A 55,866-nucleotide genomic window follows, 5' to 3' on the forward strand; every position below is an offset into this window, starting at 1 on the left:
CTGGAAAGCATATGGTGCCATTGCAGAATTTGATGCAGCAGGATCCCGTCCACGAATCCACCCAAGCCGAGGCCCAAAATCACCCCTGGCAAGGTGATGGACCGTGGGAGGGTCGGTTGCCGTTGTGTTTTTGGTGCCCCATGATGTGACATAGCCGCTCCTACATCGCCCGCTCCGGCCCCTGCTCAGCCATTGCTTCAAAACTATAGGGGCCCGAAAACACTTTGAAAAGGCCGCTTGCAGCCCTGACGCGCTTGGGGAAGGTCCAGGGCCTTTCGTAGCGCCACCTGCAAGGGTTAGGCTCAGGGAAACTACGTGAACACCTTGAAATTTCCCCACAGGGTCAGACATTGGCAAGGCTTGAGGAAAGGAAAAAGTCTCCCATGTTTCATCGCAACGTTGCCGAGCAAATTCATTTGATCGAGCATGCCGGAGTCAACTGCTACATCGTGGAAGACGGCCCAAAGGTGATGCTTGTTGACGCAGGCCTTCCCCGCATGTGGGACATGACCATGAAGGCCCTGCAGGAGTTGGGCCATTCGCCGCAGAACATTTCGGCCCTGGTGCTCACCCACGCGCACTTTGACCATGTGGGGTTTGCTGCCCGGGTTGAGCAGGAGTTGAACGTCCCCATTTTTGTCCATCCCGGGGACGCTTATCTTGCCGCGCATCCCTACAGCTACAAACATGAGAAGAGCCGCATTTTTTATCCCCTGCGGTACCCGCGCTGCATCCCCATTCTGGCTCAAATGACCCGCGCGGGGGCGCTGCAGGTCAAGGGCATCAACAACTTTAAAACCCTCCATGCAGACCTCACCGAGGATCTGCCCGGCCATCCGGAACTTGTCTTCACCCCTGGGCACACCGCGGGCCATTGTGCGCTGCACTTCGCGGACAGGGGCGCGTTGATCACCGGAGACGCATTGGTGACCATGGACCCGTATACCGGGATGGGCGGACCACAAATTGTTTCCGCGGCAGCCACAGCGGACACGAAATTGGCGTTGGAATCCCTGACCGCCCTGGAACGCACGGGCGCCGGCGTCGTTCTTCCCGGCCATGGAGCCCCCTTTGGGGACGGGGTGGAAAAGGCTGTGGAACTGGCCAGGAACAGCCAGGTCACCTAACCCGCCGGCCAAGGCAGCTGCCAAGCTTGGGCAGGTATTCTGTGATCATGACTTCCCAGCCTGACAACTCATCCAGCGTGCCGCGCAAACTTCAGCTTCGCCGCGCACCAAAGTACGTCCCATTTCTCATTCTTGGCGGCCTCCTGGGGCTGGTGGTGGCGGCAATTCTAGCCTTCAGCTTCACGCCGGGGGAGGAATTTGATTCCTCAAGCGTCTTTGGCTTGTTCGCCGTGCTGCTGGTGCTTCCCGGCATGGGCGTGGGCGCCATGGTTGCTTTGCTGCTGGATCGCCGGGGACGGCGCAAAAGCACCACGTTGCTGGTGGAGCCCCTCCCCGAAGATGGCAGCGACGCCGAATCCGAAAGGGCCTAGGGTCCCTGCCATCGGGATCCGCTTCAAGTCCACCGGAACTGTTCCTGCCGGGGAGCAATACGTGAGATAATTCTTTACGTGGCACGCGGAGACGGAAAATTATCCCATGATCTTTTACCCGGCGAAAAGGGACCGCAGGACGCTTGTGGCGTTCTGGGCATCTGGGCACCCGGTGAAGAGGTTGCAAAACTAACTTATTACGGGCTGTACTCACTCCAGCACCGTGGTCAGGAATCAGCCGGCATAGCGGCAAGTGACGGCAATCGGATCAGTGTCTATAAGGACATGGGGCTCGTTTCCCAAGTATTCGACGAACCAACCCTCAATACCCTGACAGGTCATATGGCTGTGGGCCATTGCCGCTACTCCACCACGGGGGCGGCCAACTGGGCCAACGCGCAGCCAACGCTGGGCGCAACCGACAGCGGCACGGTGGCTCTGGCACACAACGGCAATTTGACCAATTCGGCCGAGCTCCTTGAAATGGTCATGGCCAAATACGGTTCCCCCACCTCAGGTGAGATGGCGCAGGGCAATACCACCGACACGGCCCTGGTGACCACATTGCTGCGTGGCGATTCCGGCAGTTCCCTCGAAGACACGGCCATGGACCTGCTGCCCAAGATCCAGGGTGCATTCAGCTTTGTTTTCATGGATGAGCACACCCTTTACGCTGCCCGCGACCCCCACGGTGTCCGCCCCCTCGTATTGGGGCGCCTGGAAAGTGGTTGGGTTGTGGCCTCCGAGGATGCGGCCCTGAACACCATTGGCGCCTCGCGCATCCGTGAAATTGAGCCGGGGGAATTCATTGCCATCGATGAAGACGGTGTGCGCTCCCAACGTTTCGCTCCGGCCACTCCGGCCGGTTGTGTTTTTGAGTACGTTTACCTGGCCCGCCCGGACGCCACCATCGCCGGCCGTTCGGTGTACGAATCCCGCGTGGAAATGGGCCGCCAGCTGGCCCGCGAAAGCCACTACGACGCCGATTTGGTGATTCCGGTGCCGGAGTCCGGCACCCCCGCGGCCATTGGCTATGCGGAGGAATCAGGCATTCCCTTCGCCCACGGCTTTGTGAAGAATGCCTATGTTGGCCGTACCTTCATCCAGCCCACCGACACCCTGCGCAAGCTGGGCATCAAACTCAAGCTCAGCGCGCTTGATTCAGTGATCCGCGGCAAGCGCATTGTGGTGGTGGATGATTCAATTGTCCGCGGCAACACCCAGCGCGCAGTGGTGCGCATGCTCAAGGAAGCAGGTGCCGCTGAAGTCCATGTGAAGATTTCATCCCCGCCTGTGCGCTGGCCATGTTTTTACGGCATTGACTTTGCCTCCCGCGCAGAACTGATAGCCAATGGTGCGGCGGTGGAGGAGATTGCCAAGTCCATTGGGGCCAATTCCCTCGAGTACATTTCCGAGGACGGCATGATTGATGCCACGAACCAGCCGCGTGAGCGCCTCTGCACAGCATGCTTCACGGGCAAGTACCCCATTGAGCTGCCCGCCAGTGACCGTCTGGGCAAGAACCTGCTCGAACGCACGGCGGCCAATAATGCCATCCCTTCCACCGGCTGCGATCCGGGACCTGACTCGGAAATGGAACGACTCCTGACCGATGAAGACCGCATAGCTGCCACCGGTTCCTAAAGCCTTCGTAAGAAAGAGACGCCATGTCCAACGCCTCCCATGAGCCTGCCCTCCAGGGCATCACCTATGCCAGCGCCGGGGTTGATACCGAAGCGGGCGATCTAGCAGTTGATCTAATGAAGGAAGCCGTCAAGGCCACGCATGGCGCCAATGTTGTGGGTGGTTTTGGCGGGTTCGCCGGCCTCTATGACGTTTCCAAGTTGCTGACGTACAAAAAACCGTACCTGGCAACGTCCACCGACGGCGTGGGGACCAAGGTGGCCATTGCCCAGGCCATGGACATCCACGACACCATTGGTTATGACCTGGTGGGCATGGTGGTCGATGACATTGTGGTGGTTGGGGCCGAGCCCTTGTTCATGACCGATTACATTGCCACCGGCAAGGTTGTTCCCCAGCGCGTGGCTGACATTGTCCGCGGCATTGCCAGCGCCTGCCAAGTGGCCGGGACGGCCCTGGTGGGCGGGGAGACCGCTGAGCACCCGGGGCTGCTGGCGCCGGATGAGTACGACGTCGCAGGTGCCTGCACGGGTGTGGTCGAGGCCGAGCTGTTGTTGGGTCCGGAACGCGTGCGGGCCGGGGACGTCATCATCGGCATGGCGTCCTCGGGCCTGCATTCCAACGGTTATTCGCTGGTCCGCCGCGTCATCAACCACGCAGGCTGGGCGCTGGACCGGCAGGTTTCAGAACTGGGACGCACCCTGGGCGAAGAGTTGCTCGAGCCCACCCGCGTCTATGCCGCCGACTGCCTGGATTTGACCCGTTACCTGCCTGTCACGCAGGACAAGGCAGTGCATGGCTTCAGCCACATCACCGGCGGCGGTTTGGCTGCCAACCTGGCCCGGGTGCTGCCCCAAGGCCTCATTGGCACGGTTGACCGTTCCACCTGGAGCCTGCCGGCCATTTTCAACCTGGTGTCCGAGCTGGGCAATGTGCCCCTTGCGGATTTGGAACGCACCTTGAACCTGGGCGTGGGCATGGTTGCCGTGGTTTCCGCGGACGCGGCCGACGACGCCCTGGCCCGCCTGAACTCGCGGGGGCTGCCGTCCTGGGTCATGGGCACCGTCACCACTGAAGCCGGCGACTCGGACAAGAGTGGCAGCGATTACACCCAGGGCGCCAAGGGTGTGGACGGCGGCGCCGTCCGCCTGGTGGGCAACTACGCAATCTGATTTCCCCACAAAAGCACCGCCGATCCTGCAATGCGGCTCCCCGGCTGGGGAGACATGCAGGAACGGCGGTGTTTTTGCTTCCGGGGACAACAAAATCACCGCACGTGTCTTCAAGTGAGGCCTCGAGTCCCGTGCAGGGTTTGTTGCGTCTACTTCCGACAGATGGTTCTACCCAATACGGCGGGAGTTCACATCGTCGTCGTCGTCAAACTGATCCGCATACTTGTCTTCATATGCCGAATAATCCGGCTCTGCCGGGATCTCACTGTAGTGGCTCGGGGCTCGCCGAGTGCTTCCACCGAGTTCTTTTTGCAGTGCTGAATAGTCAGTGTTCGGGGAGTAGTACTTAATGTCCCGAGCCTGCTTGGTTGCCTTTGCCTTTTGACGGCCGCGCCCCATGGCGTGACCCCCTTTTTACACTTGGACCGGAGGTGGTCGCTCGGGCTAGAGCGAGGCTCCGGAATATTCGGTCAGTTTGTCGTAACCCTAGATTACATTAGTTCTGCCCGGGCTGTGTTCCACCATGGGCTGTTCTGCCCACGGTGGAACAGTGTTTTTGAGCTGAAGAGAGCCTCTTATTCGGTAGAGTCACTTGTAAGATAAGGCACTTGTTCCAGACACAGGTGGCAAATCCGTACGGCGGGGCACTTCTTGAGCCGTACCAGGCCACCACCAAAAGCACGATTTTGCGCGGAAAACTGCGGCGCAGTACGGAAGGTAGACCCATGAACGAGAGCAGCAACGCCAACGATCAGGGCCACACAACAGGACCTGCCCAGGAATCGGACCCTGCTGCCGCCAAGGGCGCCGGCGTCGAGCAGGGAGGCTCCGGGGAGGATTATGTCTTTGCCGAGCCGCAGCTCGGTGCCGCGGAGATCAGCGAAGACGTGGCCCAGTCGGCTGACTTGGAGGCGGCCGAGGCTGAAGCCGCCCAGGTGGCGCATGAGGCCGAGCTTGCTGCGCAAAGCGTGTCTTCACCTTCCGGGTCCGCCACCGCCGAGGATATTGACTGGGACGGCGCGGCCACCGTGATGCGCACTGATTTTTCCAAGGAACCCGTAGCCACCAATTCCTGGCCCGCCCAGACCGGTAAAGCCCCCGCGGCCGAGCCGGCTGTTGAGCCGGTTCCCGAGGCCGCCGGCGGGGCCGGGAATGAGGCCGCCGACGGGTCCGCGGAGGGCACAGCTGCCGAGATTCAGCAGGCAGCGGCAGAGCAGGCCGGGGCACACCCCGGACCCCTGCACACCGAGCCGCCAGCGGCGCCGGCCAGGCCCACCACACTCCCGGCCGGTGAAGCCCGCCAGGGCGCTTCGGTGCCAAATCAGCCTGATGCAGATGCCACGCCCGCCGACGCCGAAACGGCTGTCATTCCGGACGCGCCGGAGGTTGCCGCCGACGCCGGCCCAGGCGCCACGACGGGCCATGATGTTCCCCCGCCCCCCACGGCGGCGCCCCTGGGTGGACACAGCGTTGACGACGGCCATGGCTGGCGCCGTCCGGAAACACCCTGGCAGCAGTCGCAGACACCGTGGCAGCCCAAGGCCGGGGGCTGGCAATCCCCCGCACAAATGGAACGGGGCAGGGCAGACGCCGCAGCCCTGGCAGCTGCGGGTGAATCTTCCGGCCAGCAACCGCATGCCGCGTCGGGAGCATCAGTGCACCCCGGCGGCGCGCCCACCGCCCACAACTCCGGCAGCACCGGCGTTCCGCCCACACCAGGCAACCCACAAAGCCGGCAAGGCTCCGGTGTTCCACCACTTCCCGGCAACGCCCAGGGTCTCGGCTACCCCGGCAACGCCCAGGGCCCCGGCTACCCGCAGGGCCCCGGCTACCCGCAGGGTCCCGGCGGCAGTGGAACACCGGGCAACGGCAAGAAGAAGTTGTTCATCATCCTGGGCGTCGCGGTGCTGGGGCTGGGATTGATAGCGCTCTTTATTTGGATGCTGCTGAATTTCATTTTAGGCAACTTGGCCAAGGATGCAGCTGGGCCGGCACCTGTTGCAGCCAGCTCACAGTCCAGTGCCGACACAGGCCAGCCCACTGCCGAGGCCACTGCGGGCTCTGACGACAAGGTCATCTTGACTGATCTCTCTCCCTTGGAATGGCTGGAAGAGGATTGCCTGCGTAACTTCACGAATGCCTCCTCCCCCGCCGATGTGGTGCTGTGCAGCGGCCCCCACAACGCGCAATTGGTGGGAACGTTCTATTACGGCGACAAGGAGGAGTTTCCCGGCGTCGATGCCCTCAAGGCCAAGGCCGCGGAAGTGTGCGACGGCGTGGAACTCACCACTGCCGCTTCCAGCATGACCTCCCTGAAGCAGACCACCGCCTACCCTTCCGAGAGCACCTGGGCGGACAGCGACGACCGCCGCGTCGATTGCCTGGTCCATGACACCCGTGAGGGGAACCAATTGCAGGAATCCCTGACCAAGTAACAGCCAGACAGGCAACAAAAGGTGCAGCCCATGTCTGGGCTGCACCTTTTCTGTGTTCCTGCCGTGGTTTTACTTGCGCCGGACGCTCAGGCCGGCACCCGCGGCGGTTGATTCATCGAGTTCGTTGAAGTCGGCGGCGGTGTCCACCAGCACGGTGTCGCCGTCGGTGATGGAACCGGCAAGAATTTCCTTGGCCAGCCGGTCGCCGATTTGGCGCTGGACCAGACGCCGCAGCGGCCGCGCGCCGTAGGCCGGGTCATAGCCCGTCAACGCCAACCATGCCTTGGCCGACTCGGTCACCTCCAGCGTCAGGCGCCGCTCGTGCAGCCGTACGGACAACGCCTGCACCTGGAGGTCCACAATGCGGGAAAGCTCCTCAACGCTCAACGCATCAAACATGACAATCTCATCCAGCCGGTTCAGGAACTCGGGTTTGAAGGAGGCCTCCACAATGTTCATCACCGCCTGGTGCTTGTCCTCCTGCGCAAGATTGGGATCCACCAGGAACTGTGAGCCCAGGTTGGACGTCAGCACAATGATGACGTTGCGGAAGTCCACAGTGCGGCCCTGCCCGTCGGTGAGCCGGCCGTCGTCGAACACCTGCAGCAGGATGTCAAAGACTTCCGGGTGGGCCTTCTCCACTTCATCGAGCAGCACCACTGAATAGGGCCGGCGGCGCACCGCCTCCGTCAGCTGCCCGCCCTCGTCGTAACCGACATATCCGGGAGGGGCACCGACCAGCCGGGAGACCGAGTGCTTCTCGGAGTACTCGGACATGTCAATGCGGATCATGGCGCGTTCATCATCGAACAGGAAGTCCGCGAGCGCCTTGGCCAGCTCCGTCTTGCCCACGCCCGTGGGGCCCAGGAAGAGGAAGGAACCGGTGGGCCGGTCCGGATCGCTGATGCCCGCCCGGGCGCGGCGAACGGCGTCGGACACTGCCGTGACGGCGGAGGCCTGGCCAATGAGCCGGGAGCCCAGCACCTGTTCCATCTGCAGCAGCTTTTGGCTTTCGCCCTGCAGCATGCGCCCGGCCGGAATGCCTGTCCATGCCGAGATCACCTCGGCAATGTCATCGGCCGTGACTTCCTCGGCCACCATGAGTTCGGGCCTGTCAACGGATTGCTCTTCGGCGGCTGCGGCCTCAAGCTCACGCTGCAGTGCCGGAATTTCGCCGTACAACATCCGCGAAGCCAGCTCCAGGTCACCGTCGCGCTGGGCCTTGTCCGCCACTGAACGCAGCTCATCGAGTTTGGCCTTCAGGTCCCCCACCCGGTTCAGGCCGGCCTTTTCAGCCTCCCATTGGGAATTGAGGGCGGAAAGCTCCTCTTTTTTATCAGCCATGTCCGCGCGCAGGGCTTCCAGGCGCTCCACCGACGCCGGATCCGTTTCCCCGGACAGTGCCAGTTCCTCCATGGTCAAACGGTCCACGGAACGGCGCAGCTGGTCGATTTCCTCCGGCGCGGAGTCAATTTCCATCCGCAGGCGCGAGGCGGCCTCGTCCATGAGGTCAATGGCCTTGTCCGGCAGTTGGCGGCCGCTGATGTAACGGTTGGAGAGCGTCGCGGCAGCCACGAGCGCCGAGTCGGCAATGGCCACCTTGTGGTGCGCTTCGTAGCGTTCCTTCAGGCCACGCAAAATGCCAATGGTGTCACTGACGCTGGGTTCACCCACAAACACCTGCTGAAAGCGGCGTTCCAAGGCTGGGTCCTTCTCAATGTTTTCGCGGTACTCATCCAGCGTGGTGGCACCAATGAGCCGCAGCTCGCCGCGGGCCAGCATGGGCTTGAGCATGTTGCCGGCGTCCATGGAGCCTTCGGAGGCGCCGGCACCGACCACGGTGTGGATCTCATCAATGAAGGTGACAATTTGTCCGTCCGAGGCCTTGATTTCCTCCAGCACGGCCTTGAGCCGCTCCTCGAATTCGCCGCGGTACTTGGCCCCGGCCACCATGGAGGCCAAATCCAGGCTGATGAGCGTCTTGCCGCGCAGCGATTCGGGCACGTCCCCGGCCACCATGCGTTGGGCCAGGCCTTCCACCACGGCTGTCTTGCCCACGCCGGGGTCACCGATGAGCACGGGGTTGTTTTTGGTGCGCCGGCTCAATACCTGGATGACGCGCCGGATCTCGCTGTCCCGGCCAATGACCGGGTCCAGTTTGCCCGAGCGCGCCACTGCCGTCATGTCCACGCCAAACTTTTCCAGCGCCTGGAAGGTGTTTTCGGGGTCGGCGGTGGTGACTTTGCCGTCACCGCGCACGGTGGGCAGGGCTGCTTGAAGCGCGGCCCCGGTGGCACCCGCGCTGCGCAGGGCGTTTCCTGTGGCACCGGCGTCGTCCGCCAGGCCCAGCAGCAAATGCTCCGTGGAGACGTAACTGTCGCCCATGCGCTCGGCCAGCTGCTGGGCGGACTGCACCACCATGAGGGTGTTGCGGCTCAGTTGCGCCTGGGCCACGGAGGAACCTGATGACGACGGGAGACTGCGGATGGCGGTGCTGGCGCCAACGCTGACAACGTCCGGGTCCACCCCGGCAGCCTTCAAAAGGGCCACGGCCACGCCTTGGCGCTGGTCCATGAGCGCCTTGAGCAGGTGGGCAGGTTCAACCGTGGGATTGCCTGCCGTGGAGGCGTTCATGGCGGCGGCGGAAAGAGCCTCCTGGCTCTTTGTGGTGAATTTGGTGTCCAAGAGAGGTCCTTTCGTGGGCCGGAAGGTGCCGGGATGCACCATCCTTAACTTGAGTCTACTACGCTCAACTTGCTGTTTGGCCCAGTTATTCCCGCTCTTTGCGGCCTCAATATCCTTGCCGCCGGGGGCTTAGGCTAGGACCATGATCTTTATTGATCCGCCGTACTGGCCGGCCCACGGGACACTGTTCTCACACCTCATTTCCGACGCGTCCCTCGCCGAACTCCACGCCTTCGCCGCCGCCCAGGGGATCGCGGAGCGCGCCTTTGATTTGGACCATTACGATGTCCCCAAGCGCCGCTACCAGAGCCTGCTGGCGGCTGGGGCCGTGCCCATTTCGGGAAAGGAGCTGGCCCGCACCCTGGCGGGTTCGGGCCTGCGGATCAAGGCCAAGTACCGGGTCAAGTCTGTGCTGACGGTCCTGCAGATGCGGTGGGATGCGCTCCTGCCCGGCAGCCCCGGCTTGGGCCGTGGGCTCCTTGCCCGCTGGAACGAACCCCACCGGCGCTACCATGATCCACGGCATTTATTGGCTGTGCTGGAGGCCTTGGAGCTGTTGACGGAGCGTGCCGTGCCGCGTGAAGTGGCCTTGGCCGCGTGGTTCCACGATGCCGTGTACAACGGCTCCCCCCATGATGAGGAGGACTCCGCCATGCTGGTGCAGCAGCTTCTTGGCGGCGTCCTGGGCCGCGGCCAGCTTGCCGAGGTTGCACGGCTGGTCCGCCTGACAGCCACGCACTCCCCCGCTCCGGAGGATCTGGCCGGCCAGCTCCTCTGCGACGCCGATTTGGCCATCCTGGGCAGCTCCCCCACCAACTACAGCCGCTATGTGGCGGATGTCCGAAGGGAGTACGCCCACGTGGCGGAGGCCGACTTCAGACGGGGCAGGGCCGCCGTCGTCCGGCAGCTGTTGGACTTGGACCCCCTGTTTCGCACCCCCCGGGGGCAACAACAGTGGGCGGCCCAGGCCCGTGCCAACCTAACTGCGGAACTGGACGGACTTGAGCCGGAAGCTGCAGACCCCGGACAGCGCCCATGAGCCCCCGGCAGCTGGGGCTGGTCTTTCTCGGTGGCAGCGCCGGCACAGCCGCGAGGGAGGGGCTAAGCCTGGCGCTGACCAGCGGGGCCACCTTTCCGGCAGTCATTTGGGCCATTAACGTGGCCGGGGCGTTCCTTCTGGGACTGCTGCTGGCGTGGCTGGAACAGGTGGGGCCACAGTCCGGGCGCACGGCGCGGCTGTTGTTGGGCACTGGATTATTGGGCGGATTCACCACCTACAGCGCCATGGCCACGGATACCGCGCTGCTGCTTACGGATGGCAGGTGGGCCACGGGGCTGGTTTACCCGGCATCCACCGTGGTGTTCGGCGCCGCCGCCTCCTTCCTCGGCATTGCCCTGGCTGCCCGCATCCGGGGCCTTCGTTCCCGCCGGACCACTCCATGAACGCCCTGCTGTTTCTTGTTATTGCCGTTGCCGGCGGCGCAGGGGCCACCGCGCGGTTCATGTTGGATGCGCTGATCAAGGCCACGGCCAAAACGGATCTTCCCGTGGGCACCCAGGTCATCAACGTCAGCGGCTCCCTTGCGCTGGGGGTGATCACCGGACTTGCCTTGGGCGGCACCGTCGCCGAACCGTGGGCCCTGGTGCTGGGGACAGGTTTTCTGGGCGGGTATACAACTTTCAGCACCGCCAGCTACGAAACACTGCGGTTGCTCCTGGATGGCCGGCCGTTGGCGTCCGCCGCGAACGCGCTGGGGATGCTGGCGGCGGCGGTGGCGGCGGCAGCTCTTGGCCTGTCCGCCGGCATGTGGCTGGCAGCGTAGCGCTTCGCGCCCGTCCGCACCTGATCCCGCGTCCGCCGCGCATTTCCCCGCTTTTCGCATACGTCACCGCTTTTCGCGCCATTCCGCCGCGCATCTCCCCGCTTTTCGCATACGTCCGGACATGCGCGAAAAGCGGGGACGTACGCGGCGGCCGTGGCCGGTCTAAATCCGCCGGCCGTCCTGCAAAGTGATGATGTGATCGGCCGCTGCAATGGACTTTTGATCGTGGCTGACGCACGCAACGGCTGCACCCCCGGCGGCTTCCTGGGCAAGGATGGCGCGCGTGCGGTCTTGACTCTCGGCATCAAGCCCTGCTGCCGGTTCGTCGAGGAGGAAAATGCGGGCTTGACTGGCAATGCCTTGGGCCAGCAGCACCCGTTGGCGCTGCCCTCCTGACAGGGAAGTGAAGGGCGACGCCGCCAGCTGGGCCAACTGGACCCGGTCCAAGGCCTCGGTAATCCGTCTCTTGCGCTCAACAGCGTCCGCCCTGGCGAACCGACGCAACGCCGAACCCCAGGTGCCCATCGCCACCACCTCCCGAACCGTCAAGGGAAGCGCATCCGGAACGCTTACCCGCTGCACCACCAGTGCCACGTGATCGGCCCGCTCAATGGAACCGGCCTGGGAGTGGCGCACCCCCGCCAAGATTTCAAGGAGGGTCGATTTTCCGGCGCCATTGGGTCCGGCGATGGCTGTCACGGTGCCCCAGGGCAGGTCCACATCAACTCCATGAAGCACCGAATGACTGCCAAAACCGTAGGACAACTGGCGGGCTCGGAGGGCATCATGAAAATAAGTCATGCCCCATTCTAACCCAATTTGATAATCATTCTCATTATCATCTACGCTGGCGGAATGCACTGGCTCACCGAACCCTTCACCACTGACTTCTTCCTGCGCGCCCTGCTGGGGGGCGCGTTGGTGGCAGTCATTTGCGGAGTCATCGGGACTTGGGTGGTCATTCGGGGGATGGCCTTTCTGGGGGAGGCGATTGGCCACGGCATGCTCCCGGGAGTCGCTCTGGCAACAATCATGGGTGCTCCAGCAGTGGTGGGCGGCGCGTTGAGCGCCATTGCCATGAGCGCCCTCATTGGTGCCCTGCAACGGCGCGGCCGTCTGTCCTATGACACGAGCATTGGCCTTCTTTTCGTGGCAATGTTGTCCCTGGGCGTCATCATTGTGTCGCATTCGCGGTCCTTCGCCACAGACGCGACGGCCATGCTTTTTGGTGACATTCTCGCCATCAACGAAGGCATTTTGCTGGGACTTCTGCTTGCCGCCATCGTGACGGTCGCAGTGGCCACCCTGCTGCACCGCAGCTTCGTCGCCGCCGCCTTTGATGCGCGCATTGCCGCAACCCTGGGCCTGCGCCCCCACGTGGCGCAGCTCGCCCTCGTGGCATTGGTGACCTTGGCCGTGGTCTCCTCCTACCAGGCAGTGGGTTCGCTGTTGGTCGTGGGGTTGTTGCTGGCGCCGGCCGTGGCAGCCACCCCGTGGGCATCAAGCATTCCTGTGCGCATGGTCGGTGCGTCCGGATTTGGTGTCCTGTCCGTGGGCATGGGCCTGCTCTGCTCCTGGTATGCGGGCACGGCCGCAGGGGCTTCCATTGCGGCCTCCGCCATTGCCATCGCGGCCATCTCGAACGCAACAGCAAGCCTCGCCACATGGCGGCGGCGCTCCAGCGGCATTTCCCAAGAGACTGCACCCCGTCCACTATCTGTCCTACTGTCAGGAAAGCAGCAATGAATATCCGATTTTCCCAGGCGGCACCGGCCGCCTTGCTTGCACTTGCAATTGCGGGCTGCGGCAGCGCAACCGCCGGGCAGGATCCGCCCGGATCCGCCGCCCCTGAGTCTGCAATGGCAGGCCACGGCTCCATTGCCGGAGTCGCGGAGGTTGCTGAACCACAGCTTCATCTGGTGGCCGTCGACGGCGCGGGCAAGAGCTCCATGCTGGATTTGTTGGACGGCACGGAAACCTTGCTGGAGCCCGTGGCGCCACCGGCCCGCATCAGCAGTGACGGCCGCTATGTTTTCGCCGCCGGCAACACTGGTGTTGAGGTCATCGACAGCGGAGTGTGGACCTGGGACCACGTGGACCACTTCCACTACTACCGGTCGGAGCCCACCACAGTTGGCATGGTTTCCGGTGCAGGTGTTGCCACGGTCGCCACGGGGCTGCTCTCCACGGCCGGAACCACCGGCATGTTCTTCCCGTCCTCCGGCGCCGCGGTGTTGGTTGACAATTCGGCATTGTCCGACGGAACCATTTCCGAAAGCCTGCGCCTGGACGTGCAACCGCACGCCGGCATCATGGCCCCGCTGGGGGACGGCGCCGTCGTGACTGAAGCGGACGCAAACGGCACGGCTGCACGCCTGCGTGCCGTGGACGCCGGCGGCAGGGAAGTGGCGACGGCGCCGTGTGCGGCCGCGGCGGGAACCATTGCCACCCGGGTGGGTCTGGTCATTGGCTGCGCCGACGGTGCCGTGATCGCCACCGGCGAGGGAGCCTCACCGGCACTGGAGCACGTGCCCTACCCGGAAGGGGCCGCGGCACCGGCAACCACTTTCAACGCACGCAAGGGCCGCCCCACAGTTGCCGGCCTGGGCCAGGACCGTGGCGTGTGGCTGCTGGACACCCGCCAACGGCAATGGGACTGGCTCCCCACCTCAACCCCCGTGCTCGCCGCGGCCGCCGTGGACGACGCCGACGGGCACGTCGTCGTCGTGGCCACCGACGGCACCGTCCAGGTATACGCGGCAGAGAGCAAGGAACTGCTCTCCTCGACCCAGGCGCTGATGCCGGCAACCGTGGCCAGCCCGGAATTGGCCGGCAAGGTCACGCTCACGGTTGACGGCGGGCGTGCCTACGTCAATGCACCGGCCGAAGGAGTGGTCTTCGAAATTGCCTACGCCGACGGTGCCCGTATTGCCCGCACCCTCACACTGCCCACCGGACCCCTGCACTTCGCGGAGACCGGGCGATGAGGCGCCTGGCCGGCATCGCCGTGGTGCTTGCAGTGTTGATTTCCGGCTGCACAGCCCCGGAACCGTCGCAGGGGCCGCAGATAGTGGTGACCACGAACATTTTGGGGGACGTCACACAGCAGGTCCTCGGGGACCAGGCCACCGTAACCACCCTCATGCAGCCCGGCGCCGACCCGCATTCCTTTGAAATTTCCGCCCAGCAGGCGGCCTTGATGGGCACCGCGGACTTGTTGGTGTCCAATGGCCTGGGCCTGGAGGAAGGCCTGCAGCAGCATCTCGACAGGGCTGCCGGGGCCGGGACGCCCATGTTGGCCGCAGGAGACGTGGTCGAGGTGGTTCCGTACGCCTCAGGGGAGGCACAGGGAACCCCGGATCCACACTTTTGGACCGACCCGGCCGCCATGCTCGAGGTAGTCAACGCCATCGAGGCCGCCGCCCGCGGAATCACCGGAATCGACGCCCAAAAGCTGGCCACCAGCGCCTCCGACTACCGGGCCCGGCTTCAGGACCTTGATGCCCGCATGGCCACCACCTTCGCGTCCATCCCTGCCGAACGCCGCGCCCTGGTCACCAACCACCACGTCTTTGGCTACCTCGCCAAACGCTTCGACTTTCAAGTCATCGGAGCCGTCATTCCCGGCGGCACCACGCTCGCAGCCCCCAGCGCCGCCGATTTGCGCCAGCTCAGTGACGCGATCAACAGCGCCGGGGTGCCCACCATTTTTGCCGAATCATCCCAACCAGACCGCTTGGTCAAAGTCCTCGCCAGCGAAGCCGGCGTCAAGGTCCAGGTCACTGAACTCTTCACGGAATCACTGACCGGGCCTGAGGGCGAGGCTGCAAGCTACCTGGAGATGATGGGCGTCAATACCCAACGAATCACTGCGGGCCTCACATCCCCATGACCTTCACACAACAGAAAATGAGGAATCACCACATGCTCCGTCAAAGAAATCCCCGCCTGGGAGTCACCGCAGCACTTGCCGGCTTTGTCCTTTTGGCCACTGCCTGCGCCGATGGCTCCGCCACGGCCGGTTCTTCCGCCGGAACTCCCGGCGCTTCGGCCAGTTCCACCAGCACCCAGGGACGCCTCGCGGTGTCTTCCCCGGGCAGCATCAGCGTCCTGGACGGCACCACCCTGGAGGTCATTGAGACCTTTGACTCCGAGGAGTTCACCAGGCTCAACGCCGCCGGGGACGGCCGGCATGTCTTTGTCACCACCACGTCCGGCTTCCAACTGTTGGATACGGCAGCTCCCAAACTCACCGATCTGACGGTTGATGCGACGGCAGCCGGGCATGTGGTCCGGCACGCCGGCAACACCGTGCTCTACGACGACGGCACCGGGACCACCATCATCATGAAAACGCAGGACCTGGCCAACATCAAGGATGTCCTGCCCGAGACAAGCAGCTACACGGCTGAATCCCCCCACCACGGCGTGTCAATTGTCTTGGCGGACGGGACCCTGGTGACCACTTTGGGCGACAAAACCTCACGCCCCGGTGCCGTGGCCCTGGAACCCCATGATGACCACTGGCACTCCATCACCGAAAGCAGGGAATGCCCCGGGATCCACGGCGAAGGCCCCGCCATGGACGAAGCAGTGGTCTTTGGCTGCGAGGATGGGGCCCTGCTCTACCATGACGGTGAGTTTCAGAAGTTCACGGCCCCGGACAAGTACGGCCGGATGGGCAATGCCTTTGTCTCTGAAAGCAGCCCGATCGTGGTGGGCGACTACAAAAACGACCCCGACGCGGAAGGCTATCTGCTGAATTCCGTGGCCCTGATCGATACGGAAAAGCGCAGCTACAACGTGGTCGAACTACCGGACACCATCAACTACACCTTCCGGGACGTGGCCCGTGGTCCCGGAGATTTGGCCTACATTCTCTCCACGAATGGATCCATTCACGTCCTGGACCCGCAAAACGGCAAGATCGTCAATGAATTTCCCGTGATCAAGGCCTGGGAAGGCCCCACGGAGTGGCAGGATGCCCACCCGAGCATTGCCGTCAACGGTGACATTGCCTATGTGAGTGAGCCGGCCGCCAACACCGTGCATTCGGCGGATCTCACCACGGGCAAGATCCTGGCCTCCAAAAAGATGGACTCCGTTCCCAACGAAATGGCCATCACCACCCACTAGCTCCCTGAAGGGCCGCCGCGCATCTGCCCCGTCAAGGGCCGCCGCGCATCTACCCTCCTTTCGCGCATGTCCGGACATGCGCGAAAGGAGGGCAGATGCGCGGCAGGTGGGGCGGCCAAGCAATGCCGCCCGATATCCTAAAGTCATGGCCCCAAAGCACACCTCCCCCGCGCCTCGGCTCACCCAGCTTGACCTCCACGAGCTGGTGGAGAACGACGACGTGTTTTTTGGTCCCGGGGACAGCTACGACGGCCAACATTTCAACCGCACCAGCTTCGAGGGCCTGGATCTTGGTTCCACTGATTTCCTGGACTGCCAACTGGACGCCCCCATACTCCACGGGACGGAGCTGCGTGGAGTGCGCTTCCGCGGATCCATCCTCAGTGACAGCTTCGCCCCGGTGCTCAAAGGAGCCCGCACCAGCTGGCGGGACACTGAAGTGAATTCACCGCGCTGGGGTTCGGCCGAACTCTACGACAGTTCCTGGCAGTCGGTGCGGATCGATGGCGGAAAGATTGACTTCCTGAACCTGCGCGCAGCGAAGATCAGCGACCTGCAGATCAGCAACGCCATCATTGGGGAACTTGACCTCGGCGGGGCCAGGGTCAACCGGATGGCGCTCAGGAATTGCCGCATTGGCACCCTGGACGTCCAGCAGGCAACCTTGAAGGACCTGGACCTGCGCAGCACCGACTTCCGCACGCTCAATGGTGTGGGCTCGCTTTCCGGAGTGATCATTGACGACTACCAGCTGGGGCTGCTGGCGCCCGTTTTGGCCGGGCACCTGGGCATCACCGTGGCCTAGCCAAGCAGGGATGCGCCCAAGGTGGCCAGCACCCCAAAGGCAGTGCCCCAGATGATGATGGAAATGACTTGCCACAGGATGACGGCATTCTTGGACGCACCGAAGGAGATCATGGCCGCCGAGGTGATCTGGCTCGGCAGGATGGTCTGACCGGCCAGGCTGACGCCCGCAATGCCATATTTATCGAACGCCGCGCGCAGCTTGGCACGGCGCGGGGTCATTTCCTTCGGCGCCTTCCCGGCGGCAACCTTGCGGCGCACACCATGGGCGGTCAGCACAAAGATCAACATGGAGATGATGTTGCCCACCACTGCAGCCACAATGGCAACCGTCGGATTCAAGCCGCTCACCACGCCAACTGCTGCACCAAAGTAGGACTCCACAAAAGGGATGGCGGCAATGACCAGCACGCCCATCCACTGAAACATGGGCGGCAGGGAGGCGGTGAAGGACTGCAGCGACTCGATCATCATGACTACTTTCTGGTGGTGGACTGTTCCAATGCTGCAATTCTTCCGGCCCCGCGAGGCCCAGCCCAGTGCCATGCCGTCACCTCTTGCACAGGCGTTTTCCACTGAATATCCATGACAAATGTCATTGCTTTAGACTGGGCGTCATGCCCGCAGCCCCCGAGATCCCCTACCCCGGCTCCCCTCCCGGCCACGGCGTCAAGACCACCTGGACCTACACCCTGGGTTCCATTGTGTTTGTTCTGCTGGTTCTGGACGTCATGTTGTTGGGTTTGGCGTTGAATGCCATTGAGGAAGCGGACGACGCCGTCTCCTGGGTGGTGCTGCTGGCCCTGCTGGTGTCCGTGGGCGCCCAGATTCGCTATTGCTGGTTCCTGCGGGCGGGGCTGGGCGGCGGATTGCCGCGGCCGGCCTGGACTGCGGCGTTGCTGTTGCCGGCGGCCGTGGTGTGGGCCTGTGATTTTGTCTCAGCGGACATTCCGCTGTGGCGGGCCGTGCCGTTGTGGCTGGCCATCTCCCTGGCCGCCTGCCTGCTGCCGCGGTGGCAAAAATGGTGGCTTTTGGCTGCCGGGTTGGCAGTGGCGCTGATTCCCTTTTGCGTGCAGGTCCAGCTGTTCACCCTCAACACCGTCCCCCAGCATCAGTCGTACGTCCTGCTGTTGTTCTATTCAGCGCTGACGCCCATCATGGTCATTTCCGGCCTGTGGTGGTGGCGCGTGGTGGTGGAGCTGGACAAGCACCGGCTCATTGCCGGGGAGCTTGCCGTGGCACAGGAAAGGCTGCGCTTTGCCGCTGATCTGCACGACATCCAGGGCCACCACCTGCAGGTCATTGCCCTGAAGTCCGAACTTGCCGAGCGCCTGCTGTCCCGTGACCCGCAGGCCGCGCGGGAGAACATCCACCAGACCCGGCTCATTGCCAAGGAGGCCCTGGAGGAAACGCGCAGCCTCGTATCCGGCTACCGTGATGTTGCCCTTGCCAACGAGTTGGAAAACGCCCGCGAGGTGCTCACGGCCTCCGGCGCCGAATGTGAACTGCTGGTGGATGGCTTGCCGTCCACTCCGGAGGCGCACCGGGCCCTGGCCATGACGGTGCGTGAGACCACCACCAACATCCTGCGGCACAGCAACGCCAAGCGGGTTTCCATCGCCCTTGCCACCACCACAGACGGCACCACCTTGGACATCAACAACGACGGCGTCGCCGCCACCGCCGCCGCCGGCAACGGCACCGGACTGCTGGGTCTGCGTGAACGTTTGGAAGGCCTGGGCGGCACCCTGACCACGGCCATCCACACCAACACCTTTGAGCTGCGCGCCTGGGTGCCCACTGAAGGAGCCAAGCCATGACCCCCTCCCCCATCAGGCTCCTCATCGCCGATGACGAACACCTCATTCGCGGCGCCCTTGAGGCACTTCTGGGCCTGGAACCGGACATTGAGGTGGTGGCCAGCGCCGACAACGGGGAAACCGCCGTGGAACTGGCCCAACAGCTGCAGCCGGACATTTGCCTGCTGGATTTGGAGATGCCCCGGGCGGACGGACTGGAGGCAGCGGCACGGATCCTGGCCACCGTCAACACGCGCGTCATCATCGTCACCCGCCATGCACGGCCGGGCGTCCTGCGCAGGGCGCTGGCTGCGAAGGTCTCGGGATTTGTCCCCAAGTCCACCCCGGCCCAGGAGCTGGCCCACGTGATCCGCGACGTGGTGGCTGGCAGGCGTTACATTGATCCGGATATTGCGGCGGCGGCGCTGACTGCCGAACGCTCGCCGTTGACGGAGCGGGAGCTGGCGGCGCTGCGGGTCAGCCGAAGCACCACCAGCGTGGCGCAAATCGCGGACCAGCTGCATCTGGCCCCAGGAACCGTGCGCAACTACCTTTCCTCGGCCATGATCAAGCTCAATGCCGTGTCCCGGCATGACGCTGCGGAGAAGGCCTGGCAGCAGGGCTGGATTTAGCCGTGCAGCTACACTGAATCGTATGTTGCCACGTCCTACCTCCTGTGAACAGCTTCTGGCCCGCCGGGGCGTCGCCGGGCACCGCCAGTACCGGATCCCCGCCCTTGCGGTCACCACGCGCGGCACCGTCCTGGCCGCCTATGACGGCCGGCCCAATCTGGATGACCTGCCCAACCCGATCGACCTGCTCATCCGCCGCAGCACCGACAACGGCCAAACATGGGGTCCGCAGCAGAGCGTGCGCACCGGCACGGGACTGGACGGCTACGGCGATCCCAGCCTGCTGGTGGACACCCAGACACACAGGATCTTCCTTTTTCACGCCGCCGGCACCCATGCGGGATTTTTCGAAGCCGCCACGGGCCTGGATGACACTGACGCCATCCAACACGCCGATCTGAGCTTTTCCGACGATGACGGGCTCACGTGGCAGCACCGCCGCCTCACCCCCATGCTCAAGGCCGACGGCGTTACAGGCCTTTTCGCCGCTGCCGGCGCCGGCATCCAGATCCACACGGGGCCGTTCACGGGCCGACTGGTCCAGCAGTTCGTGGTGCTGCACCATGGTGACATCAAGGCCGCCAGCGCCTACAGCGACGATCATGGCGAAACCTGGACGTTGGGTGGATTCATTGCCGGCGCCAATGAAAACAAGGTGGCATGCCTGGCCGACGGCACACTGCTGATGCATTCGCGTGCCACCCCGCACCGCCTCTTTGCCCACTCCACCGACGGCGGCCACAGCTACACCCCCGCCCGGCCGCACATTGAGCTGCCCGATCCCAGCGACAACGGCTCCCTGGCCCGTTTTGACGGCCTCCCCAACGTCACCACCCTGGCCGCCCCGGACACCGGCAAATGGCTCATTGCCACCCACAACCATGACTCCTCGCTGCGCCGCAACACCTTGCTGAAGCTCTCGCAGGATGACGGCGCAACGTGGCCCTTCGCCGTCGTCCTGTGCGCGGGGAGTTCGCAGTACTCCACCGCCGCCCGGCTGCCGGATGGACGCATTGGTGTCCTGTACGAGCGGCAGGGCTATCAGGAAATCGTCTTCACCTCGGTGGATCCGGCGGAACTGCTGACCTCCCCCGCCGCCTCCCTCACGCACGACGGCGGCACCGTAACGGTGAACGGGGTGGCACTGGACGTGGTGCTGCGCTCCATCACCCCGGGCCGTCCGGCGCAGTGGCAAAGCGTGGGCGAGAGCTTTGTGCTGACCCAGACCGATGGTGATTGGGATCCCTCGGCCTGGAAGGAAGTGGGGCAGGGCTACTCTGCACAGGCGCCGCAAGTGCTCTCCAACCGGGAGTCCCAGGACCTTAATTATGGTGCGGTCGTGCCCGGATACAAGGCAGGGGACGTGTTGGCTTTCGCTGGCCGGGTTACGAACTTTGGTCCGGAACCCGCACAGCTTTCAGTGCGGTGCGCCGCGCAGGATCCAGCCGGGCCTGCCGCCACTGCCAAACACGATGCAGCATTGGAGGAAACCACTGTCCCTGCAGGTGTCAGCTGCAATTTCCGCAGCAGCTACACGGTGAACGGGCACCAGGTGGACGCCGGGTCATTGACATTGACGTTCTCGCTCCATGTGGGCGCAGTGCCCTTCAGCGCGCAGCGCAGCTTCACCTTTGACATGGTCTCGGGGGATGTCACGGAGCACTAAGGCCGCCACCAGCTACCGGGGGTGCCGGTGGGTGTCGCCAAATTCCTCCAAGGCTGCCGTGATGGCCTGATTGGCGTGGGCCGCCTTGTGGGTGGCCGTGAGGGTTTCCACCGTGACATTGAAGCCCGCTGCCCGGGCCTGAAGCTGGGTCAAGGCATCAATGAGCATCGTTTCCTGCTCCACCAGGGCATCGCGCTGGGAGATCAGATCCGACAGCTGACCGCCCATGATCAAGTGGCGGTTCATCGCTGACTGCGCACCCATCTGGTCCCCGTTTTCCCTCGATGCCCGGGCCTGGGCTTCGAGGACCGCCATGGCGTGCTGCAAATCCGCCGCCTGCACATCCAAACGCTGCCGGCTGACGGAAACATCCGCCACGCCCCGACGCATTTTCTGCACAGCGGCCTGTTGTTTTTGCCGGGCATCGCCAAGGGAAAGCTGCTCGCGGGAAGATGTGGCGGCGGTGCGCCTGCGCGCTGATCCGCCGCCGAAGAAGCTGCCGAGCCGGGCCAGAAATCCCATGCCGGGCTCTATTCGCCGCCGAGCTCGGTGTACGTTTTGGACCAGTTCTGCAACATGGCAGCCTCAATTTCCAAGGTGCGGGTCAGATCCTTCAAGTCCGCGGTGCCAGCCGGTGCGGCGGCGCTGGCCAGGGCATTGCGGATTCCGGCGGCGGTCTGGGTTATTTGATCCACCTGCACGCCAAGGGTCTTGGTGTAGAGGGCCTGGACTGCCGGATCCGGCTCCTGCTGGGCCACCAGCAGCTGATGCTCCACCACGGCACCGGCCTGCGCCAGGGTGGCGAAAATCGAATCCAGATTGCCCGTGTACTGCCCCGTGCTCTGCGCGACAGTCAAGGACCGACGTGTGGCTTCCAGGGATTCGGACAAGGCAACACGCTGTTTCAAAATGGCTGCCACCGGCCCGGTGCTGGATTCGGCACGGACCTTCAAGGCATTGCGCTTGGCGGACTCGATCTTGGGTTTGGAAATCTTCACAAGACCTAAAACACCGCGGGACACCAGCACGCCAACAGTAATGGCAACGCCAATGACAATGGCGATGATAATCAGCGCGAGAATCAATAGACCGGTGACGGGATCCATGAAGTGGCGGTTTTCCTTAGCCGTTGGAGGGTTATTTTTACAACTGTGCTCTTGCCCATCAGCGTAACACCGCAGGGCCGGTGGGAGCTGTGGTTTTTGGACATTCAGGGTAAGAGCAGGGGCATCCCCGATCATGGCGCCAGGCCGGCAGTGCACAATGAATCAATGAAGACAATTTTAAATCTCATTTGGCTGGTGTTTGGCGGTCTCTGGCTGGCTTTGGGTTATTTTGCCGCCGGGCTGCTGTGCTGCGTTCTGATCATCACCATCCCCTGGGGCCTTGCCTCCTTCCGCATTGCCGGGTACGCACTATGGCCTTTTGGGCGCACAGTGGTGGACAAGCCCGGCGGCATGGGGGCGGCCAGCACGGTGGGAAACGTCATTTGGATTGTGGTTGCCGGGATTTGGATAGCCATTGGCCACGTCACCACAGCCGTCGCCATGGCCATCACCATCATTGGCATTCCCCTGGCCATCGCGAATTTGAAAATGATCCCTGTTTCCCTCATGCCGCTGGGGAAGGAAATTGTCCCCAGCAATCAACGCCTGGTTGGCAACTTCAGGTGACCGCGAACGGTGGCAGCCCAACGGGAACAGCTGTGATGCGGGCCGCGTAAGCTGGTCCCATGCACAATAAGACCGACTGGCTGGACATCCTGGTCAACCTCATCAGCTTTGCCTCCATGATTTTGGTGCTCACCTTTGCCCGCTTCAACTTGCCGTTGAAGATTGTATTGGCGTTTGCCGTCTCCTTGGCCATCACAGGTGGTTGGTCCTACTACAAACGCAAGCTCCGGCGTCGTCCCTCAGACCTCAAGCGCCTGCATGTGTACAGCGAAAAGAACGCGGACGACCAACCATGAACATCATCCGCTACGCTTCGCTTAAATCCACGACAGGAACCACCGGGCCCACGCGTGAGGTCGCGGCCGGACCCAATGCCCAGGATTGGGACTGGTGCATCAGTCTGGCCGACGCCACGAAGGCCGGCCCGCTCCCCACCATGGCCGGTTGCGAGCGGATGATGGCAGTGGTGGACGGTGACTTGATTGCCCTGACAGTGGATGGAAGCGAGCAGGCTCTGGAGAAATACCGCCCGTTCCGCTTTTCCGGTGACGCACAATCCTCAGTGGACCTTCCCACCGGCGCACTGAAGGTCCTGCACCTCATGACCCGGCGCGGGGCCTTCAAGGGTTACGCCGCGATCATTGAGCTGTCCAAAAAGCGGCCCCACCCGGTTTTTGCCGAGCAATTTGCCGTGCTGCTGCACGGTTCGGCCACGGTGTCACCCCCGGCTGCCGGTGGTGCCGGTGGTGCGGACACCGCTGGTGCCGCTCCCGCCGAAGGGCTGGGCAAGTTCGACACCGTGGTGGGATCCGAGGAAGCCCCCGAAATCTCCGGCCGCGGCTTTTTGGCCGTACTGAGCATTGACCCGGCCTGACTTCAGCCCGCGCCACGTCGGCCCACGTCGAATCAGACCCAGCGCCGCCGAATCAGACGCAGCGCGACGTCGGAGTCAACAGGCCTGGGTCTGACTCGCCGCGCAGCAAGCACTTCATTGCCGCCGTCGGGACCAAAAGGTCATTCCCAGGACTGATCCCCCTTGCAAGTCCAAAGCCTAGGCTGAGAATTCTTGTGCTTCGTAAAAAGGGGGATGCAGTGGGAAACAAGTCAGCAGCTCACAGGCGGTGGACAGCGCTTGCTGCGGCATCGGTGGCCTTGTTGCTGGGAGCAAGCGCGTGCGCGGCGCCGCCCACCACCAGCTACACCAATGAAACGGGCCAAGAGGTCACTGTGAATTGGAAGGATTATCCTGTCAGCGCCGGTCTGTTGCCTGAGGATTTTTCCCATGCAGTGACCCAAGAGGAGGCACAGGCCACCTCGGATGCTGTTTTGACTGACATTCGGGCTGCCCTGACGTCTGTGCATGCCTTTGAGTGGAGCACACGCGGGGAGGCCGCGTGGTTTCCCGGCGGGGGAAATGGCTATGGGGGCAAGGTGATGACGTCCACCTTCAATTCGACACAGTGGGAAAGTGCCACCGCCCCGGCCAGCAACGCCGAGTGGGAGGAAATTGTGGCCGTGACCAGCCGCATCACCACCAAGCATGGGCTTGGGGGTGTGCAGCTGCTCTTTGACCACGAAAATTTCAAAACCGACCATTCCTGGCAGAAGGACCTGATCGACAAGTATGGCACCGCGGATCCGCAAAGGCTGTGGTGGTGGGAAGGCACCGCCTACACCCGATCGCAGTGGCTTGTCCTGCATATGGTGAACGTGGACAGGGACACCACGGGCGCCGCCGCCAAGGAAACTGAGGATTCCGGCTTGCCGGCACGCAGCATTTCCATTAGTTACGGCGCCACTGCCGTCCCTGCGAAGGATCAAGCAGCATTGACTCAGGCTTTGGAACCCTTCGTGGGGCTGACTCCACCCGAAGCCACCACCTCGGACTGATGCGGGGACAGCAACTTCAACGTCGAGTCAGACCCAGCGCTGCGCAGTCCAACGTCGAGTCAGACCCAGCGCCGTCGAACCAGACGTAGCGCTGCGTCAGAGTCAACAGCTCTGGGTCTGATTCGAGGCACCGCCCCACCGGCCCACCGCCCCACGGGCCCACCGCCCTGGGCAAACAGGGCGTTAAACAAAACTGACCCGCAGCTTCGACACATTGTGGCCGCGTGCTGCAGATCAGTTTCGAGATATTTTAGCGGCTGCGACGCTGGTTTGACGCCGGCGCCGTTGCGCGGCGGGGTCCGCCGGAACGTGCCGGGCGTGACTGTCCGCCACCGTTGGCGTTGAAGCTGCCACCGGAGGTGCCACCGGTGGTGGAGGACCAGGCCACGCTCGATCCGGCACTTGATCCGGCGCGGGCACCGGCCCCTTCGCGGGCACCGCCACGGGCGGCACCACCCTGGGGTGCGCGGCGTCCGCGGGCGACGTCGCCGTCACGCGCCGGGCGGCCTGAGCCGGCCGGACGTGATGCACCTTCGCCGCTACGTGCCGGACGACGCTCGGAACGGTTGGCTGCAGCGGGGCGCTCGCTGGCGTCAGCTGAGACACGGCCCCGGCCACCGCGGCCACCGCGGCCACCGGCCGTGGGGGCTGCGCCGGTGCGGGCGCGCTTGCGCTGGGCATTTGCACCAGTGGACGTGCCACCACCCTGGGCAGGGGCCTTGGCGGCCAGCAGTGCGGCACGGGTGCGGGGATCCACCTTGTCGGCAACCGAGCCGACCAGGGTGGCAATGACCGGTGAGCTGGTGGTGACGCGCTCAAAGTTTACGTCGACCCCTGCTGCACGCATCAGCTTCTTGACATCGTTCTGCTGCTCGGGGAGCGTCAAGGTGACCACTACGCCGTCGGATCCGGCGCGGGCGGTGCGTCCGGAGCGGTGCAGGTAAGCCTTGTGCTCTGTGGGCGGGTCCACGTGGATGACCAGTTCAATGTCATCGACGTGCACGCCGCGGGCGGCAACGTCGGTGGCGACCAGGACGCGCACGTCACCGGTGGAGAACTCGGCCAGGTTCCGGTCGCGGGCGTTTTGTGACAGGTTGCCGTGCAGGTCCACTGCGGGGATGCCGGCGTCGGTCAGGGTCTTGGCCAGCTTGCGGGCATGGTGCTTGGTGCGCATGAAGAGAATGCGGCGTCCCGCCCCCGAGGCCAGCTCAACAATGACCTGCTTCTTCACCGTCTGGTCATTGACCACCAGCACGTGGTGCTCCATGGTGGAGACCGCGGCCTTGGGCTCGTCCACCGAGTGGGTGAGCTGGTTGGAGAGGTAGCGCTGGACAATCTTGTCCACGCCGTTGTCCAAGGTGGCGGAGAACAGCATGCGCTGGCCCTGCGTGGGGGTGGTGTCCAGCAGGCGCTTGACCACGGGCAGGAAGCCGAGGTCGGCCATGTGGTCGGCCTCGTCCAGGACTGTGATCTCCACGCTTTCCAGGGAGACAATGCGCTGCTTCATCAAGTCTTCCAGGCGGCCCGGGCAGGCAATGACAATGTCGACGCCGGCGCGCAGGGCCTTTTCCTGACGGGCCTGGGAGACGCCGCCGTAAATGACGGTGGTGTTCAAACCCATGGCCTTGGCGAGTGGCTCAATGGTGTTGTTCAGCTGGGTGGCCAGCTCGCGGGTGGGTGCCAGCACCAGGCCCATGGGACGGCCGGGCTTGCGGAAGTACGGGGCTTCGCGTTCGGCCAGGCGGGCCACCAGCGGGATGGCGAAGGCAATGGTCTTGCCGGATCCGGTGCGGCCGCGGCCCAACACGTCGCGGCCTGCGAGGGTGTCGGGGAGGGTCTTGACCTGGATGGGGAACGCTTCATCAATTCCCTGGGCGGAAAGTGAAGCAACAATTTCCTTGGGCGCACCAAGGGCAGCAAAAGTTGTCATATAAGAAGGAAATCTTTCGTAAGGCGGTTCAACGTCCCAAGATCAGTTTTGACCATGGGTTCGCCGATTCAATGCCAGAGCGTGTCAACCGCGGGTGGCTGCAAGCCAAAATTGCGGGACAAGTTGCATGCGTTCATCGACGCAGAATGCGCGAATCGCACATTAAGTAATCACAGTCTAGCAGCCATCCGCCGCCCAAAGCGCACCTTCGTGCCACACCTCACCTTCGTGGAACCCGTTTTGGGAATCCCGGTACGCTTAATAATGATGAGTGAAACCCCAGCCACCGAGTCCTCCACGGCCCCCGCCGCCACTGAAGCAGCTGCAGCCGCGGCGCAACGTGCGCCCCGTTCCACCGACGGTTCGGCCCGTCCGATCACCCCGGGCAGCCAGGCGGCTGCAGGCACCTACCATGCCCAGCCGGTTTCCTTTGTGCGCCGGGGCACGCGCTTGCAGGGGCGCCGCCAAAAGGCGTGGGAAGACCACTCCGACGCCTTGGCTGTGGACGTCCCGCGCCACATTGCAGACACCTCCGTCCACCCTGACTTTGTCTTTGACGCTGCAGCCGAATTTGGCCGCGTGGCCCCCCTGGTGGTGGAGATTGGCTCAGGCCTGGGAGAGGCGGTGGTCAATGCCGCCAAGAACAATCCGGACAAGGATTTTTTGGCCGTGGAGGTCTACACCCCCGGCTTGGCGCAGACCATTCAAAAGATTGTCGCCAACGGGCTCGGCAATGTGCGCGTGGTGCAGGCCAACGCACCCGAGGTGCTGGGCACCATGCTTCCGGCCGGATCCGTCAGTGAAGTCTGGGTCTTTTTCCCGGACCCGTGGCACAAGACCAAGCACAACAAGCGCCGCATGGTGAAGGACACCTTCGCCCCTCTGGTGGCCCGCGTCCTGGCCCCGGGCGGCACGTGGCGCCTGGCCACGGACTGGTCCACGTACGCCGAACAAATGCTGGCGGTGGGCACGGCTTCGGCGGACTTCACCAATATTTACGACGGCGGACGCGCCGGCGCGGACAGCCCCCTCACCCAGGCGCGGCGCAGCGGGGTTGATTGCGAACAAAGCGATGTACCCGATGAGGTGGGCGGTTGGGCTCCGCGCTTTGACGGGCGCATCCTGACCAGTTTTGAGAACAAGGCCCACAAGGCCGGCCGGGTCATTTTCGACCTTGCCTTCCGCCGCAACTGATCCCCCGCCCGCAGCCCGGCACCGCAGGGGGCACCTGCTTCCGGGCGGGACACGGGCCGGACAGGGCGGGGACGTGCGGGTAATCATGGGCGTCATTACTGCGTAAGATTGATAGACGTGGTTCGCCTTCTTGGACCACCCCCAACCGACAGGTGGAAAAGTTTCGTGACGCACTCCTCCGCCGGTTCACGTCTGCTGACGCGAATCGCCGAGTTCACCGAGAATTCCATTGCCGCGGGCAGCGCCTATGCCGATCAGGGCCGTGTCAGTGACATTGTCCTGGAGCCTGCCACGGGCTTGTTGTCCGGCAAGGTTCTGGGTACGCAGATGTACCGCAGCACGGCCAAGCTGGTGCGTGAACACGACGGCGTCATTGCCTGCCGCGTGGGGATCTGCAACTGCCCGGTGCGCCAGAACTGCAAACACGTGGTGGCCCTCATTGCCGCCGCGGAAGTGGATGAGTCCTTCACTGATTTCTTCGTTCCCGAGGAAACCCCGCGCGAGCCCACCTTTTTGGAAACCCTGCTGGCCAAGGCCAAGGATGGGAAGAAAAACACGGCTCCCACTGCGGCTGCCAGCGATGTGGCAGTGGAATCCTGGGAGGCGGCCCTCTCGGCCCTGCTCCCGCCCGCCGCCGCACCGCCCAGCCAGGACACTCCGGCCCTGGCCCTGCAATTTGAACTGCATGTTCCGCCGCCGCGCTTTTCCTACCGCGGCCGTGGCGGCACTGTGCCCTCCGAACCCGTGCTGAATGTCAGGCCAGTGGTCATGGGCAGCCGCGGCAAATGGGTCAAGACCGGCGTCAGCTGGGGCACGCTGGGCTACCTTTCCTACGGCGGCGCACATGACCGCACGCAGCTGGAATGGCTCAGTGAATTCCTGTCCTCACACAGCCCCCGGCTTTACAACCACGGCAATGCGGGCGCCTGGCTGACGCTGAACGATTTTGCCGGGCACAATCTGTGGCAGCTGCTGGGCAGTGCGCACAAGCACGGCGTCGCCCTGGTGCAATCAGGCAGCGGCGATCCGGTCCGGATTGTGGACCATGAGGCGGGGCTGCAGCTGGATGTGAGCCGGGCGGAGTCGGAGGGCCTGGACGTTGGCCCCCGCATTGAGCTGGACGGCGTGGTCGTTGACGCCGAGATCATTGGCCGGGTGGGCAATCCTGCCAGCGGCTTGTTCTTTTGCCAGCAAAGCGGCCCCGTGCCCGCGGCGGGCACGGCCGCCCCGGCCCGTGCACCGCTTGCCCGCGAGACCATCACCTTGGCACCATTGCCGGCGAACGCCTCCGCGCAAATGCTGGATTTTGCCCTGCGCAAGGAAACCGTGCACATCCCCGAACAGGCCCGGGAGAAGTTCCTGACCCAGTTTTATCCGCAGTTGAAGCAGGCGGCACCGGTGGTCTCGGCCGACCATTCGGTGGAACTGCCGGCATATGTGGAGCCGACGCTGTCGCTGTTGGCGGCGTACGGCAATGACCACATTGTCCGCCTGCACTGGGAATGGCATTACCCCGTGGGCACACGCGTCACGTCCTTGCCGTTGTGGCCGGAGCGGGGCGAGAGCGCCGTCCGTGACACCGTCGCGGAGGCCCGCCTGATTGAGAGCGTGGGGCAGCCCTGGGAGCACATCGCGGCCCTGGGTGAAGCGCCCAACGCAGCGTGGGGTGAGCCCACCCTGGCCGCTTCGGCGCAATTGAGCGGCTTGGACACCCTCACGTTCACCGAAACGGTGCTGCCTGAATTGCAGGAACTGCCCGGGGTGGTTGTTGAGACCAGCGGAAACATTGCCAGCTACCGGGAAGTCACCGAAGCGCCGGTGGTGACCATTTCCACCCAGGCCACCGATGAACGTGACTGGTTCGATTTGGGCATTGTCATCACCTTGGAGGGGCAGTACGTTTCCTTCGCCGCCGTTTTCTCCGCCCTGGCTGCCGGCAACACCCGCATGCTGTTGCCCAGTGGCGCCTACTTCTCACTTGACCGTCCGGAGCTGCATCAGTTGCGCGCCCTCATTGAGGAAGCGCGCAGCCTCAATGACAGCAAGGACGGCGAGCTGCGGATCAGCCGCTTCCAAGCCGGCCTGTGGGACGAGCTGGCGCAACTGGGCATTGTTGATGAGCAGGCCCAGGCGTGGCGGGCGGCAGTGTCCGGCCTGCTCGACGGCGGCCCTCCCACCCCGCTGCCGGCGCCAGCCGGGCTCAACGCCACCTTGCGCCCGTACCAGCTGGAGGGCTTCAACTGGCTGCACTTCCTTTACAGCAACGGCCTGGGCGGCGTGCTCGCCGATGACATGGGCTTGGGCAAGACCGTGCAGACCCTGGCCTTGATGTGCCAGGTGCAGGCCGCCGCGGAGCCGGGCGCGGCCAGCCGGCCGTTCCTGGTGGTGGCCCCCACCTCGGTGGTGGGCAACTGGGCCAGTGAAAGCATCAAGTTCGCGCCCGGCCTGAAGGTCATGACGGTGTCGGAGACCTTTGCCAAAAGCGGACTCGATGCCGCACAGTTCTTTGCCGGCGCCGACATTGTGATCACCTCCTACGCCCTGTTCCGCATTGATTTTGCCGAGTACGGCATACGCGATTTTGCCGGGCTGATTTTGGATGAAGCCCAGTTTGTGAAAAACCACCAGTCCAAGGCCTACCAGTGCGCCCGGAAGCTGAAGGCCCCCTTCAAGGTGGCCGTGACCGGCACGCCCATGGAAAACAACCTCATGGAACTGTGGGCGCTGCTGTCCATTGTGGCCCCGGGACTGTTCCCCAGCCCCAAGCGCTTCGCGGAGTTCTACCAGCGTCCCATTGAGAAGAATTCCGACGCCGCCCTGCTCACCAGGCTTCGGGCCCGGGTGAAGCCGCTGATGCTGCGCCGCACCAAGGAGCAGGTCATTGCCGACCTGCCGGCCAAGCAGGAGCAGGTGTTGGAAGTGGAGCTGAACCCGCGCCACCACAAGATCTACCAAACCCATTTGCAACGCGAACGTGCCAAGATCCTGGGGCTGCTGGAGGACGTGAACAAAAACCGGTTCACCATTTTCCAGTCCCTGACGCTGCTGCGTCAGCTCAGCCTGGATGTCTCACTGGTGGATGCGGACCAGGCCGGGGTGCGTTCCTCGAAGCTGGACGTGTTGTTTGAACAGCTTGAAGATGTGGTCAAGGAAGGCCATCGGGCCTTGATTTTCAGCCAGTTCACGGGATTTTTGGGGAAGGTGCGGGAGCGCCTCGTTGCCGAGAACATCCCCTTCACCTACTTGGACGGCGGCACCAGGAACAGGGCGGCGGTCGTCGATGAGTTTAAAAACGGAGATGCGCCATTGTTCCTCATCAGCCTCAAGGCAGGTGGTTTTGGTCTGAACCTGACGGAGGCCGACTACGTCTTCATTTTGGATCCCTGGTGGAATCCGGCGTCGGAGGCACAGGCCGTGGACCGGACCCACCGCATTGGGCAAAAGAAGAACGTCATGGTGTACCGCCTGGTGGCCAAGGACACCATCGAGGAAAAGGTCATGGCATTGAAGGCCAAAAAATCGCAGTTGTTCTCCGACGTGATGAGCGGCGACGCCCTCTCCAGCGGCGCTTTGACCAGCACCGACCTGGCCGGGCTCTTCAGCGACTGACCCCGGGGGCGCCGCTGGCTTGACCGAGACTGTCCGCGCGGCCAGTAAAGGCTGGCCACGCGGGCGGGGCGGACAAGGCCCGTGCCCGGAAGACTTGATTCATGACCACCAATGAATCAATTCCCCTGCAAGCCAGGCATCTGACCAAGCATTTCCCCGGCGGCGCCGGCGTCAATAACGTGAGCTTTACGGTGGCCCGCGGACGGGTCGTTGCCCTGCTCGGACCGAACGGCGCCGGCAAAACCACCACCATCCGCATGCTGCTGGGACTGGCGGCCCCCGACGGCGGGGACGCGCTGGTTCACGGACGCCCCTACGCTGCCCTGCGCCAGCCACTGCAAAGCGTTGGCACCGTGCTCGACGCCGGGGGCCTGCATCCCGCGCGATCCGGCAGGCAGCAGCTGCGCATCGCCGCCGCACAAGCTGGTGTTGCAGCGGCCCGCATCGATGCTGTGCTCGCGGAAGTGGACATGACGGCGGCGGCCGACCGCAAAATCGGCAAGTATTCGCTGGGCATGCGGCAACGCCTGGCACTCGCAGCCGCCCTGCTGGGTTCGCCCGCTTTGTTGGTCATGGATGAACCTGCCAACGGCCTTGATCCTGCCGGCATGCATTGGCTCAGGCGGCGGCTTCGGGAGTTTGCCGATGCCGGCGGCGCCGTGCTGCTCTCCTCCCACGTCCTTGCCGACGTGCAGCAAATTTCAGATGACGTCATTGTCATGCAATCCGGGCGTGTTGTCGCGGACATGACCTTGGCCGAAGCCTTGTCCCAGCGGGGCGGGGACCTTGAGGGCTTCTACCTGGAATTGACCGGAAACCAGTCGGTGATGCGCTGATGTTACGTGCGGAACTCTTGAAAATCACGACCCTTCCGGCGTCGAAGATTGCCCTGGCAGTCGGCGTTGCCGGGTTGATGGCCACCCACTTCCTGACCGTCCTGCTTTTGCCGGCTTTGGCATCGGGTCAAATTGGACCAGGGCCGGAGGCACTCGGCGGCGCCATCCCCACACCCGATCTGCAAACAGCTGCCGGCCAGCTCGCGCTGCTTGGCCCGCTGGGAACAAATGACAGCACCGGATCCCTTGGCATTGCGGTCATTGCCATTGTTCTCATGGGTGTCCTCGCCGGCACCAGCGACTACCGCTTTGGCGGCATTGTCACCACCGCACTCGCGCAGCCCAAACGCCTGCGCATCCTGGCGGCAAAAGCCGCCGCGGCCGGTGTTGCAGGCCTTGTTGCCGGCGCGGTGCTGGCTGTTGCGGCCAGTGCAACGCTGCTGCTGACACTGGCTTTCGCCGGCACAGCCCTGGCCATTGAACCCGCTGCGGCCGTTGCAGTGCTGCTGCGCAGTGCACTTGCCGTCGCCTGCCTCACCATCATTGCCCTTGCCGTGGGCATTGCAGCCAAAAACCAGCTCGCGGCCGTGCTGCTCATGCTCGGTCTTTTACTTCTGGAAATGATCATCCAATCAGTGGCTGTGTTGATTGCCGGCAGCATGCCGCTCTGGGCCCAGCTGATGCCCCTGACCCTGTGCAATGCAGTGATAGGCACGGGGCCGGCTGGCATTTCAACGCCTGTGGCAAGTGCGGCACTTCTGGCATTGACGGGGACAGCGCTTGCCATCGCTGCCCTGGCACTGCACCGCCGGGACATCTAAAGGCAACCCTCAAACACCCCATGACAGCAATTCAAGGAGCCCGCCATGAATCATGAAAAACCCCACCCCGCCGTCAAAGCCAAACGGCACGGACGCACCCTCACCGCCGTCGCAACCCTCTGTGCACTGGTGGCCGGGGCAGTGGCCTTTGGGGCCTGGAGCCGGATCGAGGCGGGAAATTCCCAGCCGACGCCGCTGGCAAACCGCATGCAGAGCCTGGTGGGGGAAGGATTCCCGGCCGTCCTCGCAGCCGTTACGACGGCGGAGGGACGGCAGCTGGACGTTGCGGTGGGCCTGGGGGACCGGAAGTCCGGGGCGGCACCAGCTGTCGACGGTGAAGTGCGCATTGGCAGCAACACGAAAATGTATGTTGCCACGATCGTGCTCCAGTTGATGGAGGAAGGCAGGGTCGAACTCGATGAACCCATTGAGAGCTACCTGCCCGGCCTTGTCACCGGTGACGGCATTGCCGGGGCAAACATCACCGTGCGCCAGCTGCTCCAGCACACAAGTGGACTTCCGGAGTACGCCGCGGAGATCGCCGCCGACGCCTTTGCTGCGCAAAACTCCTACCTCGCCCCGCGGGCACTGCTGGACATTGCCCTGACGAAACCGGCCGTCTTCGCGCCCGGGGAACGCTGGGAATACAGCAATACGAACTATGTGGTGCTGGGCCTGCTGATTGAAAAACTGACCTCCCGGGTGCTGCATGAACAAATCCAGGAGCGGATCATTGGCCCGCTGGACTTGACCCATACTTATTTTCCCGTGCCGGGGGAAAAAGGCCTTCGCGGCGCCCATCCCCAGGGGTACCATCAGGACACCCTCGGGGAACTGCGTGAAATCACCGAGATGGACCCTTCATTTGCCTGGGCTGCCGGCGCCATGGTCAGCTCACCGGGTGATTTGAACCGCTTTAGCCAAAAACTGCTCAACGGTGACCTTGTCAGCGAAGCCAGCCTGGAAGCCATGAAAAGCGGCGTGCCTGCCGGTGACGAGTTATGGCCAAAGGCGGTTTACGGCCTCGGACTGCAAGGCTTTCCATTGAGTTGCGGCGGGTTCGCTTGGGGCCATGGCGGCGACATTCCCGGGACCCAGACCCGCAACGCCGTAGGTCCCGATGGAACCGCTGTCACAATTGCGGTGACAGCCCTGCCCTGGGCGCTTGTGGACATGAGCGATGAGGCGCGGTTGCTGGCGAAGTACCAGGCCGTCGTTGACGCACTCGATGCGGCACTGTGCGGGAGCTGAAGAAAACCGCCGTTACGGGCAGGCGCCGGCGCTGTGCCGGTGCCTGCCCGTGATTGACTGGGAGCATGCCAGTGAAAGGAACGCGCACCGCTGCCGCTTCATGGCGGACAGCGGTCCCGCCAGTGTTGATTCTGGCCCTGGCCGCGGGTTACCTGGGCGCCGAGCTGCTGGTGGGCTTCCCTGAGCCCGTGGCGGCGCCCATTCCGGCCCCCGTGGCTGCGGCCCTCATCTTTTTGCAGGCGGTGGCGCTGCTTTTGCGCCAGCGCACCCCCACGGCAGCCTTTGCGCTGGTGGTGGTGCTGGACTGCATACTTTTGCAGCTGACCGGCGGCGAGCTGGGTGCCGGCGCCCTGGCGGTCATGATTGCCACATATTCCCTGCTTCGTGACGGCCAGTCCCGCACCCGCCACCAGGTCCTTGGGGCGGCAGCCCTGGCCACCCTGGTCATTGGTGGCACAGCCATGTGGACGGCGGGTTCATTTGCGCCGGCGGCGATCGTGGCCTTCGCCGTCGCACGCCCCCTCCTGCAATACGCGGTTCCGGCGGCCCTGGCGGAATTCTTCCTCTCCCGCGAAAAGCTGGTGACGGCGCTGCGGGACCGTGCAGATCTGGCAGCCCGTGAACGCGCGCACGAGGTTGAAAGGGAGCTGACGCAGGTGCGCACAGCCATGGCCCGCGAGTTGCACGACATTGCAGCACACCACCTCTCCGGGATCATCGTGGGCGCCCAGGCTGCCTCGGCCCTGATCACCACCGAGCCCGACCGCAGCCGCCAGCTGCTGCGCACCGTGCAGCAGGACGCCCGCACCACGCTTGCCGATCTGCGCCGCACCGTTGGCCTGTTGCGCAGCGACGAAGACCACGGGTCCGGGTCCCTTGCCCAGCCGCCGCCCCTGCCGGCCCTGAAGCGGGTTCCGGCGCTCGTACACAGCGCCCAGGGCCGTGGGCAGCTGGTGGACTTACGGGTGGACGGGGATCCCCGCCGGCTGGGTCCCCTGGCCGAGACCGCCGGCTACCGCATGGTTCAGGAGTCGCTGGCCAATGCCGCACGGCATGCGCCCGGAGCCGTCAGCGACGTTCATATCCAGTACCTGCCCGCCCTGGTCCGCATCACTGTCCACAATGGGGCGGCACAGGCTGCAAGGGCTGCACCGGCAGCGGCCCCCACGGACAGCGGCTACGGCATTTCCGGCATGCAGGAACGCGCCGATTTGGTCGGCGGACAGCTGAGCACTGCACGCCTCAGCGGCGGCGGATGGCGCAACGTGTTGGAAATTCCCCTCGAAAATGACAGGAACACACAGTGATCAAGCTGCTGATTGCCGACGACCAGGCCATTGTCAGGGCCGGCCTGGCAGTCATTGCCGGGGCGGAAGCCGACATCAATGTTGTGGGTGAGGCCAGCGATGGCGTCGAGGCCCTGTGGATGACCCGCGAGCTGAGGCCCGACGTGGTCTGCATGGACATCCGCATGCCCAACATGGACGGCATCCAAGCCACCCGAAGGATCACCGCCGATCCCGCCCTGAACACCGAGGTGCTGGTGGTCACCACCTTTGACATTGACGAGGACGTGTTTGCCGCCCTCGAGGCTGGAGCAGCCGGTTTCCTGCTCAAGGGTGCGGAGGAAGAGGCCCTGCTGGGCGCCATCCGCTCCGTGGCGGCCGGCGGAGGAACCCTTGACCAGGCCATCACCCGACGGGTGCTGCGCCGGTTTGCGAACCGGAAACCGGGGCCCGGGAGCCGGCAGGATGCCCCGGCGCACAACCTCACGGCCCGGGAGCTTGACGTGCTGGTCCTGCTGGCGGAAGGTTTGACGAACGCCGAAATTGGCAGGAGGTTGTTTATTGAATCAACCACCGTGAAATACCACTTGGCCGGCCTGCTGCAGAAAATTGCTGCCAAGGACCGCCTGCAGGCAGTGCTCTGGGGGATCCGGGCAGGCTTGGTGGATCCCTTCGCCTAGCCGCGGCGCCGCTGCCGCCGGGCCTGGGGGCTGGCACGGCTGCAGCGCGGACCGGTGGTGGATCAACCGCGCCGGTCTACTCCCGGGGGCGCTGCGGCCGCCACACCATGACGGCCTGGCTGCGGGGGCGGGGCCGTTGGCCACGGGCCAAGGCCACAATGTCGCCGCCGGTCAGCCCGGCGGCGAAAACACGGCCGTGGCTGCGCATGGGGTGTGAGGCCATGTGGGCGGAAACCGCTTCCAACTCCCCGGCCAGCTCCCTGACCTTGGCGCGCAGGGCGTCGACCTGGTTTTCCAACTCCATGATCCGCCGAATGCCTTCCAGCGACACGCCCTCCTGGGAGAGCCGTTGCACTTCACGGAGCATCTCAATGTCATGTTGGGAATAGCGCCTGGCACGTCCCGGCGCGCGGCTGGGCTGGACAATGCCAAGCCTGTCATACTGCCGCAACGTCTGGGGGTGCATTTCAGCGAGCTCGGCTGCCACGGAAATCACAAAAATCGGTGCGTGCGGATCGTTGATCATGGCGGCTTCCCTCCTTGTGGCCCTGCCCGACGGCGCCGGTGGTACGAATGGTGCAAACAACCCGGTTTGGCGTCCGCGCCTGCCGGGATTTGCCAAGGCATCCTCCGACAGGCGCACTGGCGGCCTTCCACCTTCGTTAAAGCTTGGCTTTGTCCTTCAGCGCCCCGCGGGGATCGCCATCGGCTGTGGCGGCAGCAAAGGCACGCACAGCCTCCTCGGCTTCCTTGTTGAGCTTTTGGGGAACTGCCACATCAATGGTGACGAGCAGATCGCCGTCGCCCTTTTTGGTCCTGACCCCCGCGCCCTTGACGCGCAAGGTGCGGCCCGGAGGCGTTCCGGCCGGGACACGCACCCGCACTGTATCCCCGGTAAGCGTGGGCACGCTGATGTCCGCGCCGAGCGCTGCCTCCGGGAACGTCACAGGCACGTGCACGCGGATGTTGTCCCCGTCCCGGACAAAGAAGTCGTGGGGCTTGACCTTGACGGTGACCATCAGGTCCCCGGCTCCGGCGGACCCGGGGTGGCCCTTGCCCTTGACCCGCACTTTTTGCCCGTCCTTGATGCCGGCCGGAATCCGCACGTCAATGACCTCGCCATTGGGCTCGCGCAGACCAATTTTGGTGCCTTTGATGGCACCGCCAAAGGAAATGGAGGTGCTTGCCGTGCGGTCGGCCCCCTTGGTGGGGGTGGGTTGAAAACCGCCCCCGCCAAAACCGCCCCCGCCGAAGCCACCGCCAAACAGGTCGGCAAATTCCGGGGGCAGGCCCGATCCGCCGAATCCCGGATTGCCGCGTGGGGCAGTGCGTCCGCCGCCAAAGAGGTCCCCGAAGACGTCTTCAAAACCACCCGCGCCCTGGCCGGCGCCGCCGGCCGTGAAACGTGCACCGCCACCCATGGCACGAATGGCGTCGTACTGCTCGCGGTCCTCCTTGCTCGAAAGCACTGAATACGCTTCGGAGACGTCCTTGAAAGTCTTTTCCGACGCAGCATCACCGGAGTTGGTATCCGGGTGGTGCTTGCGGGCCAATTTTCGGTAGGCCTTCTTAATGTCGGCATCCGATGCATCTTTGGATACCCCAAGAATCTTGTAGAAGTCCTTTTCCGCCCAGTCCTGACTTGCCAAGACGCCTCCTTTCCAAAAGTTGTGGGAACTGCGCGCCCTCCCGGCCCGGATCCGCTGGTGCGCATCCAGCCCGGGAGGGCGTCATTGTTTATTCGGGTACTGCGACGATGACCTGTGCGGCGCGCAAAATACGCTCGCCGCTCTTGTAGCCGTTGCGGAGCACCTGGCTGACGGTGTCGATTTCCACCTCGGCCGAAGGCTGCTGAATCAACGCCTCATGCACTGTGGGATCAAAGGCGACCCCGGTGGTGTCAATCTTTTCCAAGCCGTAGGTGGCCAATGCGGTCTCCAGCTTGGTGGCAATGGCCGCAAACGGTCCATCGGCAATATCACCATGCAGGCGGCCGGCGTCAATGTCATCAAGCACGGGCAAAAGCGAGTTCAGCACCCCAATGACAGCCATTTGTCCGGCAACGGCCCGGTCACGCTCCACGCGCTTGCGGTAGTTGACGTACTCGGCCTGAAGACGCAGCAGGTCATTTTTCAACTCGATGGCCACGTCCGCCTCGCTGCCTTGGGCCACGGATTCCTCGGCAGGAACCTCAACACCGTTGAGGATCTCCTCCGCCTGGGAAAGCGCATCACCTTCAGCAGCTTCCGCCGCATCCCCCGCGGGGGCCTGGGACGGCTCCACGGGCTCCTCGGGCTCGTCCGCTGCCGGATTCACTGAGTCAGCCATGGCTACTTCTTTTCGTCTTCGTCAACAACCTCGGCGTCGACGATGTCCTCGTCAGCGCCAGCCTCGGAGGCCGGGGCACCTTCGGAAGGCTCTCCGGCGTCGGCCGTGGCGGCGTCCGCCTGGGCGGCGGCGTAAATGGCCTCACCCAGTGAGGACTGTGACGCCTGCAGCTTCTCAAACGCGGTCTTTACGGCTGCGTCGTCGTCGCCGGCCAGGGCGGTCTTCAAGGCGGTGACATCCTCCTTGACGGGGTTTTTGACCTCGTCGGAGAGCTTGTCGTCATTGTCGGCCAGGACCTTGTCCACCGAGTAGTGCAGCTGCTCGGCGGAGTTGCGCAGATCGGCTGCCTCGCGGCGTTCCTTGTCCTCGGCTGCATGCTCCTCGGCTTCGCGGACCATGCGCTCAATGTCGTCCTTGGACAATGAGGAGCCGCCGGTGATGGTCATGGACTGCTCCACGCCGGTGCCCTTGTCCTTGGCGGAGACGTGGACGATGCCGTTGGCGTCAATGTCGAAGGTGACCTCAACCTGGGGCACGCCGCGGGGAGCCGGGGCAATGCCGGTGAGCTCAAAGGTGCCCAACGGCTTGTTGTCGCGGGTGAACTGGCGCTCGCCCTGGAAGACCTGGATGGCCACCGAGGGCTGGTTGTCATCAGCGGTGGTGAAGGTCTCCGAACGCTTGGTGGGGATGGCCGTGTTGCGCTCGATCAAGTTGGTCATCACACCGCCCTTGGTTTCAATGCCCAGGGACAGGGGGGTGACGTCAATGAGCAAAACGTCCTTGCGCTCACCCTTCAACACGCCTGCCTGCAGTGCGGCACCAACGGCCACGACCTCATCCGGGTTGACGCCCTTGTTGGGTTCCTTGCCGCCGGCCAGTTCCTTGACCAGTTCGGTCACGGCCGGCATGCGGGTGGAACCACCCACGAGCACAATGTGGTCAATGTCGGAAACCTTGATGCCGGCTTCCTTGATGACGTCATTGAACGGCTTCTTGGTGCGCTCCAGCAGGTCCTTGGTCAGGTCCTGGAACTTGGCGCGGGTCAACTGCTCATCCAAGTGGACGGGACCGTCGGCGGTCACGGAGAGGTACTGCAGGGAAATGTTGGTGGAGGTCGAGGAGGAAAGTTCCTTCTTGGCCTGCTCAGCCGATTCCTTCAGACGCTGCAGGGCGATCTTGTCCTTGGACAGGTCGATGCCCTTGACCTTGAGCTGGTTCAGCAGGAAGTCCACAACGCGCTGGTCCCAGTCGTCGCCGCCAAGGCGGTTGTCACCGTGGGTGGCGCGGACCTGGATGGTGGAGAACTCGTCCTCGTCCTTGCCCACTTCCAGCAGGGATACGTCGAAGGTTCCGCCACCGAGGTCGAAGACCAGAATGAGTTCGTCTTCCTTGCCCTTTTCCAGGCCGTAGGCCAAAGCAGCCGCGGTGGGCTCGTTGACGATGCGCAGCACGTTCAGGCCCGCGATCTCGCCGGCCTCCTTCGTGGCCTGGCGCTCGGCGTCGTTGAAGTAGGCCGGGACGGTGATGACGGCGTCGGTGACCTTTTCGCCCAGGTACGCTTCGGCGTCGTTCTTAAGCTTCATCAAGGTGCGGGCGGAGATTTCCTGCGCCGTGTACTTCTTGTCGTCAATGGCGACGTTCCAGTCGGTGCCCATGTGGCGCTTGACGGAGGCAATGGTCCGGTCAATGTTGTTGACGGCCTGGCGCTTGGCAATTTCGCCAACCAGGACCTCGCCGGTCTTGGAGAAGGCAACAACTGAAGGGGTGGTGCGGCCGCCTTCAGCGTTGGCGATGACTGTGGGCTCGCCACCTTCCAAAACGGAGATGACGGAGTTGGTGGTTCCGAGGTCAATACCTACGGCACGTGACATAAGTGGTTCCTTTCATGAGCCGCTGTCTGAACTTCCGTCTGCTGACGGCTCGCCCAATCAGCGGTATTGAGCGTTCTGCACTCAACTTTACTCAGGCTCGGCATCATGTCAAATGAAGTTGAGCGTACCCGGCTCAACTTTCGCGCTGGGCGAACGTCCCGGGCAGGTCAGGGGGACTTCCGGCCCGACGGAGCCGCCCACCGGGCAGGAAGGCCGCTGCGGCGCCAAGCGGCAACGGTAGGCTGGATGGGTGCAATTCTCCCTTTGGCTGGCCCTGGTGGGCACCGGCGTCATGATCAGCGTCACCCCGGGCGCAGGCGCCATCAACACCATGTCCAACGCCCTCACCGCGGGATTTCGACGTTCCATGTGGGGCATTTTGGGCCAGCAGCTGGCGCTGGTCATCCACATCATCATCGTGGCGGCGGGCGTGGGCCTTGTGGTCGCCAATTCGCCGCTGCTTTTTATGTTCATCCGCTACACGGGCGCGGCCTATCTGGTGTACCTGGGCGTGCGGAAGATCTTGGCCCCGCCGGAACCCTTCGACGCCGGCAGCCCCCTTCCCGAGCGGGGCCTGTCCATGCTTCGGCGTGGGGCGTGGGTGAACCTGCTCAATCCCAAGGCCATAGTCTTCTTCCTGGCGGTCATCCCGCAGTTCATCCGTCCCGGGGAGCCCCTCTGGCAGCAATATTTGGTGTTGACGGCCACGATCGTGGCCATTGACATTGTCATCATGTGGTTTCTTTTTGCCGCCGGTGCCAAGCAGCTCAAACACCTCACCAACAGCGAACGCGGCCAGGTGCTGCTCAACCGGATTTTTGGCAGCCTGTTCATTGCCGTGGGCGTTTTGCTGGCGCTGCTGTGAGGCGCGCCCGCGGATAGACTTGCGCCATGACCACCCCCTTTAGGATCACCACCGTCTGCACCGGCAACATTTGCCGCTCCCCCATGGCCGAGTTCATGGTGGCCCAGGCGGCACAGCAGGCGGGGGTTGATGTGGTGGTGGACTCCGCCGGGATCAGCGCGTGGGAAGTGGGCAATCCCATTGATCCGCGTGCCCGCGGCGTCCTGGCCCGCCACGGCATAGCGGTCTCCAACCACACCGCCCGTCAATTTGACCCGGCATGGTTTGCCGAACGCGAGCTGATCCTGGCGTTGGACACCGACCACTTCCATGCCCTGCAGGCCTTGGCCCCCACCCCTGAAGCTGCCGGCAAGGTGCGGATGCTGCGCTCCTTTGACCCGGAGGTTTCGGGTGCCGGGATGCAACAGCAGGGCATTTATGATCCCTGGTACGGCGATGACAAGGACTTTGATGCCAGCTGGCAGCTCATTGCCGCCGCCATTCCAGGAATCCTGGCGCATGCCCGTGGCTAGGCAGCGCCCGGTGCTCATTGCCATTGATGGCCGCTCCGGCGCCGGGAAAACCACCTTGGCCGTGGAACTGGCAGCTTTGCTGCGCACGCACCGCCCCGTCTCCTTGTTTCACCTTGAGGACGTGTACCCCGGCTGGGACGGTCTGGCCGGAGGTGTGGAACGCTACATTGAAACCGTGCTGGCCCCGCTCAGCCAGGGCCGCCCAGCCACATGGACGCAGTGGGACTGGGCCGGCCAGCACGACGGCGCCGCCCGCACCACCGCAGTTGCCCCGGTGGTGGTGTTGGAAGGTGTTGGTTCATCCCATGGCCGGGCAGCGGAATTCCTGGACGCCGTCATTTGGGTTGATGCACCCAGCCAGGCACGCAGGCAGCGTGCGCTGGAGCGTGACGGTGAAATGTATGCACCCTTTTGGGAGTTGTGGGCAGGGCAGGAGGAGCAGTTGTTGGCCGGGTCCGGGCTGCCCACCTTTGCTGACATTGTGGTCGATGCCACCGCCGGCGTGGCCAACGCCCCCGGACCGGTGCTCGATGCCTTGACGCAGCTGCCGGCCCTGGAACATCTCCTGGCTCCGGAACTGGCGCGGCGGCGCGGCCTGGAGTTTTCGGCCCTGCGCATTAATGCGGCCCCGCCGGCCGCCGAACTTTTTCAGGCCCTGTATGGAGCCTCGGAAAACGCGGTGTGGTTGGACAGTTCACTGGCGGAGGTTTCCGGAGTTGATTCCTGGGGGGATGCCGCGGCTGACCGCTCCCGTTTCTCCATCATGGCCGATCCCGCCGGGTGCTTTGGCCAAATCGCGCAGCACACCCGAGGCTTGACCACCGTGACGGCCGGAGACGTCACCACACGCATCCGGGGGCCTTTTTTTCGCTGGTTGGATTCCGTGTGGGGCCGCAGGGCCGTGCGTGCGCCGCAGCATTACCCGGGCGATTTCACGCTCGGCTGGCTGGGCTGGTTGGGGTATGGGCTGAAGGCTGAAACCGGGGGCGACAGCGACCGTCAGGATTGGCACCGTGCGGAAAATTCCACCCCCCGTGCGGGGACCCTTGCCGATGCTGCGTTGATTTTCGCCGGCCAGGCGGTGGTGCTGGATCATCAGGAAAATTGCCTGTATGCCCTGACCTTGACGGATGCACACCACCCTGGAACCATCGCGGAGGCCACCGCATTTGAACAGGCGGTCCGCTCCGCGGCGGAAGGTGTTCATGCGGCCGGCCCCATTACGGAACAGCGGCCCTTCCGCGCCCCGGAGTTCACGGTCCGTGACGGCGAGCGCCGTTACAAGGAGATGATTGCCGCCGCCCAGGCGCAAATCCACGACGGCAACAGCTACGAGGTCTGCCTCACCACTGCCCTGGAGGCCCACAGCAGCCACCGCATTGATCCGTGGCACAGCTACCGGGCATTGCGCGTGGACAACCCGGCCCCCTTTGCCGCTTTTGTGCGCTTTGGCTCCACGAGCGTGGCGAGCACCTCCCCGGAGAGGTTTTTGCGCATCGATGCCGCCGGGCTGATGCGGGCCGAACCCATCAAGGGCACCCGCCGCCGCGACGGGGATCCGGCAGTGGATGCTGCGCTCAAGGCCGATTTAGCCGGCTCCTTGAAGGACCGGGCGGAAAACATCATGATTGTGGATTTGCTGCGCAATGACCTCTCGCGATTCGCCCTTGCCCATACCCTGCAGGTCCCGCGGCTGTGTGCCATTGAAAGCTACGCCACCGTGCATCAGCTGGTCAGCACCATTGAGGCGCAACTGGCGCCGGGCAGTTCCCGGGCACAGGCAGTCGCCGCGGCATTTCCGGCCGGCTCCATGACGGGGGCACCGAAAATCAGCACCATGGCCATTTTGACTGCCCTGGAATCCGGCCCGCGCGGCATCTACTCCGGTGCCATCGGGTATTTCTCACTCAATGCCGCAACGGATCTGTCGGTGGTGATCCGCACGCTGCTCTGCCAGGACACCCCCGACGGCGGCACGGACCTTTCCCTGGGCATCGGCGGTGCCATCACGGCTGATTCCAATGACGAGGCCGAATGGCAGGAAATCCAAGCCAAGGCCCACGGGGTCCTTTCCACCCTGGGTGCAGACTTTCCGGGTTGATGCAGCCGCACCTGCGCGCAGGTGCGCGAATTATTGAATGGTGGCCGTCAAGCGCGCCACATTGTCAACGTAACGGGCCATAATGGGGCGGTTCACCCACTCCTCGAGCAGCAGTTCCCGCGAAACGGCACGGTAGTCGTCCTCCACCTGGCGCATGCGCTGAACCACGCCGTCGTCAATCATCATGACGGTGACCTCCAAGTTCAGGGAGAAGCTGCGCATGTCCATGTTTGAGGAGCCGATGATGGCCACCTCGGAATCAACGGTGATGTGTTTGGCGTGCAGCACAGCGGGCTTGGGGTACAAATAAATGCGCACCCCGGCTTTCAAAAGCGCCTCGTAGTAGGAGCGTTGGGCGTGGTGCACCAGGAACTGGTCCCCCTGTTCGGACACAAAGAGCTCCACGTTCACCCCGCGTTGGGCCGCAGTGGTGATGGCATACAGCAGGGAGTCATCCGGCACAAAGTACGGGCTGGAGATGGTGATGCGGTCTTCGGCCGAATACAGCAAGGTATTGAACAGCCGCAGGTTGTTTTCCGTGACAAAGCCGGGCCCGCTGGGGATCACCTGGCACAGCGAACCGCCGGAAAAGGAATCCCAGTGGTAGCTTGCCAGCTGGGATTCAAGGGTTTCCTCGGTTTCGGAGGACCAGTCAGTGGCGAACATGACGTTCAAGGTCCCCACGATGGGACCTTCAAGCCGCGACATGAGTTCCACCCACTTGCGGCCCACCTTGCGATTGCCCTTCCTGCGGTATGACGGTTCAATGACATTTTGTGAGCCGGTAAATCCCACCCGGCCATCCACCACCAGGATCTTGCGGTGGTTGCGCAGGTCCGGCCGGCGCCACTGGCCCTTCACAGGCAACAGCGGCAACATCCGGCGCCATTCAATGCCACTGGATTTGAGCCGTTTGATCATGTGGCGGTAGCCCGGCACGCGCAGGGAGCCAATGTGGTCAAAAAGCACGCGCACCCGCACCCCACGCGCAGCGGCGGCCTCCAATGCGGAGAACAATTTCTCGGTGGAACCGTCGGTGCTCATGATGTAAAACTCGGCATTGACGTATTCCTTCGCCTGGCCCACCGCATCGGCCATGGCGTCCAGCGACTCCTGATAGCCGGGAAGCAACTGCACGGAATTGCCGCCCAGTGCAGGGAAGAAACCCAGGTTCTGGTTAAGCTGCATCACCGATTTCACCCAGGTGGGCCCCTCGTAGCTCTGCACCTGGGAGGCAATGTCAGCGGTGCCCTCCACCACGCGGGCGTTGACCGCCTGCTGCGTTTCCCGGCGGCGTCGGGAGAGGCGGAAGTTGCCGAACATGAGGAACAAAACCAGCCCAACATACGGCAGGAAGAATATGCACAGCAGCCAGGCCATGGCCGTGGTGGGGCGGCGGTTTCCGGGGATGATGCCCAGCACCACTATGCGGATTGCCAAATCCAGAAGCAAAATAAGCGCCGAGAGCCAAAAACTTGTGTCCACAGGCAAACTGAAGATTGTCGAAATCACGCATGTTCTCCTGTTAATCCGGCCATTTCCCTCATGGTGACATTACCCTAGGCGGCCTCGGCTCCGTGCCGGGCCCTGCCCTGGCTCCCGGCCCCGGCGCTAAGCTCAAGGCATGACAACACTGGTTTTTCTGGACCCCCAGCATCCCGCCGGACGTCTGGCCGACCCTGCAGCACCCGCCATCATGGCCACGGACCAGGGCCTCACGCGCGGCGACGGGATTTTTGAATCGCTCCTGGCCGTCAAGGGCGCCCCGCGGAAGCTCGGAGCGCATTTGGCACGCCTGGCGGCGTCGGCGGAGCTCATGGATCTCACCATCCCGGACGCCGGGGCGTGGCAGGCAGCCATCCTCCATGCCCTTGCCGCCACACCGGAGTCCCAGGATCGCCAGTGCACGGTGCGGCTCACCGCCACCCGCGGACCCGAGGGCGCCCATCGGGCCACCGCGTGGGTGGCCGTCAGCACGGTGTCCCCGGCCTTGGCGGCCCAGCGGGAAAAGGGCCTGGACGTAATGCTTTTGGAACGCGGTTATGACAGTGACATTGCCGCCCGTGCCCCCTGGCTGCTGCTGGGCGCCAAAACCCTCTCCTACGCGGTGAACATGGCAGCCCTGCGGCACGCGCACAGTGAAGGCGCCGACGACGTGATTTTCACCAGCCGTGACGGATTGGTCCTGGAAGGCCCCACCTCCTCGGTGCTGCTGGCCCACATTTCCGACGATTCCGGCGACCCTGTCAAACGGCTCATCACCCCCCACCTGGACACCGGGATACTGCCCGGCACCACCCAGGGCGCACTTTTTGCCGCGGCGCGGGACGCCGGCTGGGAACTGGGGTACGGCCCGGTGACGCCAGAGGATCTGCTCGACGCCGACGCCGCCTGGCTCATTTCCAGCATTCGCCTGCTCGCCCCCATCAACACCATTGACGGGCACAGTGTTGGGACGGCCGGGATCCGGCAGGTGTTGACCGCGGAACTGTCAGCGCTGCTGGCACAAACCCTTTAGCGGGCAGTGGCAAAACACGGCGGCATGGCCCACGCGGGCCTCACGGCCCCAAACCCTGCGGGGGAGGTGGTTTGCGGGGTGGGCGCATATTGACGTGCATGCTTTGCCGTGGCCACCATTGCCCTGATGTAACCTGGCGCTATAAAAGCGTCCCAGCTGCCGTCACGGCGGGCGGTTGTGTTACTTTCAAGGTGAGTAACGAGTGCCAGCGCCAAGCCCTGACTTGCTGGCCGGCAACCCTCTTTCCGGCGGGGTGCCTCAGGTGAATACTCGGCAAACCCAGCTACCCGTGGCTGACCGTTTGCAAGCGTGATCCACCCTGCGACGCGAGAGCACATCAAGGCCCGCGCCTCGGCACCAATTCCCGCTTGCTGCGTGCCAGCTGCACTTGAGGAGTCACCATGTCCGCGGACGAATCCCCCCTAAGTTACAGGCTCATCACCGGCCCCGATGACAGGTCCTTTTGCGAGCGCATCTCCGCCGCCCTGGCGCAGGGATATGTGCTGCACGGCAGCCCGGCCGTGACGGGCAATGCCGGCCAGGTCATCTGCGCCCAGGCAGTTGTTCTACCCCACGCCATTGCCCTTGCCGATGCCGCCGTGACCTCGGCCGTGGATGGCCTTGAATCTGCGCACGACGCCGGCGGGGAAACCGCGTGAGCCGCGCAGGGGATCTCAGCCCCCAGGCCGCGTGGGAACTGCTGGATGCTGACAGCGTGCTCCTTGATGTGCGCACGAGTGGGGAATGGCAGCACATTGGCGTCCCCGACCTCTCCAGCCGCACGGCCGATGTGGTGTTCATTGAATGGAATACCGGTGACGGGAGCACCAATGCGGACTTTCTGCGGCAGCTGACGGAGGCGGTTCCAGTGGAGAAAAAACTGTTGGTGCTGTGCCGCTCGGGGGTTCGCTCCCTGGCCGCGGCCCAGCTCGCCAGCGACGCCGGTTACACCGCCTACAACATCCTGGAGGGTTTTGAAGGCGTGCAGGATGGCTATGGCGACCGTGTGGTCAATGGTTGGAAAAACCGCGGCCTGCCCTGGAAATAAGTCCCCGCACGCCCCAGCCCAGCGGCCGCGGGCCGACGGCGGATCCACCCATGATGGGCCCCAAACGGATAAGGAATCTTTAGTGAGCAACTTCAATGCACAAGCCGCCACGTGGGCACAGGATACCCAAGCCGTGCGTGGCGGCTTGGACCGCAGCAACTTCCAGGAAACCTCGGAGGCCTTGTTTCTGAACTCCGGATTTGTCTACGAATCCGCCGAAGCCGCCGAAGCCGCCTTCACCGGCGAAGTGGACCGCTTTGTCTACTCACGTTACGGCAACCCCACGGTCGCCGGCTTCCAGGAACGTCTGCGTCTGCTGGAGGGCAAGGAGGCGTGCTTTGCCACGGCGTCGGGCATGTCGGCCGTGTTCACCGCCCTGGGCGCCTTGCTGGGCGCCGGGGACAGGGTGGTGGCGGCCCGCTCGCTGTTCGGCTCGTGTTTTGTAATCCTCAATGAACTGCTGCCGCGGTGGGGGGTGGAGACCGTGTTTGTGGATGGTCCCGATCTGGCGCAGTGGCGGCAGGCCCTGTCAGTTCCCACCACAGCCGTGTTTTTTGAATCACCGTCCAACCCCATGCAGGAAATCATTGATGTGCAGGCTGTCTGCGATTTGGCACACGCCGCCGGAGCGCAGGTGGTGGCCGACAACGTTTTTGCCACGCCGCTGTTGCAGCGTTGCGGAGACTTTGGCGCGGACATCATTGTCTATTCGGGCACCAAACACATTGACGGCCAGGGCCGGGTGCTGGGCGGGGCCATCCTGGGCAGCAGGGAATTCATTGACGGGCCCGTCAAGAACCTCATGCGCCACACGGGGCCCTCGTTGTCGGCGTTTAATGCCTGGGTGCTTTTGAAGGGTCTGGAGACCATGAACCTGCGGGTCGGCCACTCCTGCCGGAATGCCTTGGCACTGGGTGAATTCCTGCAGGCCCAGCCGCAGGTGTCAAAGGTGCTTTATCCCTATTTGCCCTCGCATCCGCAGCACCAGCTGGCCAAAAAGCAAATGAAGGCAGGGGGGACGGTGCTGACCTTTGAACTGGCTGAACCTGCCTCCGGCACCCGCAAGGATGCTGCCTTTGCCCTGTTGAACGCCTTGGAAATCATTGACATTTCCAACAATTTGGGCGACGCCAAATCCCTCATCACGCACCCGGCCACCACCACGCACCGGGCCATGGGTCCGGAGGGCCGGGCCAGCATTGGCCTCAGCGACGGTTTTTTGCGCCTTTCGGTGGGTCTGGAGGATTTGGCGGATCTGCAGGGCGATCTGGCTCAGGCGCTGGCGACCCTGTAACTTCCGTCAGCGTGGCGCGAGCGCCGCCAGCCACTGCTCCAGCAATGCCTTGTCGGCAGCGTTGATGACCACTGCCGGATCATCAATGGCGGGGCCTGTCACCAGGGCCAGGGCCTCCGGCGGGAAAACAGCCATCCATTTTCCAGCCTCGGACGGCTTCCCGGCCGTGGCCATGGCAGCGACGCCTGCGGCATCGCAGAGAAAGGCGTCGCTGCCGCCGGCACAGGAGTCTATGATGCCCACTTTTCCAGCGATCAGAGCACGGACTTCCTGCGGCTGCATCAGGGTCCGGGTGGGCCCCACACTGAACTGCACCACCGTCTTGGGGGGCCGCTTGGCCCGGCGGGCGGGGAGGTGCAGCACTTCAACGAGCAGCTCCCCCAGCACCAGCGGCACCAAAGGCCGGCCGTCCCCGGCGGAAGGGCCGGCAGCTGCAGTGTCAGGGGCCGTTGCGCGGCGAGACCAGGGGGACATGTCCCCCAGCCTACCCACCGGCCGGCGGACCGGCGTCGTCCAGGGAACCGCGCAGCTCAGTCCTGAAAGTACTCAATTTCAGCACCAACGGTGTTCAGCCGCTCGGCAAGGTCCTCATAGCCGCGTTCAATGACGTAGATGTTGCGCAATTCGGAGGTGCCCTTGGCGGCCAGCATGGCCAGCAAAATGCAGGCGGCCGGGCGCAGCGCCGGAGGGCAGCCAATTTCAGCCGCACGCCATGCGGTGGGGCCGGTGATGTCAATGCGGTGCGGGTCCAGCAGCCGCACCCCGGCGCCCAGGCGGTTCAGTTCGGTCAGGTAGATGGCCCGGTTCTCGTACACCCAATCATGGATCAAGGTGGTGCCCTGGGCGCAGGAGGCAATCACGGCAAAGAACGGCAGGTTGTCAATGTTCAGGCCGGGGAACGGCATGGGATGGATTTTGTCCGGGGCCGCCTTCAGGGTGGACGGCAGCGTGGTGATGTCCACCAGCCGGGTCTTGCCGTTGCGGGCGAAGTATTCGGCGGACTTGCGGTACATGAAGCCCATCTGCTCCAGAACCTTCAGTTCAATCTCCATGAACTCAATGGGCACCCGGGTCACGGTGACCTCGGACTGCGTCACTATCCCTGCAGTAATCAGGCTCATGGCCTCGATGGGGTCCTCGGAAGGGGCATACTCTATGTCGACGTCGATGCGCGGCTTGCCCTTGATGGTCAGTGTGGTGGAACCCACCCCCTCCACCTTGATGCCGAGTCCCTGCAAATAAAAACACAGATCCTGCACCATGTAATTGGGGCTGGCGTTGCGAATCACGGTGGTGCCTTCGCGGTGCGCGGCGGCCATGATGGCGTTTTCCGTCACGGTGTCACCGCGCTCGGTGAGCACGAAGGTCCGGTCTTCAGCATCGCTTCGGGGGGCCTGCACCTGGTAAAAGCCGTCATGGGCGTTGACATTGAGCCCAAACTCCCGCAGTGCCTGCATGTGCGGCTCCACCGTGCGGGTGCCCAGGTCACAGCCGCCGGCGTAGGGGATGCGGTAGGGGTCCGCCTCATCCAGCAGCGGGCCCAACAGCATAATGACGCTGCGGGTGCGCTTGGCCGCGGCAATGTCCATGGCGGCCAGATTCAGCACAGCCGGACGGCGGATCTGCAGGTCGTTGTCTTCGAGCCAGGTGCATTCCACCCCAATGGAGGTGAGCAGCTCCACAATGCGGTTGACCTCTTCAATGCGGGCCAGGCGGCGCAGGATGGTGGTGCCGCGGTTCAACAAACTCGCACACAGCAAAGCCACTCCGGCGTTTTTGCTGCTGTTGACTTCCACACGTCCGGACAGTTGGCGGCCGCCATGGACCCGCAGGTGAGTGACGGTGTTTTTGGCTGTGGCGCCCACACTAAATAAATTGGCCTCCAGCAGGGACTCCATGCGCTGGATCATTTTCAGGCTCAAATTTTGCTTGCCCTGTTCCATCCGCGCCACGGCGCTTTGACTGGTGCCCAGATGCCCTGCCAATTCGCCCTGGGTCCACCCCTTGCCATTGCGGGCATCCCGCACCAGATTGCCGACGGTTTCTGCAGCCACTTGAGTCATAACTTAATTTATATCATGGGATGCATATTTAAAGCACTTTTTGTGATCTTTTTGGCATCCCGGCCCGAAATGTGGCCGCAATAACCATTCGGTGCGATAAACGTCAACTGACAGTCATGGGAAAAAATTCCCTGTCTCCTGGTCCTTCCCTCCACGTTACCCGCTGGGTTGGCTGCGGGGGATCAACCAAGCCTCCACACCGGGTTCCATGTTCCCAGCATCACGGCGGCCCCCACCGAGGCCGCGGCCAGCAGCACGCCGGCCGCCACCACCGTGGCGTCCACCTGGGAATAGGTGGATTCCCGCGCCCAACTGCGCTCCCCGGCGCCGAATCCCTTGGCTTCCATGGTCACCGCCAGCCTCGACGCCCGCCGGACGGCTTGGACCAGCAGAGCCATGGCCTGCCCCAACTGCGCCTTCAATCCACTGAACAAGCCAGGTTCGGCCCCCACGCCGCGGGCCCGCCGGGCCATGCCCAGGGTTTGCCATTCAGCTATCAGCAGACCCACCAGCCGCATGGCGGCCAAGGCGCCCAGCACGAAGCGGTGCGGCAGGCGCAGCTTTTGCGCCAGGGCGTCGGCCAGGTCAGTGGGGTCGGTGGAAGCCAAGACCATAATCCCCGGCAGGGCGATCGCAACCCCGCGCAGGCCAATGGCCAGGCCCGCCTGCAGCGAGTCGCTGCTCATAATGACAGGCCCCCAGGAGAGGAGCAGCTCTCCTGTCTTGGGTGCCAGCAAGGCAGTTCCCCAGGCACCTGTCACGGCCGCCACCAGGATGGGCCAGCCGCGCACGGCCAACATGCGGATGCTCAAACCGGCCAGCGGAAGCAGGGCGCATTCCAAAGCCAAGGCCACCAGCGCCGACACCCAGTCGACGCTGAGCAGCAAGACCACTGTGACGGCCATGCCGGCAGCCAATTTTGCCAAGGGATTGGCGCGGGCCAACCAGGCCGTTGACCGGGGTGTGGCAATTATGTCCACGCTCATTTGCGCGCCCCCTGCCCCGCGGCGGCGCACACAGCGCCGGCGTCCGCTGCAGCGGGTCCGCCAATGATCAACTGCTTCCCGCCCAGGACGGCGCTGAAGGCCGCATCGTGGGTCACTGACACCACGGCCGTCCCGGCATCCAGGAGTTCATTGACCAAGGAGGCCAGCTCCGCCCAGGTGTTGGCGTCCTGCCCAAAGGTGGGCTCGTCCAGGACCAGCACCTGCGGTTTGGCCGCCAACACCGTGGCCACCGACAATCTCCGCTTCTCACCACCAGAGAGCGTGAAGGGGTTGGCATCTGCAACATGCTCCAAACGCAGCCGTGCCAGCAGTTCATCAGCCATGCCGCTGCCACGGCCCAGCAGCTTGGGCCCAAACAACAGCTCCTCCCGCACACTGTGGGTCACAAACTGATGCTCCGGTTCCTGAAAAACAGTGCCGATCCTGCTGATCAGCTCCTGTCCGCGCCAGGCCAGCGGCACCGCCCCGGCCCCCCGGGCCAACTCCGGCAGCGCCTCCAACCGGCCCCCCGCCGGCGGCAAAAGCCCGGCCAGCGTCAAAGCCAGCGTGGACTTTCCGGCCCCATTGGGACCTGTGACGCTCAAAGCCTGTCCGGCCAGCACCTGCACCGCAGGAACGACGGCGACGGGTACCGCCGGCTGCCTCTTCCGTCCCTTGGTGCGGGAGACCGCCAAACTTTCCGCTGCCAACAGCAGCTGCCTGCCGGCGTCGTCCCTTGCCGCGGCACGGGGCACGGTGGTGGGCACGTAGCCCGGCACCCAGATCCCGGCAGCGGCCAATTGCGTGCGGCTTTGGGCCATCACGGCGGCCGGGGGGCCATCGAACAAGACCCCGCCAGGCTCCCCCAGCCGCGTCGGCGCCAGCACCACCACCCTGTCCACCACATCCAGCCACACGTGCACGCGGTGCTCCACCACCACCAAGGTGGCCCCGCTTTCATCCAAGCTGCGGCGCACGGCATCACGGACTTCCACCACCCCGGCGGGATCGAGGTTGGCGGTGGGTTCATCAAGCAGGAGCAATCCCGGGCGCATGGCCAAAATCCCGGCCAGACCCAGGCGCTGCTTTTGGCCGCCGGACAATGCGGAGCTGGGGTGATCCAGCGGCAGTGCAAGTCCTACGGCTTCCAGGGCAGCGGGCACCCGCCGCCAAATTTCCGCACGCGGCACCGCCAGATTCTCGGCCCCAAACGCCACGTCGTCGCCAATGCGCGAGAGCACCACCTGCGTGTCCGGATCTTGTTGCATAAGCCCGGCCACCCCGCGGCAATGAGCTGCGGGACGGCCGTCAATGAGCAGCCTTCCCTGTTCATCAGCCTCTTCGTCATTGCCCAGGACCCCTGCCAGGGCATGCAAAAGCGTGGACTTGCCAGCTCCGGAAGGCCCCAGCAGCAACACCCGCTCTCCGGGTGCAATGTCCAAATCCAGGCCCTGCACGGCGGGCGTGGCGCGGCCCGAATGCTGCCACCCCCATCCTTGGGCACTGACGCCGGCGGGGGCGCCGATGACATGGGCACCCCCGGAGAGTTTCTTCATCTCTACACGGCCCGCTCGGTGGCGGCGCCGCGCGAGGGCAAATTGGCCAGCGCCCCCGTCCGCGCCAGGCCGCGCACTGCCAGCCAGGAACCCAGGCCGGCAATCAAGGCCCCGGAAATCATCGCCAGGACCAAGTAGATGGCCTTCCAATCGGCCGCCCATTCCACGTTGTACACAAAATTGTCATTGAGCCCCAGCCCCAGGCCCGCGAGCGCCCCAGCCACCAGGGCCACAAGCAAGGTGAACCGGCGGTAGCGGAACAGGGCCAGGCCCAATTCCGCACCCAAGCCTTGAACCAGGCCCGAAAGCAGCACGGTGAAACCGAAATGGGTGCCCAGCAGCCCCTCCACGGATGCTGCGATCAGTTCGCAGTACAGCGCGGCTCCGGGCTTGCGGATCACCAATCCGCCCAGCACTCCGGCAATAAGCCAGCCGCCGCCGTACAGGGCGGAGATGGGCGGGAAGGCGACGGTGGCGGCGCTGATAAGTCCGTAACCGACCGACCACAGCCAGAAAATCACCCCCACCGCCACGCCCAGCACCGAGACAATGACGATGTCAACGACCCGCCACGATTTTTTGGCCCGTGATGCCTTGAGTTGGTCTTGCTGCGGAGCAGTTTCACCTGCATATGACTTGGCCATGGTTCCTCCTTTTCAGGAGGGGCGGCAGCAGCGGACTTTCCGCGCAGCCGAAGAGAACTCGACTCCCTTCGCCGGTACTAACCGGAGCAGGTTCGAGGGTCTGCGGTGAACCGCACTCTCAGCGCCGCTACCCAGGCCGGGTGGACGCTCCCCTGTCGTGTTTGAATTGCGGCTTTAGCATACCCCGCGCACGGGCCCAAGCCAATGCACGATGACGACGGCGGACTTCCCCAGCGAAATAAAGCGGGGCTTATATCCAAAACTCATGCGGCCCATTTAGCTCCGCTCGGCTTATTTCCGGATGCTTCCCTTGATTTATGAATCCAAGGAGTGTTCCATGGGTTTTGGGCGAGGTTTTTGGCTGTGACCCCTCTTTGGCCGGCTTCGGCAGAAGCTGCCACAAGCCAGGAATCCAGGGACCATTTGGTTCCGAAACCGCTTCAACGGCCCCGCCCGGTTAAGCAAGATGGAAGCCTTATCAAGAGTACGAGAAGGAGAACATCATGATTCACACCGATAACCTGTCCGCCCTGGTATCCGGCGGCGGCAATGTGTTGGACAGCGATGGAGGAAAGATCGGCTCCATTGGCCAGATTTATTTTGACGACCGAACCTCGGAGCCGAGCTGGGTGACTGTCAAGACAGGTCTTTTTGGGACTTCCGAGTCCTTTGCACCCCTGGCGGATGCCACCCAGCAGGGCGACGACATTGTCATTCCCTACACCAAGGACAAGGTCAAGGACGCCCCCCGCGTAGCACCCGACGGTCATTTGGAAGTGGACGAACAGGACCAGCTTTACAGCTACTACGGGCTCTCCTCCGGCTTTGATCAGGGCTTTGAGGATGACACCACGGGGCGCGGCAACTTTGCGGACACCTCAAGCAACGACACCTCCACGAACCAGGCCTACGATGCCGGCACGGCGCAGGGCACGGTGGGGCATGACACCTCCGGTCCCACCACTGATGATGCCATGACCCGTTCAGAGGAGCAGCTGCATGTGGGCACGCAACGGCAGGAAGCCGGACGGGCACGCCTGCGCAAGTTCGTGGTCACTGAAAATGTCACCACCACGGTTCCGGTGCAGCATGAGGAGGTCCGCCTGGAACGCGAGCCCATCACCGAAGCCAATGCCGGTGATGCCCTGAGCGGCCCGGCCCTGAGCGAAGAGGAACATGAGGTGATCCTCCATGAGGAACGCCCCGTGGTGGACAAGGAAACCGTGCCGGTGGAGCGTGTCCGTCTGGACACGGAAACTGTTGTTGACGACCAGACCGTCAGCGAAGACGTCCGCAAGGAACAAATCGAACTTGACGAGGACGGCCGCACCACCCGCTAGAACCACTCCCACCACTTGGGGGAACGGTGCCAGCTGGGGAACGTCAAGAACTCCCCTGCAGCCAAGGCGCCTTCCCCCAAGGGCAAAGGACACATTATGGATGAGAACAGCGTTTCCGGGGCCAGCACCTCCAAGGGTCTTCGCAATGAGGTCGTCGCCGCCGAAAAGGAACGCTTTGGTGGCATTAAATGGGGCTCGGCGTTTTTTGGTTGGCTCACTGCCATTGGCATGACAGTGCTTTTGTCCGCGCTGGCCACCGCCATTGGCCTGGGCCTG

At 63.9% G+C, this 55,866-nt stretch carries 54 protein-coding genes and 2 riboswitches (2 of these 56 only partly in view); of the genes, 36 read left to right on the forward strand and 18 right to left on the reverse strand.

Annotated features, from left to right (window positions below; all coding sequences use genetic code 11):
* On the reverse strand, positions 1-152 hold the beginning of the coding sequence (locus tag ACFUCV_RS09780) for a DUF2243 domain-containing protein (protein WP_380815052.1). 409 nt of this gene lie to the left of the window's left edge; only the first 152 of its 561 coding nucleotides appear in the window; the start codon lies at positions 150-152; the stop codon falls past the left edge of the window.
* A gap of 231 nt (positions 153-383) precedes the next feature.
* On the opposite strand from ACFUCV_RS09780, the gene ACFUCV_RS09785 reads away from it, so the two are divergent.
* From ACFUCV_RS09785 to purM, 4 genes are all read left to right on the forward strand, one after another.
* A complete protein-coding gene (locus ACFUCV_RS09785; RefSeq protein ID WP_380815053.1) occupies positions 384-1,127 on the forward strand; it encodes an MBL fold metallo-hydrolase in 744 nt (247 codons plus the stop codon).
* 47 nt (positions 1,128-1,174) lie between these two features.
* Positions 1,175-1,498, forward strand: coding sequence for a hypothetical protein (locus ACFUCV_RS09790; RefSeq protein ID WP_380815054.1), 324 nt, complete (start codon positions 1,175-1,177; stop codon positions 1,496-1,498).
* A gap of 78 nt (positions 1,499-1,576) precedes the next feature.
* The gene (gene purF / locus ACFUCV_RS09795; RefSeq protein WP_380815055.1) at positions 1,577-3,142 is read left to right on the forward strand and encodes an amidophosphoribosyltransferase; all 1,566 of its coding nucleotides are present in this window, start codon (positions 1,577-1,579) and stop codon (positions 3,140-3,142) included.
* A 23-nt stretch (positions 3,143-3,165) separates the two neighbouring features.
* Positions 3,166-4,314 carry a phosphoribosylformylglycinamidine cyclo-ligase gene (gene purM, locus ACFUCV_RS09800; protein ID WP_380815057.1) on the forward strand — a complete coding sequence of 383 codons (1,149 nt, stop codon included), beginning with the start codon at positions 3,166-3,168 and terminating at the stop codon, positions 4,312-4,314.
* A gap of 168 nt (positions 4,315-4,482) precedes the next feature.
* Here purM and ACFUCV_RS09805 read toward each other — a convergent pair whose 3' ends face one another.
* A complete protein-coding gene (locus ACFUCV_RS09805; RefSeq protein ID WP_380815059.1) occupies positions 4,483-4,713 on the reverse strand; it encodes a DUF3073 domain-containing protein in 231 nt (76 codons plus the stop codon).
* Positions 4,714-5,039: 326 nt separating this feature from the next.
* Between ACFUCV_RS09805 and ACFUCV_RS09810 the strand changes: the two genes are divergently transcribed.
* Positions 5,040-6,749, forward strand: a complete 1,710-nt coding sequence (locus ACFUCV_RS09810; RefSeq protein ID WP_380815061.1) for a hypothetical protein — start codon at positions 5,040-5,042, stop codon at positions 6,747-6,749.
* A gap of 69 nt (positions 6,750-6,818) precedes the next feature.
* On the opposite strand, the gene clpB is transcribed toward ACFUCV_RS09810, so the two are convergent.
* A complete protein-coding gene (gene clpB / locus ACFUCV_RS09815) occupies positions 6,819-9,434 on the reverse strand; it encodes an ATP-dependent chaperone ClpB (protein ID WP_380815063.1) in 2,616 nt (871 codons plus the stop codon).
* A 142-nt stretch (positions 9,435-9,576) separates the two neighbouring features.
* Here clpB and ACFUCV_RS09820 point away from each other — a divergent pair, with 142 nt between their 5' ends.
* Genes ACFUCV_RS09820 through crcB form a run of 3 tightly spaced genes read left to right on the forward strand, consistent with a single transcriptional unit; the run spans position 9,577 to position 11,257 of the window.
* Complete coding sequence (locus ACFUCV_RS09820) at positions 9,577-10,473, forward strand: DUF4031 domain-containing protein (RefSeq protein ID WP_380815065.1); 897 nt, start codon at positions 9,577-9,579, stop codon at positions 10,471-10,473.
* Positions 10,470-10,877: a CrcB family protein gene (locus ACFUCV_RS09825; RefSeq protein ID WP_380815067.1), complete on the forward strand. Its 408-nt coding sequence runs from the start codon at positions 10,470-10,472 to the stop codon at positions 10,875-10,877. The genes ACFUCV_RS09820 and ACFUCV_RS09825 overlap by 4 nt, the downstream gene beginning before the upstream one ends.
* Entirely contained in the window at positions 10,874-11,257 is a 384-nt protein-coding gene (gene crcB, locus ACFUCV_RS09830) for a fluoride efflux transporter CrcB (RefSeq protein ID WP_380815069.1), read from the forward strand. The genes ACFUCV_RS09825 and crcB overlap by 4 nt, the downstream gene beginning before the upstream one ends.
* A gap of 162 nt (positions 11,258-11,419) precedes the next feature.
* On the opposite strand, the gene aztA is transcribed toward crcB, so the two are convergent.
* The gene (gene aztA, locus ACFUCV_RS09835) at positions 11,420-12,058 is read right to left on the reverse strand and encodes a zinc ABC transporter ATP-binding protein AztA (RefSeq protein ID WP_380815071.1); all 639 of its coding nucleotides are present in this window, start codon (positions 12,056-12,058) and stop codon (positions 11,420-11,422) included.
* 54 nt (positions 12,059-12,112) lie between these two features.
* Between aztA and aztB the strand changes: the two genes are divergently transcribed.
* The 5 genes from aztB to ACFUCV_RS09860 all read left to right on the forward strand — a co-directional run bounded on the left by aztB (position 12,113) and on the right by ACFUCV_RS09860 (position 17,198).
* Complete coding sequence (gene aztB, locus ACFUCV_RS09840) at positions 12,113-13,003, forward strand: zinc ABC transporter permease AztB (RefSeq protein ID WP_380815073.1); 891 nt, start codon at positions 12,113-12,115, stop codon at positions 13,001-13,003.
* Positions 13,000-14,244: an ABC transporter gene (locus ACFUCV_RS09845; protein ID WP_380815075.1), complete on the forward strand. Its 1,245-nt coding sequence runs from the start codon at positions 13,000-13,002 to the stop codon at positions 14,242-14,244. Before aztB ends, ACFUCV_RS09845 begins: the two co-directional genes overlap by 4 nt.
* Entirely contained in the window at positions 14,241-15,149 is a 909-nt protein-coding gene (gene aztC / locus ACFUCV_RS09850) for a zinc ABC transporter substrate-binding protein AztC (RefSeq protein ID WP_380815079.1), read from the forward strand. The genes ACFUCV_RS09845 and aztC overlap by 4 nt, the downstream gene beginning before the upstream one ends.
* 32 nt (positions 15,150-15,181) lie before the next feature.
* Positions 15,182-16,393: a zinc metallochaperone AztD gene (gene aztD, locus ACFUCV_RS09855; RefSeq protein ID WP_380815083.1), complete on the forward strand. Its 1,212-nt coding sequence runs from the start codon at positions 15,182-15,184 to the stop codon at positions 16,391-16,393.
* Between the two features lie 145 nt (positions 16,394-16,538).
* Positions 16,539-17,198 carry a pentapeptide repeat-containing protein gene (locus ACFUCV_RS09860; RefSeq protein WP_380815086.1) on the forward strand — a complete coding sequence of 220 codons (660 nt, stop codon included), beginning with the start codon at positions 16,539-16,541 and terminating at the stop codon, positions 17,196-17,198.
* Here the strand turns inward: ACFUCV_RS09860 and ACFUCV_RS09865 are convergent.
* Positions 17,195-17,668, reverse strand: coding sequence for a hypothetical protein (locus ACFUCV_RS09865; RefSeq protein WP_380815161.1), 474 nt, complete (start codon positions 17,666-17,668; stop codon positions 17,195-17,197). The two genes, ACFUCV_RS09860 and ACFUCV_RS09865, sit on opposite strands and share 4 nt — an antisense overlap.
* Positions 17,669-17,814: 146 nt before the next feature.
* Here ACFUCV_RS09865 and ACFUCV_RS09870 point away from each other — a divergent pair, with 146 nt between their 5' ends.
* Genes ACFUCV_RS09870 through ACFUCV_RS09880 form a run of 3 tightly spaced genes read left to right on the forward strand, consistent with a single transcriptional unit; the run spans position 17,815 to position 21,294 of the window.
* On the forward strand, positions 17,815-19,017 hold the full coding sequence (locus ACFUCV_RS09870) for a sensor histidine kinase (protein ID WP_380815088.1): 1,203 nt from the start codon (positions 17,815-17,817) through the stop codon (positions 19,015-19,017).
* Positions 19,014-19,628: a DNA-binding response regulator gene (locus ACFUCV_RS09875; RefSeq protein ID WP_380815090.1), complete on the forward strand. Its 615-nt coding sequence runs from the start codon at positions 19,014-19,016 to the stop codon at positions 19,626-19,628. The genes ACFUCV_RS09870 and ACFUCV_RS09875 overlap by 4 nt, the downstream gene beginning before the upstream one ends.
* 22 nt (positions 19,629-19,650) lie before the next feature.
* A complete protein-coding gene (locus ACFUCV_RS09880) occupies positions 19,651-21,294 on the forward strand; it encodes an exo-alpha-sialidase (protein ID WP_380815092.1) in 1,644 nt (547 codons plus the stop codon).
* 12 nt (positions 21,295-21,306) lie between these two features.
* Here the strand turns inward: ACFUCV_RS09880 and ACFUCV_RS09885 are convergent, their stop codons facing one another.
* Together ACFUCV_RS09885 and ACFUCV_RS09890 are read right to left on the reverse strand one after the other, a co-directional pair.
* Positions 21,307-21,816, reverse strand: coding sequence for a PspA/IM30 family protein (locus ACFUCV_RS09885; RefSeq protein WP_380815094.1), 510 nt, complete (start codon positions 21,814-21,816; stop codon positions 21,307-21,309).
* An 8-nt stretch (positions 21,817-21,824) separates the two neighbouring features.
* Positions 21,825-22,400, reverse strand: a complete 576-nt coding sequence (locus ACFUCV_RS09890; protein WP_380815096.1) for a hypothetical protein — start codon at positions 22,398-22,400, stop codon at positions 21,825-21,827.
* A 165-nt stretch (positions 22,401-22,565) separates the two neighbouring features.
* Here ACFUCV_RS09890 and ACFUCV_RS09895 point away from each other — a divergent pair, with 165 nt between their 5' ends.
* From ACFUCV_RS09895 to ACFUCV_RS09910, 4 genes are all read left to right on the forward strand, one after another.
* The gene (locus ACFUCV_RS09895) at positions 22,566-22,967 is read left to right on the forward strand and encodes a YccF domain-containing protein (RefSeq protein WP_380815098.1); all 402 of its coding nucleotides are present in this window, start codon (positions 22,566-22,568) and stop codon (positions 22,965-22,967) included.
* Between the two features lie 59 nt (positions 22,968-23,026).
* On the forward strand, positions 23,027-23,263 hold the full coding sequence (locus tag ACFUCV_RS09900) for a hypothetical protein (RefSeq protein ID WP_380815099.1): 237 nt from the start codon (positions 23,027-23,029) through the stop codon (positions 23,261-23,263).
* Positions 23,260-23,841 carry a HutD family protein gene (locus tag ACFUCV_RS09905; protein ID WP_380815101.1) on the forward strand — a complete coding sequence of 194 codons (582 nt, stop codon included), beginning with the start codon at positions 23,260-23,262 and terminating at the stop codon, positions 23,839-23,841. Before ACFUCV_RS09900 ends, ACFUCV_RS09905 begins: the two co-directional genes overlap by 4 nt.
* Before the next feature lie 218 nt (positions 23,842-24,059).
* Positions 24,060-24,857, forward strand: coding sequence for a hypothetical protein (locus tag ACFUCV_RS09910; protein WP_380815103.1), 798 nt, complete (start codon positions 24,060-24,062; stop codon positions 24,855-24,857).
* A 250-nt stretch (positions 24,858-25,107) separates the two neighbouring features.
* Here ACFUCV_RS09910 and ACFUCV_RS09915 read toward each other — a convergent pair whose 3' ends face one another.
* Positions 25,108-26,787: a DEAD/DEAH box helicase gene (locus ACFUCV_RS09915; RefSeq protein WP_380815105.1), complete on the reverse strand. Its 1,680-nt coding sequence runs from the start codon at positions 26,785-26,787 to the stop codon at positions 25,108-25,110.
* 267 nt (positions 26,788-27,054) lie between these two features.
* Here ACFUCV_RS09915 and trmB point away from each other — a divergent pair, with 267 nt between their 5' ends.
* From trmB to ACFUCV_RS09950, 7 genes are all read left to right on the forward strand, one after another.
* Positions 27,055-27,981 (forward strand): tRNA (guanosine(46)-N7)-methyltransferase TrmB, encoded by a 927-nt coding sequence (trmB, locus tag ACFUCV_RS09920; RefSeq protein ID WP_380815107.1) that lies wholly within the window; start codon positions 27,055-27,057, stop codon positions 27,979-27,981.
* A gap of 165 nt (positions 27,982-28,146) precedes the next feature.
* Entirely contained in the window at positions 28,147-31,590 is a 3,444-nt protein-coding gene (locus ACFUCV_RS09925; RefSeq protein ID WP_380815109.1) for an SNF2-related protein, read from the forward strand.
* Positions 31,591-31,691: 101 nt separating this feature from the next.
* A complete protein-coding gene (locus ACFUCV_RS09930; RefSeq protein ID WP_380815111.1) occupies positions 31,692-32,426 on the forward strand; it encodes an ABC transporter ATP-binding protein in 735 nt (244 codons plus the stop codon).
* Between the two features lie 17 nt (positions 32,427-32,443).
* The gene (locus ACFUCV_RS09935; RefSeq protein ID WP_380815113.1) at positions 32,444-33,247 is read left to right on the forward strand and encodes a hypothetical protein; all 804 of its coding nucleotides are present in this window, start codon (positions 32,444-32,446) and stop codon (positions 33,245-33,247) included.
* Positions 33,248-33,292: 45 nt separating this feature from the next.
* Positions 33,293-34,498 (forward strand): serine hydrolase domain-containing protein, encoded by a 1,206-nt coding sequence (locus ACFUCV_RS09940; protein WP_380815115.1) that lies wholly within the window; start codon positions 33,293-33,295, stop codon positions 34,496-34,498.
* Positions 34,499-34,563: 65 nt separating this feature from the next.
* Positions 34,564-35,805, forward strand: coding sequence for a histidine kinase (locus tag ACFUCV_RS09945; RefSeq protein ID WP_380815117.1), 1,242 nt, complete (start codon positions 34,564-34,566; stop codon positions 35,803-35,805).
* Positions 35,802-36,464, forward strand: a complete 663-nt coding sequence (locus tag ACFUCV_RS09950) for a response regulator (protein WP_380815119.1) — start codon at positions 35,802-35,804, stop codon at positions 36,462-36,464. Before ACFUCV_RS09945 ends, ACFUCV_RS09950 begins: the two co-directional genes overlap by 4 nt.
* Positions 36,465-36,540: 76 nt before the next feature.
* On the opposite strand, the gene ACFUCV_RS09955 is transcribed toward ACFUCV_RS09950, so the two are convergent.
* The 4 genes from ACFUCV_RS09955 to dnaK form a co-directional block, all read right to left on the reverse strand.
* Positions 36,541-36,990, reverse strand: a complete 450-nt coding sequence (locus ACFUCV_RS09955) for a heat shock protein transcriptional repressor HspR (protein ID WP_380815121.1) — start codon at positions 36,988-36,990, stop codon at positions 36,541-36,543.
* Between the two features lie 136 nt (positions 36,991-37,126).
* Positions 37,127-38,113 carry a DnaJ C-terminal domain-containing protein gene (locus ACFUCV_RS09960; protein WP_380815123.1) on the reverse strand — a complete coding sequence of 329 codons (987 nt, stop codon included), beginning with the start codon at positions 38,111-38,113 and terminating at the stop codon, positions 37,127-37,129.
* Between the two features lie 88 nt (positions 38,114-38,201).
* Positions 38,202-38,792 carry a nucleotide exchange factor GrpE gene (locus ACFUCV_RS09965; RefSeq protein WP_380815125.1) on the reverse strand — a complete coding sequence of 197 codons (591 nt, stop codon included), beginning with the start codon at positions 38,790-38,792 and terminating at the stop codon, positions 38,202-38,204.
* Positions 38,793-38,794: 2 nt separating this feature from the next.
* Positions 38,795-40,663, reverse strand: coding sequence for a molecular chaperone DnaK (gene dnaK, locus ACFUCV_RS09970; protein ID WP_380815127.1), 1,869 nt, complete (start codon positions 40,661-40,663; stop codon positions 38,795-38,797).
* A gap of 250 nt (positions 40,664-40,913) precedes the next feature.
* Here dnaK and ACFUCV_RS09975 point away from each other — a divergent pair, with 250 nt between their 5' ends.
* Genes ACFUCV_RS09975 through ACFUCV_RS09985 form a run of 3 tightly spaced genes read left to right on the forward strand, consistent with a single transcriptional unit; the run spans position 40,914 to position 44,141 of the window.
* Positions 40,914-41,528, forward strand: coding sequence for a LysE family transporter (locus tag ACFUCV_RS09975; RefSeq protein WP_380815129.1), 615 nt, complete (start codon positions 40,914-40,916; stop codon positions 41,526-41,528).
* A gap of 26 nt (positions 41,529-41,554) precedes the next feature.
* Entirely contained in the window at positions 41,555-42,040 is a 486-nt protein-coding gene (locus ACFUCV_RS09980; RefSeq protein ID WP_380815131.1) for a low molecular weight protein-tyrosine-phosphatase, read from the forward strand.
* Complete coding sequence (locus ACFUCV_RS09985; RefSeq protein ID WP_380815133.1) at positions 42,027-44,141, forward strand: chorismate-binding protein; 2,115 nt, start codon at positions 42,027-42,029, stop codon at positions 44,139-44,141. Before ACFUCV_RS09980 ends, ACFUCV_RS09985 begins: the two co-directional genes overlap by 14 nt.
* Before the next feature lie 30 nt (positions 44,142-44,171).
* On the opposite strand, the gene cls is transcribed toward ACFUCV_RS09985, so the two are convergent.
* Positions 44,172-45,626: a cardiolipin synthase gene (gene cls, locus ACFUCV_RS09990; RefSeq protein ID WP_380815135.1), complete on the reverse strand. Its 1,455-nt coding sequence runs from the start codon at positions 45,624-45,626 to the stop codon at positions 44,172-44,174.
* A 139-nt stretch (positions 45,627-45,765) separates the two neighbouring features.
* On the opposite strand from cls, the gene ACFUCV_RS09995 reads away from it, so the two are divergent.
* The 4 genes from ACFUCV_RS09995 to ACFUCV_RS10010 all read left to right on the forward strand — a co-directional run bounded on the left by ACFUCV_RS09995 (position 45,766) and on the right by ACFUCV_RS10010 (position 49,001).
* Positions 45,766-46,659: an aminodeoxychorismate lyase gene (locus tag ACFUCV_RS09995; RefSeq protein ID WP_380815137.1), complete on the forward strand. Its 894-nt coding sequence runs from the start codon at positions 45,766-45,768 to the stop codon at positions 46,657-46,659.
* A 194-nt stretch (positions 46,660-46,853) separates the two neighbouring features.
* Positions 46,854-46,975: riboswitch (SAM riboswitch) on the forward strand.
* A gap of 85 nt (positions 46,976-47,060) precedes the next feature.
* The gene (locus ACFUCV_RS10000; RefSeq protein WP_380815139.1) at positions 47,061-47,318 is read left to right on the forward strand and encodes a DUF1737 domain-containing protein; all 258 of its coding nucleotides are present in this window, start codon (positions 47,061-47,063) and stop codon (positions 47,316-47,318) included.
* The gene (locus ACFUCV_RS10005; protein WP_380815141.1) at positions 47,315-47,707 is read left to right on the forward strand and encodes a rhodanese-like domain-containing protein; all 393 of its coding nucleotides are present in this window, start codon (positions 47,315-47,317) and stop codon (positions 47,705-47,707) included. Before ACFUCV_RS10000 ends, ACFUCV_RS10005 begins: the two co-directional genes overlap by 4 nt.
* An 82-nt stretch (positions 47,708-47,789) precedes the next feature.
* Positions 47,790-49,001, forward strand: a complete 1,212-nt coding sequence (locus tag ACFUCV_RS10010; protein WP_380815143.1) for an O-succinylhomoserine sulfhydrylase — start codon at positions 47,790-47,792, stop codon at positions 48,999-49,001.
* Between the two features lie 6 nt (positions 49,002-49,007).
* On the opposite strand, the gene ACFUCV_RS10015 is transcribed toward ACFUCV_RS10010, so the two are convergent.
* The 5 genes from ACFUCV_RS10015 to ACFUCV_RS10035 form a co-directional block, all read right to left on the reverse strand.
* The gene (locus ACFUCV_RS10015) at positions 49,008-49,475 is read right to left on the reverse strand and encodes a hypothetical protein (RefSeq protein WP_380815145.1); all 468 of its coding nucleotides are present in this window, start codon (positions 49,473-49,475) and stop codon (positions 49,008-49,010) included.
* 56 nt (positions 49,476-49,531) lie between these two features.
* Positions 49,532-51,064 (reverse strand): UDP-N-acetylglucosamine 1-carboxyvinyltransferase, encoded by a 1,533-nt coding sequence (locus tag ACFUCV_RS10020; protein ID WP_380815146.1) that lies wholly within the window; start codon positions 51,062-51,064, stop codon positions 49,532-49,534.
* A 182-nt stretch (positions 51,065-51,246) separates the two neighbouring features.
* On the reverse strand, positions 51,247-52,050 hold the full coding sequence (locus ACFUCV_RS10025) for an energy-coupling factor transporter transmembrane component T family protein (RefSeq protein WP_380815148.1): 804 nt from the start codon (positions 52,048-52,050) through the stop codon (positions 51,247-51,249).
* A complete protein-coding gene (locus ACFUCV_RS10030; protein WP_380815150.1) occupies positions 52,047-53,606 on the reverse strand; it encodes an ABC transporter ATP-binding protein in 1,560 nt (519 codons plus the stop codon). Before ACFUCV_RS10030 ends, ACFUCV_RS10025 begins: the two co-directional genes overlap by 4 nt.
* Before the next feature lie 2 nt (positions 53,607-53,608).
* Positions 53,609-54,250 (reverse strand): ECF transporter S component, encoded by a 642-nt coding sequence (locus ACFUCV_RS10035; RefSeq protein WP_380815152.1) that lies wholly within the window; start codon positions 54,248-54,250, stop codon positions 53,609-53,611.
* A gap of 46 nt (positions 54,251-54,296) precedes the next feature.
* A riboswitch (TPP riboswitch) is annotated at positions 54,297-54,414 on the reverse strand.
* 339 nt (positions 54,415-54,753) lie between these two features.
* Between ACFUCV_RS10035 and ACFUCV_RS10040 the strand changes: the two genes are divergently transcribed.
* Positions 54,754-55,590: a DUF2382 domain-containing protein gene (locus ACFUCV_RS10040; RefSeq protein WP_380815154.1), complete on the forward strand. Its 837-nt coding sequence runs from the start codon at positions 54,754-54,756 to the stop codon at positions 55,588-55,590.
* 96 nt (positions 55,591-55,686) lie between these two features.
* On the forward strand, positions 55,687-55,866 hold the 5' portion of the coding sequence (locus ACFUCV_RS10045; protein WP_380815156.1) for a hypothetical protein. 450 nt of this gene lie beyond the right edge of the window; 180 of the gene's 630 nt are visible here — the first part of the coding sequence; the start codon lies at positions 55,687-55,689; its stop codon lies off the right edge, out of view.

Origin of the sequence: Specibacter sp. NPDC057265 (genome assembly GCF_042668835.1) — a bacterium.
Taxonomy (GTDB): Bacteria; Actinomycetota; Actinomycetes; order Actinomycetales; family Micrococcaceae; genus Specibacter.

Excerpts from the sequence above, each read along its gene's own strand:
- ACFUCV_RS09785 (WP_380815053.1), top strand. The coding sequence starts at position 384 with ATGTTTCATCGCAACGTTGCCGAGCAAATTCATTTGATCGAGCATGCC.
- ACFUCV_RS09790 (WP_380815054.1), top strand. The coding sequence starts at position 1,175 with ATGACTTCCCAGCCTGACAACTCATCCAGCGTGCCGCGCAAACTTCAG.
- purM (WP_380815057.1), top strand. The coding sequence starts at position 3,166 with ATGTCCAACGCCTCCCATGAGCCTGCCCTCCAGGGCATCACCTATGCC.
- ACFUCV_RS09805 (WP_380815059.1), bottom strand. The coding sequence starts at position 4,713 with ATGGGGCGCGGCCGTCAAAAGGCAAAGGCAACCAAGCAGGCTCGGGAC.
- ACFUCV_RS09810 (WP_380815061.1), top strand. The coding sequence starts at position 5,040 with ATGAACGAGAGCAGCAACGCCAACGATCAGGGCCACACAACAGGACCT.
- ACFUCV_RS09820 (WP_380815065.1), top strand. The coding sequence starts at position 9,577 with ATGATCTTTATTGATCCGCCGTACTGGCCGGCCCACGGGACACTGTTC.
- ACFUCV_RS09825 (WP_380815067.1), top strand. The coding sequence starts at position 10,470 with ATGAGCCCCCGGCAGCTGGGGCTGGTCTTTCTCGGTGGCAGCGCCGGC.
- crcB (WP_380815069.1), top strand. The coding sequence starts at position 10,874 with ATGAACGCCCTGCTGTTTCTTGTTATTGCCGTTGCCGGCGGCGCAGGG.
- aztA (WP_380815071.1), bottom strand. The coding sequence starts at position 12,058 with ATGACTTATTTTCATGATGCCCTCCGAGCCCGCCAGTTGTCCTACGGT.
- aztB (WP_380815073.1), top strand. The coding sequence starts at position 12,113 with ATGCACTGGCTCACCGAACCCTTCACCACTGACTTCTTCCTGCGCGCC.
- ACFUCV_RS09845 (WP_380815075.1), top strand. The coding sequence starts at position 13,000 with ATGAATATCCGATTTTCCCAGGCGGCACCGGCCGCCTTGCTTGCACTT.
- aztC (WP_380815079.1), top strand. The coding sequence starts at position 14,241 with ATGAGGCGCCTGGCCGGCATCGCCGTGGTGCTTGCAGTGTTGATTTCC.
- aztD (WP_380815083.1), top strand. The coding sequence starts at position 15,182 with ATGCTCCGTCAAAGAAATCCCCGCCTGGGAGTCACCGCAGCACTTGCC.
- ACFUCV_RS09860 (WP_380815086.1), top strand. The coding sequence starts at position 16,539 with ATGGCCCCAAAGCACACCTCCCCCGCGCCTCGGCTCACCCAGCTTGAC.
- ACFUCV_RS09865 (WP_380815161.1), bottom strand. The coding sequence starts at position 17,668 with ATGATCGAGTCGCTGCAGTCCTTCACCGCCTCCCTGCCGCCCATGTTT.
- ACFUCV_RS09870 (WP_380815088.1), top strand. The coding sequence starts at position 17,815 with ATGCCCGCAGCCCCCGAGATCCCCTACCCCGGCTCCCCTCCCGGCCAC.
- ACFUCV_RS09875 (WP_380815090.1), top strand. The coding sequence starts at position 19,014 with ATGACCCCCTCCCCCATCAGGCTCCTCATCGCCGATGACGAACACCTC.
- ACFUCV_RS09880 (WP_380815092.1), top strand. The coding sequence starts at position 19,651 with ATGTTGCCACGTCCTACCTCCTGTGAACAGCTTCTGGCCCGCCGGGGC.
- ACFUCV_RS09885 (WP_380815094.1), bottom strand. The coding sequence starts at position 21,816 with ATGGGATTTCTGGCCCGGCTCGGCAGCTTCTTCGGCGGCGGATCAGCG.
- ACFUCV_RS09890 (WP_380815096.1), bottom strand. The coding sequence starts at position 22,400 with ATGGATCCCGTCACCGGTCTATTGATTCTCGCGCTGATTATCATCGCC.
- ACFUCV_RS09895 (WP_380815098.1), top strand. The coding sequence starts at position 22,566 with ATGAAGACAATTTTAAATCTCATTTGGCTGGTGTTTGGCGGTCTCTGG.
- ACFUCV_RS09900 (WP_380815099.1), top strand. The coding sequence starts at position 23,027 with ATGCACAATAAGACCGACTGGCTGGACATCCTGGTCAACCTCATCAGC.
- ACFUCV_RS09905 (WP_380815101.1), top strand. The coding sequence starts at position 23,260 with ATGAACATCATCCGCTACGCTTCGCTTAAATCCACGACAGGAACCACC.
- ACFUCV_RS09915 (WP_380815105.1), bottom strand. The coding sequence starts at position 26,787 with ATGACAACTTTTGCTGCCCTTGGTGCGCCCAAGGAAATTGTTGCTTCA.
- trmB (WP_380815107.1), top strand. The coding sequence starts at position 27,055 with ATGAGTGAAACCCCAGCCACCGAGTCCTCCACGGCCCCCGCCGCCACT.
- ACFUCV_RS09930 (WP_380815111.1), top strand. The coding sequence starts at position 31,692 with ATGACCACCAATGAATCAATTCCCCTGCAAGCCAGGCATCTGACCAAG.
- ACFUCV_RS09940 (WP_380815115.1), top strand. The coding sequence starts at position 33,293 with ATGAATCATGAAAAACCCCACCCCGCCGTCAAAGCCAAACGGCACGGA.
- ACFUCV_RS09945 (WP_380815117.1), top strand. The coding sequence starts at position 34,564 with ATGCCAGTGAAAGGAACGCGCACCGCTGCCGCTTCATGGCGGACAGCG.
- ACFUCV_RS09955 (WP_380815121.1), bottom strand. The coding sequence starts at position 36,990 with ATGATCAACGATCCGCACGCACCGATTTTTGTGATTTCCGTGGCAGCC.
- ACFUCV_RS09965 (WP_380815125.1), bottom strand. The coding sequence starts at position 38,792 with ATGGCTGACTCAGTGAATCCGGCAGCGGACGAGCCCGAGGAGCCCGTG.
- dnaK (WP_380815127.1), bottom strand. The coding sequence starts at position 40,663 with ATGTCACGTGCCGTAGGTATTGACCTCGGAACCACCAACTCCGTCATC.
- ACFUCV_RS09980 (WP_380815131.1), top strand. The coding sequence starts at position 41,555 with ATGACCACCCCCTTTAGGATCACCACCGTCTGCACCGGCAACATTTGC.
- ACFUCV_RS09985 (WP_380815133.1), top strand. The coding sequence starts at position 42,027 with ATGCCCGTGGCTAGGCAGCGCCCGGTGCTCATTGCCATTGATGGCCGC.
- ACFUCV_RS09995 (WP_380815137.1), top strand. The coding sequence starts at position 45,766 with ATGACAACACTGGTTTTTCTGGACCCCCAGCATCCCGCCGGACGTCTG.
- ACFUCV_RS10000 (WP_380815139.1), top strand. The coding sequence starts at position 47,061 with ATGTCCGCGGACGAATCCCCCCTAAGTTACAGGCTCATCACCGGCCCC.
- ACFUCV_RS10015 (WP_380815145.1), bottom strand. The coding sequence starts at position 49,475 with ATGTCCCCCTGGTCTCGCCGCGCAACGGCCCCTGACACTGCAGCTGCC.
- ACFUCV_RS10020 (WP_380815146.1), bottom strand. The coding sequence starts at position 51,064 with ATGACTCAAGTGGCTGCAGAAACCGTCGGCAATCTGGTGCGGGATGCC.
- ACFUCV_RS10025 (WP_380815148.1), bottom strand. The coding sequence starts at position 52,050 with ATGAGCGTGGACATAATTGCCACACCCCGGTCAACGGCCTGGTTGGCC.
- ACFUCV_RS10030 (WP_380815150.1), bottom strand. The coding sequence starts at position 53,606 with ATGAAGAAACTCTCCGGGGGTGCCCATGTCATCGGCGCCCCCGCCGGC.
- ACFUCV_RS10035 (WP_380815152.1), bottom strand. The coding sequence starts at position 54,250 with ATGGCCAAGTCATATGCAGGTGAAACTGCTCCGCAGCAAGACCAACTC.
- ACFUCV_RS10040 (WP_380815154.1), top strand. The coding sequence starts at position 54,754 with ATGATTCACACCGATAACCTGTCCGCCCTGGTATCCGGCGGCGGCAAT.